Origin of the sequence: Alteromonas sp. IB21, from assembly GCF_016405965.1 — a bacterium.
In the GTDB taxonomy this organism is placed as follows: domain Bacteria; phylum Pseudomonadota; class Gammaproteobacteria; order Enterobacterales; family Alteromonadaceae; genus Alteromonas.
In genome coordinates this window covers 1-57,671 of sequence record NZ_JAEFCD010000030.1, presented here as the reverse complement: position 1 = coordinate 57,671, position 57,671 = coordinate 1, and the positions used below count along the sequence as shown (strand labels likewise).

The 57,671-nt window shown below is 42.1% G+C and carries 36 protein-coding genes and 1 pseudogene (1 of these 37 running past the window's edge); 6 read left to right on the top strand and 31 right to left on the bottom strand.

Annotated elements, in window-relative coordinates; genetic code table 11:
- A protein-coding gene (locus JC525_RS17085) for an ABC transporter transmembrane domain-containing protein (RefSeq protein WP_198816932.1) crosses the window boundary here: on the bottom strand, positions 1-22 show its beginning. It extends 1,706 nt beyond the left edge of the window; 22 of the gene's 1,728 nt are visible here — the first part of the coding sequence; the start codon lies at positions 20-22; its stop codon lies off the left edge, out of view.
- 214 nt (positions 23-236) lie between these two features.
- Between JC525_RS17085 and JC525_RS17080 the strand changes: the two genes are divergently transcribed.
- A complete protein-coding gene (locus JC525_RS17080) occupies positions 237-1,124 on the top strand; it encodes a LysR family transcriptional regulator (RefSeq protein ID WP_198816931.1) in 888 nt (295 codons plus the stop codon).
- An 8-nt stretch (positions 1,125-1,132) separates the two neighbouring features.
- On the opposite strand, the gene JC525_RS17075 is transcribed toward JC525_RS17080, so the two are convergent.
- The 18 genes from JC525_RS17075 to fcl form a co-directional block, all read right to left on the bottom strand.
- Positions 1,133-1,312 carry a hypothetical protein gene (locus JC525_RS17075; protein WP_198816930.1) on the bottom strand — a complete coding sequence of 60 codons (180 nt, stop codon included), beginning with the start codon at positions 1,310-1,312 and terminating at the stop codon, positions 1,133-1,135.
- A gap of 173 nt (positions 1,313-1,485) precedes the next feature.
- On the bottom strand, positions 1,486-2,160 hold the full coding sequence (locus JC525_RS17070; protein ID WP_198816929.1) for a YkgJ family cysteine cluster protein: 675 nt from the start codon (positions 2,158-2,160) through the stop codon (positions 1,486-1,488).
- Positions 2,161-2,472: 312 nt separating this feature from the next.
- Positions 2,473-3,648 carry a nucleotide sugar dehydrogenase gene (locus tag JC525_RS17065; RefSeq protein WP_198816928.1) on the bottom strand — a complete coding sequence of 392 codons (1,176 nt, stop codon included), beginning with the start codon at positions 3,646-3,648 and terminating at the stop codon, positions 2,473-2,475.
- 150 nt (positions 3,649-3,798) lie between these two features.
- On the bottom strand, positions 3,799-5,511 hold the full coding sequence (locus JC525_RS17060; RefSeq protein WP_198816923.1) for a glycosyltransferase family 2 protein: 1,713 nt from the start codon (positions 5,509-5,511) through the stop codon (positions 3,799-3,801).
- 85 nt (positions 5,512-5,596) lie between these two features.
- Entirely contained in the window at positions 5,597-6,679 is a 1,083-nt protein-coding gene (gene rfbB / locus JC525_RS17055) for a dTDP-glucose 4,6-dehydratase (protein WP_198816921.1), read from the bottom strand.
- The gene (rfbD, locus tag JC525_RS17050) at positions 6,672-7,544 is read right to left on the bottom strand and encodes a dTDP-4-dehydrorhamnose reductase (RefSeq protein ID WP_198816919.1); all 873 of its coding nucleotides are present in this window, start codon (positions 7,542-7,544) and stop codon (positions 6,672-6,674) included. The genes rfbB and rfbD overlap by 8 nt, the downstream gene beginning before the upstream one ends.
- A gap of 38 nt (positions 7,545-7,582) precedes the next feature.
- Positions 7,583-8,137 (bottom strand): dTDP-4-dehydrorhamnose 3,5-epimerase, encoded by a 555-nt coding sequence (gene rfbC / locus JC525_RS17045; protein ID WP_198816918.1) that lies wholly within the window; start codon positions 8,135-8,137, stop codon positions 7,583-7,585.
- A gap of 87 nt (positions 8,138-8,224) precedes the next feature.
- Complete coding sequence (gene rfbA, locus JC525_RS17040; protein WP_198816916.1) at positions 8,225-9,103, bottom strand: glucose-1-phosphate thymidylyltransferase RfbA; 879 nt, start codon at positions 9,101-9,103, stop codon at positions 8,225-8,227.
- A gap of 4 nt (positions 9,104-9,107) precedes the next feature.
- Complete coding sequence (locus JC525_RS17035; protein ID WP_198816914.1) at positions 9,108-9,503, bottom strand: DUF2304 domain-containing protein; 396 nt, start codon at positions 9,501-9,503, stop codon at positions 9,108-9,110.
- Positions 9,496-10,230 (bottom strand): glycosyltransferase family 2 protein, encoded by a 735-nt coding sequence (locus JC525_RS17030; protein WP_198816913.1) that lies wholly within the window; start codon positions 10,228-10,230, stop codon positions 9,496-9,498. Before JC525_RS17030 ends, JC525_RS17035 begins: the two co-directional genes overlap by 8 nt.
- Before the next feature lie 78 nt (positions 10,231-10,308).
- The gene (locus tag JC525_RS17025) at positions 10,309-11,430 is read right to left on the bottom strand and encodes a glycosyltransferase (protein WP_198816911.1); all 1,122 of its coding nucleotides are present in this window, start codon (positions 11,428-11,430) and stop codon (positions 10,309-10,311) included.
- Positions 11,431-11,610: 180 nt separating this feature from the next.
- The gene (locus tag JC525_RS17020; RefSeq protein ID WP_198816910.1) at positions 11,611-12,378 is read right to left on the bottom strand and encodes a glycosyltransferase family 2 protein; all 768 of its coding nucleotides are present in this window, start codon (positions 12,376-12,378) and stop codon (positions 11,611-11,613) included.
- Positions 12,375-13,262, bottom strand: coding sequence for a glycosyltransferase family 2 protein (locus tag JC525_RS17015; protein WP_198816909.1), 888 nt, complete (start codon positions 13,260-13,262; stop codon positions 12,375-12,377). The genes JC525_RS17020 and JC525_RS17015 overlap by 4 nt, the downstream gene beginning before the upstream one ends.
- A 23-nt stretch (positions 13,263-13,285) precedes the next feature.
- Positions 13,286-14,080, bottom strand: coding sequence for a sulfotransferase domain-containing protein (locus JC525_RS17010; RefSeq protein ID WP_198816908.1), 795 nt, complete (start codon positions 14,078-14,080; stop codon positions 13,286-13,288).
- 15 nt (positions 14,081-14,095) lie between these two features.
- Positions 14,096-16,240: a glycosyltransferase family protein gene (locus tag JC525_RS17005; protein WP_198816907.1), complete on the bottom strand. Its 2,145-nt coding sequence runs from the start codon at positions 16,238-16,240 to the stop codon at positions 14,096-14,098.
- A 6-nt stretch (positions 16,241-16,246) separates the two neighbouring features.
- On the bottom strand, positions 16,247-16,897 hold the full coding sequence (locus tag JC525_RS17000; RefSeq protein WP_198816906.1) for a hypothetical protein: 651 nt from the start codon (positions 16,895-16,897) through the stop codon (positions 16,247-16,249).
- A 108-nt stretch (positions 16,898-17,005) separates the two neighbouring features.
- A complete protein-coding gene (locus JC525_RS16995; protein ID WP_198816905.1) occupies positions 17,006-17,470 on the bottom strand; it encodes a GDP-mannose mannosyl hydrolase in 465 nt (154 codons plus the stop codon).
- A gap of 6 nt (positions 17,471-17,476) precedes the next feature.
- Positions 17,477-18,439: a GDP-L-fucose synthase gene (gene fcl, locus JC525_RS16990; RefSeq protein ID WP_198816903.1), complete on the bottom strand. Its 963-nt coding sequence runs from the start codon at positions 18,437-18,439 to the stop codon at positions 17,477-17,479.
- Between the two features lie 239 nt (positions 18,440-18,678).
- On the opposite strand from fcl, the gene JC525_RS16985 reads away from it, so the two are divergent.
- Positions 18,679-23,151 carry a reprolysin-like metallopeptidase gene (locus JC525_RS16985; RefSeq protein ID WP_198816902.1) on the top strand — a complete coding sequence of 1,491 codons (4,473 nt, stop codon included), beginning with the start codon at positions 18,679-18,681 and terminating at the stop codon, positions 23,149-23,151.
- 119 nt (positions 23,152-23,270) lie between these two features.
- On the opposite strand, the gene JC525_RS16980 is transcribed toward JC525_RS16985, so the two are convergent.
- From JC525_RS16980 to JC525_RS16950, 7 genes are all read right to left on the bottom strand, one after another.
- Positions 23,271-23,774: a hypothetical protein gene (locus tag JC525_RS16980; protein ID WP_198816901.1), complete on the bottom strand. Its 504-nt coding sequence runs from the start codon at positions 23,772-23,774 to the stop codon at positions 23,271-23,273.
- A 94-nt stretch (positions 23,775-23,868) separates the two neighbouring features.
- Complete coding sequence (locus tag JC525_RS16975) at positions 23,869-27,507, bottom strand: FG-GAP-like repeat-containing protein (RefSeq protein WP_198816900.1); 3,639 nt, start codon at positions 27,505-27,507, stop codon at positions 23,869-23,871.
- Positions 27,508-27,538: 31 nt separating this feature from the next.
- A complete protein-coding gene (locus JC525_RS16970) occupies positions 27,539-28,831 on the bottom strand; it encodes a cytochrome-c peroxidase (protein ID WP_198816899.1) in 1,293 nt (430 codons plus the stop codon).
- A gap of 236 nt (positions 28,832-29,067) precedes the next feature.
- Entirely contained in the window at positions 29,068-30,444 is a 1,377-nt protein-coding gene (locus JC525_RS16965; protein WP_198816897.1) for an SDR family NAD(P)-dependent oxidoreductase, read from the bottom strand.
- A 53-nt stretch (positions 30,445-30,497) separates the two neighbouring features.
- Positions 30,498-31,997, bottom strand: a complete 1,500-nt coding sequence (locus JC525_RS16960; RefSeq protein WP_198816891.1) for a tail fiber domain-containing protein — start codon at positions 31,995-31,997, stop codon at positions 30,498-30,500.
- Positions 31,997-32,584, bottom strand: a complete 588-nt coding sequence (locus tag JC525_RS16955) for a hypothetical protein (RefSeq protein WP_198816888.1) — start codon at positions 32,582-32,584, stop codon at positions 31,997-31,999. Before JC525_RS16955 ends, JC525_RS16960 begins: the two co-directional genes overlap by 1 nt.
- Positions 32,585-32,655: 71 nt before the next feature.
- A complete protein-coding gene (locus JC525_RS16950; RefSeq protein ID WP_198816886.1) occupies positions 32,656-44,604 on the bottom strand; it encodes an Ig-like domain-containing protein in 11,949 nt (3,982 codons plus the stop codon).
- A gap of 429 nt (positions 44,605-45,033) precedes the next feature.
- On the opposite strand from JC525_RS16950, the gene JC525_RS16945 reads away from it, so the two are divergent.
- On the top strand, positions 45,034-45,999 hold the full coding sequence (locus tag JC525_RS16945; RefSeq protein WP_198816883.1) for a hypothetical protein: 966 nt from the start codon (positions 45,034-45,036) through the stop codon (positions 45,997-45,999).
- Positions 46,000-46,069: 70 nt separating this feature from the next.
- On the opposite strand, the gene JC525_RS16940 is transcribed toward JC525_RS16945, so the two are convergent.
- From JC525_RS16940 to gmd, 4 genes are all read right to left on the bottom strand, one after another.
- Positions 46,070-47,104 carry a hypothetical protein gene (locus JC525_RS16940; protein ID WP_198816882.1) on the bottom strand — a complete coding sequence of 345 codons (1,035 nt, stop codon included), beginning with the start codon at positions 47,102-47,104 and terminating at the stop codon, positions 46,070-46,072.
- Between the two features lie 85 nt (positions 47,105-47,189).
- Complete coding sequence (locus tag JC525_RS16935; protein WP_198816881.1) at positions 47,190-47,957, bottom strand: capsular biosynthesis protein; 768 nt, start codon at positions 47,955-47,957, stop codon at positions 47,190-47,192.
- An 18-nt stretch (positions 47,958-47,975) separates the two neighbouring features.
- On the bottom strand, positions 47,976-49,574 hold the full coding sequence (locus JC525_RS16930) for a hypothetical protein (protein WP_198816880.1): 1,599 nt from the start codon (positions 49,572-49,574) through the stop codon (positions 47,976-47,978).
- Positions 49,575-49,738: 164 nt separating this feature from the next.
- Complete coding sequence (gene gmd, locus JC525_RS16925) at positions 49,739-50,854, bottom strand: GDP-mannose 4,6-dehydratase (protein ID WP_198816879.1); 1,116 nt, start codon at positions 50,852-50,854, stop codon at positions 49,739-49,741.
- 248 nt (positions 50,855-51,102) lie between these two features.
- Here gmd and JC525_RS16920 point away from each other — a divergent pair.
- The 3 genes and pseudogenes from JC525_RS16920 to JC525_RS16910 all read left to right on the top strand — a co-directional run bounded on the left by JC525_RS16920 (position 51,103) and on the right by JC525_RS16910 (position 55,768).
- Positions 51,103-52,210: pseudogene (locus JC525_RS16920) on the top strand (IS3 family transposase).
- A gap of 609 nt (positions 52,211-52,819) precedes the next feature.
- Positions 52,820-54,256, top strand: a complete 1,437-nt coding sequence (locus JC525_RS16915; protein WP_198816878.1) for an MBOAT family O-acyltransferase — start codon at positions 52,820-52,822, stop codon at positions 54,254-54,256.
- 6 nt (positions 54,257-54,262) lie between these two features.
- On the top strand, positions 54,263-55,768 hold the full coding sequence (locus JC525_RS16910; RefSeq protein WP_198816877.1) for an alginate O-acetyltransferase AlgX-related protein: 1,506 nt from the start codon (positions 54,263-54,265) through the stop codon (positions 55,766-55,768).
- A 294-nt stretch (positions 55,769-56,062) separates the two neighbouring features.
- Here JC525_RS16910 and tnpC read toward each other — a convergent pair whose 3' ends face one another.
- On the bottom strand, positions 56,063-57,571 hold the full coding sequence (tnpC, locus tag JC525_RS16905; protein ID WP_198816876.1) for an IS66 family transposase: 1,509 nt from the start codon (positions 57,569-57,571) through the stop codon (positions 56,063-56,065).
- Between the last annotated feature and the right edge of the window lie 100 nt (positions 57,572-57,671).

Genomic DNA, 57,671 nt, shown 5'->3' with positions numbered 1-57,671 from the left:
GTAAATCTATTGGTTTAGCCATAGTTATGTCTTCAAAATACCGCTAGCTTAAAAACTTGAGAAACGCGCTGCTTGTACAAATCAACAGCAACGATATGTAGTGTATTGCAATAGCAAGTTAGAATAAATCTGTTATATTCTTCATACTTCATCGAAAATAATTACGTTTAGAAATAATGGGGGCAAAGTACATTTCTGCTGTCTAATACTTCAATAATCGAGTACCTGATAAAAGTATGCATCATCTAAACTATCATCATCTTTATTATTTTTATCTTGTCGCCCGCGAAGGCAGTATCGCAAAAGCTGCAAAATTACTTCACGTTACTCCTCAAACAGTGAGTGGGCAACTGAGTACTTTTGAAAGTCAGCTAGGTTACTCCTTGTTCGATAGAATAAATAAGCGCCTATACCTAAACGCAAAAGGCAAAGTGACATACCAGTATGCCAGCGAAATATTTCATAAGGGTAATCAACTGGCTGAAATACTTAACAATAGCGATGAAGTGAATACGAAAGAATTTGTAATAGGTATTACAAATGGAATTCCTAAAGTGCTTTTTTACGATTTTGTGCACGATACCATGCGCAAATTTTCCGATGTAAGGTTTGTGATAAGAGAAGATAGCTTCGATGGACTATTAAAAGAACTGGCCATTAACGCAATCGATTTCATTGTGGCTGACAGAGGAATTGCGCCGGGCACGCAAGTAAACGCAAACAGCTACTTCCTTGGTGAAAGCTCGCTAAGCTTTTTTGCCAAGCAACCACTTGCCGCCAATCAGCGCTTTCCAGAATGCCTGAACCACATGCCACTTTTAATGCAGGGTAACACATCGGGTATAAGACACGCCCTATCGAGCTGGCTAGCAACGGAGCAACTGTACCCCAAAATTGTGGCAGAATTCGACGATAGTGCCTTATTAAAACTATTTGGTAGCGAAAACTTTGGTGTATTTTGCGCCCCTTCGGCGATAACCGAGCATGTAGAAAAACAATACAATGTACATTGTATTGGCAAAGCAGAGGCTTTAAGCGAGCGATACTACGCAATCACAGGCAAAAGTCGCGCAGAGTACACGCTGAGTGGACATATTATTAGCTCAGCAAAAGAGATCTTTTAGTAAATAGTTTAGCCTTTGCATTTTTCCACGCAAAGCTCTACTTGCGATTCGCCGAAGCGCTCATCCAGCAATTGATGCGCTTCCATCTTAACTTTCGACCAGTCGAAACGTCCGCGACCTATGTATGCATTTTCAGCGAGCGTCTCGACCATCTCGAAACACTCACGATCAACCACTTTTTTAACCATTTCGAAGACATCCTATTCCCGAATATTTTATGGATAATATGACATTCGCTGTTTATCTGCCTTAAAACTTGGGTATCTCTCTATCGCATTTTGTATCGTGAGGAATAACAGTGGGGTATAAAGAACACGCTTTGACAAGAAGGGCAGAGTAACCACTCTGCCTTTTCGGTTGATTAGGCTGCAACGCCATCATCAATATCTTGCGCATAGAAACTTAACGTAAGTATCTTTTCCAACATAAAGCGAAGCGCACCGTTTATAGGCATAAGTTTATCGCCTAGCTCATAGTCTATCTGTGCAATCCTTTGTCTGCCCTCTGCGATCATAGGCGGTTTTACTGCTGTAGATTGAATAGCGCTATTGGCAGCGATATCGTCTATTAACGGTTGTTCGATTACGTCTGAACGCTGTGGCTGTATGGCAATTAGCGCAGACGCATACTTATCAGGCACAGCTTGCTTAATGGTTTTGCAAACCGAAAGCGTGGCTTCTCCCGACTTTGTTTTGTAGCCCGCAGCGCCGAACATACGACAAATACCGGGGCGATACTCATAAATGCCGCAGTAACCTTCTGACCCATCTAAACTTAAGCGCTGATATTGCTTGCAAGCAAAGCCGCTGTAATTTTCAAGTTCGTCAAACACTTGCTCGGCTTGCCCAGTATCAAACAGATGCAGTGCATATGGCAGCATTTCTAAAGGCGACACTTCAATGTCGGGTTTATTGCAACATGCGCCGCATTTCTCAACACAGTTTAATGACTGACTTGATTGAAAAGCGCTGAATTCTTGAGAAAGAGATTGGTAAACATCCATCACTTGGCTGGAAAGCTCACGCAGCCTATTCATAATGACTCCGCTAATAAAAGCAAACTAAAACAAATACATGTTCATGCAGGTTTATATGGTAGGTAGCATGAACGCAATACTCTGTTTACTGGTTTTGGTAACCAATTACACAGATTGCATTGGAGCAAGAAATGTACTTTTACCCCAATATTTTAAAGCATGCTTCTTCCCCGCCGGGTATGAGTAAGCTTGAGGCTTAATGGCAGGAGTTGAATTGGCGTGGATTTTATTTCGATTATGGGGTTTTGGGAAGTTTTTTTGTGAGGTTGGATTGCGAAAAGACTGATGCTTTTCGCAATCTCAATTCTTAAGTTAGTCGGCGTTGAACAAGTCGCGGCTGTAAACTTTATCGAGTACGTCTTCGATATCACCGGTTACACGGTTGGCTACGATAACGTCAGAGATTTTCTTAAACTCTTCTAAGTTGTTTACAACACGAGAGCGGAAGAACTCTTCTTCTTTGAGTACTGGCTCGTATACCACAACCTCAATGCCTTTCGCCTTAATACGCTTCATGATGCCTTGAATCGCACTGGCGCGGAAATTGTCTGAACCGGTCTTCATGATGAGGCGGTATATACCAACAATCTTGGGGCCACGGCTCACAATTGAATCGGCGATAAAATCTTTGCGTGTACGGTTAGCATCTACAATGGCCTGAATCATGTTATTCGGCACTTCACTGTAGTTAGCCAGCAACTGCTTAGTATCTTTTGGTAAGCAGTAACCACCGTAGCCAAAGCTTGGATTGTTGTAGTGCTTACCGATGCGAGGGTCTAAACCTACACCTTCAATAATCTGTTTTGTATCTAAACCGTTTCGTTCTGCATAGCTATCGAGCTCGTTAAAGTAAGCCACACGCATAGCTAAGTATGTATTAGCAAAAAGCTTAATGGCCTCTGCTTCAGTACTGTCGGTAAACAACACATCAATATCTTCTTTTATAGCGCCTTGCTGAAGTAACTTAGCAAACACTTCTGCACGCTCACTACGCTCACCCACAATGATACGACTAGGGTGAAGGTTATCGTAAAGTGCTTTACCTTCACGTAAGAACTCTGGTGAAAAAATGAGATTTTCAGTACCAAAACGTGCTTTTGCGTCTTTAGTGAACCCTACTGGCACGGTCGATTTAACAATCATCACAGCATTAGGGTTAATTTCCATTATCGTTTTGATAACTGCTTCTACACTACCAGTGTTGAAGTAGTTAGTTTGTGGGTCATAATCCGTGGGAGTCGCGATAATTACATAATCAGCATTTTTGTAAGCTTCTTGAGCATCTAGCGTTGCTTCGAGATCAAGCTCTTTAGTTGTCAGATACTCAGATATCTCCTTGTCTTCAATTGGAGACTTTTTGTTGTTCAGCATCTCAACCTTTTCAGCTACCAAGTCGACTGCTTTCACTTCATTGTGTTGTGCTAGTAACACGGCGTTTGATAAACCTACGTAACCAGTTCCCGCTACTGCTATTTTATACTTTTTCATCACCTATTCCGTTTAGAAAAATTTCCCGAATCCCACAAAGACCATTACAAGGACCAATGAATAATATTTTTACTTATCCAAATTGTTGCTATCGTCGCCAACTTTAGGCCAAATTTTAAAATCTAATACACTACAAAAAAATTTAGTTGCTTAGAACTCCTCTTTCGTTTTTGTTGAGAAATTCTCACGTCGAAGCGTCAAATTAGGACTGTAAGCGGGATCATTCGATATGTACTTGCCCCACTTGCTTTGCAAATATGATAGCTCTTTTTTAAATCTCGCTGCTTTTTCTGGCGCATGATCTAATCCCCGGCTCACTGACTCGTGATGGTACAACTCAGCTTCCGCACAGTACACATTCCTAACGCCTAATTCCATCACACGTAAACAGAAGTCAACGTCATTGAAAGCAACAGCAAGATCTTTTTCATTAAGACCTCCGACTTCGCTGAAAAGAGATCTTTTTACCAAAAGGCAAGCAGCAGTTACCGCTGAAAAGTTCTGCGTAGCTATAAGACGATTCATATAGCCTGGGTGTAAGCGAGGAAAATGTTTATGCGCATGACCAGCACCGCCGCCGTAACCAAGGATAACTCCAGAATGTTGTATTCTTCCGTCGGAATAAAGCAACTTTGCACCAACGCACCCAACATCCTCGCGCAAAGCATGACTTACCATATTGGTTAGCCAATCTGGGCTAATAACCTCTATATCATTATTTATAAGCCCAATGATTGAGCAATTTTCACTGACGTGCTGTGCACCAAAGTTATTAATCGCTGAAAAATTAAACGCCCCAGGATAATACAAAACTCTAATTTTTGGATGGCAGTCTAGGTGTTTAAAATAATCTAAGCTATCTTCTTCGTCAGAACCATTATCTATGAGTAATATTTCAAAATTTTGATACGTTGTCTTGTTTAAAATCGATTCAATGCAAGCTTTGACAAGCGCCTTTCCATTTTTTGTGGGTACAATCAATGAAACTAATGGTTCAAAAGCAATAGGCCAATGAATATGATTTACACCTTGCCGTTCATCTAGTTCTGGAACAGCATCGCTGTAAGTTTTGAGTACTTTCCCTATGTCTTCTAGCCTTTTAAGGTCAACATTACTTTCTTTATGTCTGTGTATAAGCGTGCGAGGAATATGCGCTATTTTGACTTCTTTATTACTAAACCAAATTTCACAAACTAATGCAGATATAGTCGTTGAATGAGCGACGTACTGCTTTAAAGTAACGTTATCTATCATAACGCCTGTGGATATATAGGCACTAGTTAATTGTAAATCGGGATTCCATGCAGAGAGAAAGTGAGGAGATTTACGTTGTCCTTTCATTGCTTTGAAGTCAGTATCACAGTAAGTGATCCCTTTTTCTACCTTCATTGACATCAACAAGCCTAATGATTCAGGCAGGAGTGTATCTCCGCTATTTATAAAAAAAGCGTATCCGTCGTCAGACAAGTAATCAATCGCGTCTCTTATGCAAGAAACAGTTGTTATCTCTTCTTTTAGATAATTCGCACTAACCAATACAACTTTCGCGTTCTGTATATTCAAAGACGCTAAACTTTTTAATGTGCGCTCCGTTCCTTCATTTCCTAACACGATAATATAGAGAGGAGCACCTAGAGAGTCAGCTCCCTCCAATGCACTAAGCACTTTTTCCTGTATATTCAGATAGTTAGCATAGAGAACCTGTTGCCTTTTCTTCGATGGAACACCATAGAAAAGCCCTGAGCGTTGAAGTGAACGACTATAAAGCTCAGTGAGTTTATGGTTTTTCTTTAGCTTGTTTCTAACCACTTTAGGTACTAAAGCAATAGCCCCCTTGATGGTTAACATGGCTAACTTTTTCATATCTCTAATTAAATTCCCTAAGACAACAAAAAAGCCGCAGGTATACGCGGCTTCTTTAGGATATCACATTTTATCAATGTCAAGACTAGCTAGCAGTTCCTAAACGCTCTCCTTGATAGCTGCCATCTTGCACTGCTTTCCACCAGGTTTCGTTATTCAGATACCATTCAACCGTTTTGCGAATCCCACTTTCGAAAGTTTCTTGAGGTCTCCATCCTAGCTCACGCTCAATTTTGTTAGCATCAATAGCATAACGCATATCGTGACCAGGGCGGTCTTGAACATAAGTAATTTGCTCGGCGTATTTGCTTTCTTTTGGTTTCACTTCATCTAAAATAGAGCAGATAGTTTGCACCACTTCAATGTTCTGCTTTTCGTTGTGCCCACCAATGTTATAGGTTTCGCCAATTTCGCCTTCAAGCGCCACCAACACCAGTGCACGAGCGTGATCTTCAACATATAACCAATCGCGAATTTGATTTCCTTTTCCATAAACCGGTAACGGTTTACCTGCTAATGCGTTCAGTATTACTAAAGGGATTAGTTTCTCTGGGAAGTGAAAAGGCCCATAATTATTCGAACAGTTGGTAACAAGCGTAGGTAGCTTATAGGTACGCAGCCATGAACGTACCAGCTGGTCGGAACTGGCTTTGCTGGCTGAATAGGGAGAGCTAGGCGCATAAGGAGTGGTTTCTGTAAAAAGCGGTAACTCGGTACCCGGCGCTACCTCATCTGGGTGGGGTAAGTCGCCGTAAACTTCATCGGTAGAAATATGATGAAACTTGAACCCGTCTTTCTTTTCGCCCTCTAGTACCGACCAATATGCTCGCGCTTGCTCCAAAAGCGTGTAAGTGCCCACTACGTTTGTCTGTATGAACTCACCTGGACCGTCAATAGAGCGGTCAACATGGGACTCTGCAGCTAAGTGCATGATAATATCTGGTTGATGTAAGCTAAATACTCGCTTCACTTCTTCAGCATCGCAAATATCGACTTGCTCAAACCTATATCTCGCGTTGTCAGAGACGCTAGTTAGCGACTCCAAGTTACCCGCATAAGTCAGTTTATCTAAATTAACAACCGTGTGGTCTGTATCGTTTATTAGGTGACGTACTACCGCTGAGCCTATAAACCCTGCCCCACCAGTAACTAATATGGTTTTACTCATTTGTCTCTTTCTCTAATTCATCCATCATGGACGATAACTGCTTGCGCCAGTGTGTAGGACTACAAGATGAAAATGCTTCTCTGGCCGATGTTTTATCTAGCACGCTGTATTGAGGGCGTTTTGCTGGAGTTGGATATGCACTAGTAGGAATAGGCAATACAGGTATGATCTTATCTAGTAAACCTTTTTCTAATGCTAATTCCTGAATAGCAAGGGCAAAGTCGTACCAACTGGCTACGCCTTCATCTGTCCAGTGGTATACACCAGCTGTCTTATTTTTCGCAGCGCTTACGCATACCTCTGCCAAGCCCTTAGCCCAAGTAGGTGTACCAATCTGGTCGTCAATCACGGTAAGCTGTGGCTTTTCGGTCATCAAACGCAACATGGTTTTTACGAAGTTATTGCCGTGGGCAGAATAAACCCACGCTGTGCGAATTAAACAGCTGGCACCTGGCAATAATTGAAGCAGCGCTTTTTCACCGTCAGCTTTTGTTTTACCGTAGGCGCCCTGAGGCTCTATTGGGTCGCTGGGTAAGTAAGGTGAACCTTTGTGGCCGTTAAATACATAGTCAGTAGAAACATGCACTAAAAACGCATTGGCCTGTTTACAGTATTTCGCTAAATTTTCTACTGCTGTCGCATTAATGGCATGACATAGCGCTAAATCGGTTTCGGCTTTGTCTACCGCTGTGTAAGCAGCTGCGTTAATAATAACGTCGGGGGAAAGTTTAGCGAGGGTTTGTGACAGTACATCTTCTTTCGTAATGTCTGTATCTTCAGGGCCTAAGCATATAGTGTTTTCGCCCAAGATTCTCACCAGTTCATAAGACAGCTGCCCAGCATTACCGATCACAACAATTTTCATGGTTATCTCTATTCCTTAATCCTGTACTTTGCCGTGAGCTAAAGGTCGGTAAACGTAGGCGCGTCTACGAATGCAATTCCGTTTTCATCCTTCCCAGAAAGTGAAGGCTTTTCGCCATTAACCAGTGGCCAGGTTATACCCAAAGTAGGGTCGTCATATTTCACAGACACTTCAGATTTTGGATGATAGTAATCGGTACACTTATAAACAAACTCGGCAGATTCGCTGGTAACGTAAAAGCCGTGAGCAAACCCTGCTGGCACCCACAGCTGACGTTTATTTTCGGCCGATAAGGTAACGCCAACCCACTTTCCAAACGTAGGTGAGTTTTTTCGCATGTCTACAGCAACATCGTATACTTCACCACTCACTACTCGAACTAATTTTCCTTGAGTTTGTTCTAGCTGATAGTGCAGGCCTCGCAAAATACCCTGGCTTGATTTAGAGTGATTGTCTTGTACAAATTCAACATTTGCACATTCCTTGTTAAACCAATCAGTTCTGAAGGTTTCCAAAAAAAAGCCACGTTCGTCGCCGAAAACTTTTGGCTCGATGATTTTAACATCAGGAATGTCGGTACTAATAATTTGCATATCTGCTCTGTTTACTAATTATTTTGCTAATAGCGTCTTAATATACACTGTGAGTCGTTTCTACACAGCGGCCTTATAAAAGGCTGCTTACTTAACGCGATCCTTTATCACCTTCATTAAATAAGTACCGTAGCCGCTTTTTTTAAGTGGAGCGGCAAGTTCTTCAAGCTGCTCAGCGCCTATATAGCCCATTCTATAAGCGACCTCTTCAGGGCAACATACTTTTAACCCTTGGCGCTTTTCTATTGCTGCAACAAAATTTGCAGCGTCTAATAAAGAGTCTAGCGTACCGGTATCTAGCCACGCAGAGCCACGCCCCATCAACTCAACCTTTAAGCTACCGTCTTGCAGATAAAGGTTATTTAAATCGGTAATTTCTAGCTCGCCGCGGTGCGATGGTTTTACCTCTTTGGCAAAGTCAACCACGCGATTATCGTAATAATAAAGGCCGGTTACCGCATAATTGGATTTAGGCTCAGCTGGTTTTTCTTCTATAGAGAGGGCGTTCCAATCGCTATCGAAATCCACTACGCCATAACGTTCAGGGTCGTTAACATGGTAACCAAAAACGGTAGCTCCATGTTCTTGTTTGTAGGCACTTTGCAAGGACATTTTTAAGTCGTGGCCGTAATAGATATTATCGCCAAGAATAAGCGTACAGCTATCATTGCCAATAAACTCTTCACCAATAAGAAAAGCTTGGGCTAATCCATCAGGAGAGGGCTGAACCGCATACTCTACATTGATACCAAGCGTACTACCGTCGCCAATAAGCTCAATAAAACGCTGTTGCTCAGCAGGTGTAGTAATAATAAGAATATCGCGGATACCCGACATCATCAAAGTAGTTAGCGGGTAAAAAATCATAGGTTTGTCGTAAACCGGCATTAATTGCTTGCTTACCACTTTCGTTAGGGGATGAAGGCGAGTGCCAGAGCCTCCTGCTAATATTATCCCTTTTCTCATATCGTTACTTCACCTTTCTATCTGTATTTGAGCCCACGTTAGTGAACTTCGGCCTCACGATGTTATGTTCTTCAACTGACTGCTCGAGCATAGCCATTCGCTGCACTAAACGGTCTATCTTAGTATTTAACCTCTGGCGTTCTATATCCATCAGCAAAATTTTCACCATGGCAGCACCCAGCGCTAGTAACACTGGAATAATTGGCGGATAGCCGATACCAAAATACTCACCTACTACATCTACAATACCAGGAAAGAAGCCAACAAATAAAACCAGTAACGCGAGCGCAAACCAGCGGGCAGCGACCAAAGGAGATATATGATCTCTACGAGTTAAAAATACAATTGTTAAACTTAACGCCGCCCCGATAAAGGCAGCTATCATATGTGCACTACTCAAGTTCAGCTCCTGCTGTCAATTGCTTATGGTATTTTGCCACCTCATGTGGCCCTATTTTGGTTACACTTAATATGAGCGTGTACAAAAGATATTTAAAAACAGCAAACCAAGAATGAAATATTCTTGATATCCCATCCTCACGTTGCTTCATTTCTACTGTTACTTCACTGCATGCCATGTTTAACTTTTTCAGCATCAATAATACGCCCACATCTTGATACTCAAACATGGTTGCCTGTGTAGATGCAAGCACGCGCATAGCCGGACGAGAGTACAAACGAAGGCCTGAGGTTAAGTCGCTTACATGCAAACCAGATATACGTTTAAATATACGCCATGCGATGTGCCGCCCGGCGCTTCCTCTTGAGGTACAAGCGCCGATAGTACAGTCGTTATTTTCGGGAGCAGATTCTATTAGCGTTAATAAAGCTTCAACCGGATGCTGTCCATCTGCGTCACAGGTAATGACTCTTTCCATACCTTTCTTAAGCGCGTAGCGAATGCCAGTTTGAGTGGCTCGCCACGCCCCTAAATTTATGGTGTGCGGCAAAACCACGGCACCGTTGTGCTTTGCGATAATGGCCGTTGAGTCTGAACTGGCGTCGTCTACCACAATGAGCATGCAATCAAATTGTTTTTTAATGCTTTGCAATACGCCTGCTATCGAACCACTTTCATTCATAGCAGGAATGATTATCGCCAGCTTATTATCAGTTATAACTTTCATGTTATTATGTTACCCGTATGACAGGTAAAATACTATTGCAGATTTAGGTCAGAATTGACGTGTAAACAGCTAGGGTTTCTAAACGTTGTATATTTCCCATATTTGCCGTTCCACACTTTTAACTTGAAATTTCGACAAAAAACGCAGTCTGCCACTTTTTCCATAACGCTCACGAAGTGAGGGGTCAAATGCGAGTGTATCTATTGTACCAGCTATACTTTCAATGTTGGAATGACACGCTATAAGCCCCGTCCTCTTATGTTGTACAACATTACTCATTCCAGAGCCGCGCACATCAGTGCAAATACAAGCCTTACCCGCTCTCATTGCCTCTAAAAGCACTAAGCCAAATGCCTCTGTTCGCTCAATAGAAGAGAGTATCAAAAAGGAACAATTAGCAATTAAGGCATTTAAAGTTAAATCGTCTATTTGCCCTAAAAACCTCACTCTATTTTGTAAGCCTAATTCGCTAACTATTAGCTCGAGCCTTTTACGCTCCTCACCTTCACCTACAATAGTAAGGGGGATTTTTTCATGCTTAATCTCTGAAAAAGCGCGAATTAAAAACTCATGCCCTTTATAATAAGTTAGCCTACCAACACACAATGCCCCAACATCAAACCCAGCTGTCCTCTTAACGTCATCGTGACTGTCTTCTAACCCTAGTGGCACAACCTCACACTTATTTAGAAAAAGCTTGAGAGGCTTACTGCTTTGCAAATAGTTCTCTGAAGTTACGATAATTCTATTGGCTTTACGCAATAACGCTTTTTCAAAAACTCTATAGAAGGGGTATAACAATTTAATGCCCAGATTAGGCCGTTCGCCAATAACATCGCTATGCCAGTGTAATATCAATTTCGACTTCAAAGTGGTTGGCAGTAATAACAACCAGAAACAAGTCACATTTGGCAAGTGAGCATGAATAACATCAGGCTGGGTTTGCTTAAGTATTTTTTTTAAATGCCAAAAGGCAGACAGTGCCACAGGAACGAAAAGTAATTTTGCAACGATCGGCAACTTATAGATATTCGCTCCAAACTCCTTGGTTTCGCCATACGGCAAACCTTCTTTGTGGTGATGTACTAATACGGAAATATCTAGGCCGGCTTTTGTTTGCGCCTTGATCAAAGCCAGCATCATATTTTCGATGCCGCCTTTGAAAGGTGCGAAGTATTTGCCTATATGGAGGATTTTCATAGCCACTTTTTAGAAAATATAAACATATCTATTTTTTTAGTTTTATGGCGATAATTATTAACAACTAATTCGATGCTATATTGATGATGACAATTTTGAAAAATGATATTACACAACCAATTGTTACCAGATTGCGGATAGCTTGCAACTTCTACAATGTCCATTGTTCGATTTACCTTTTTACCTGTACCTAAGTGAAGCGAGCTTTCTTACTACACGCATAACAGGTAGTGCCACGGTCCATTTAATGGGAATATAACCAAAGGCTTGATTAACTGCATCCATCGACTCTTTATAATGCATTTCAACGCCATTATGTGTTTTAGTATCGCCATGTAGACGATTGGCCGCACAAAACGTTCGCACATACTTTAACCTTCCATAGTGCTTGTATAGCCTGAGCCAAAGGTCATAATCCATCGCGTAGTCAAACCTTTCGTTAAGACCACCTACTGCTTCCCAGCACTCTCTTCTGATTAATGTTGCTGGCTGCGCAATAAAACAATAATTCGCTAACAACACTTTGTTGAATTGAAACGACAAATACGGAGCAACCTTTTTATCTTGCTCATCAATATGCCAACATTTGCCGTAAACTGCAGGTGCATCAAAATCGCTGTTAAGCTCTGAAACAAGCCTCGCTAAACCATTTGGCATAAACATATCGTCAGAATTAAGCCAGCATACAAACGGAGCACTTCCATAAGCCATGCCTGTATTTATCGCGTTAGCCTGACCACCATCTTTTTTGCTTTGCCAATACGTTATATGTTGTTGGTATTGCTTTATAATACCGACCGATTCATCACTAGAGCCACCATCCATCACAATGATTTCTTTTGGGACGTCTTGCTGAATAACAGACTGTAAGGCACGTTCCAAAAACTTGCCTTGATTAAAAGACGGGACAACAACGGTTACTAACGGTGGTTTAGTGGACACTGTCACGCGGTAAGCTCACGCCAACGAGTAGTGAGCATGAACTTGAGTACTTCTCTGTGCATTTTTTGTTTGTTGTAATTTTCTAGTCCATCTTGCTTTGCACAACGTTCTCTAAGTAACTCCATTTCATTAAATCCAACGCTTCCAATAGCGCAAACAGTTTTTTGTTCAGGATGAAATCTGAAAGCCCCTTGAAATGCATCGAGCTTTTTGAAGTTTGCGTTAGCCGCTTTAAATCGAAGTAAAAGGTCCCAATCCATGGCGAATTGAAAGTTTTCATCCAGTGAAGCACCCACTTTGTCCCAAATCGACCTGCGCCAGAACAGCGTTTCCTGAGGGATAAAGTCGGCGAAAGCTAGAACAGAATCATGGGCGTGCCAAGTGCGCCATACTCCAATGTCCCAACTATCTTCATTGATAATTACCCTATCTCCATAAACAACGTCTGTTTGCTCATTTGCGGAGAGACTGGCTACCGCTCGCGCTATCGCCCCGGGCAAAAGTAAGTCATCGGAATTTAACCATGCGAGAACTTCACCCGAAGCACGGGCAAACCCCTTATTTATAGCATGGGTTTGACCATTATCTGGCTCACTCACCCAATATTTAAGCCGCGATCCGTAACACTCTAATATTTTTATAGAGCCATCTGTAGAGCCACCATCTATGACAATTACCTCTATATTTGGATATGATTGCGAGAAAATAGAATGCAAAGTGGCATCTAGATATCTAGCTTGATTAAATGAAGGGACAACAATACTAACCAAAGGCCCCCTGGTAGCCAACACACACGTTGCTTTCGCACGTTTTGATAATGCCTTTGGTACGTATTGCTGCTGTAAACGCATGCAGCTTGGATACACAAGCTGCTTTATTAATGCCTTCATTAGGACTCTGCTTTATTAAACAGTTATAGTGAATAATTATAGTGAGTGAGAAAATCTCTCGCCCTCTCGGTAAGTTTCTCTATCGCTGAGTCTGACAGTTTTTTCTTGTAATTGCCTGGATGAACTTGGCGCACATGTTGTGTTTCATTTTCGGTATCTGGAATCACATCAAATCGTTGAACTACGCTTTTCAAAAGTGCTGGTGACTTATCTATTTCTAGGTAATCTAATACGTCACCTAACCATGTAGTTTTGTCATAAATAACATCTTCGTAGCGATAAACTTTTACCTGTTTTCCTGCCAGCTTTTCTTTATACGTTTTGAATTGACCGACGTAACTGTGCATTTTATCTAATACAAATTCATCAATTTCCTTTTGAAGTGCTTCTTCTCTGTTTTTTCGAAGAGACTCATTACCTTCCGGAATAACATGGCTTTTCGCAACTGAATAGTACATCGATACCACCATATCTCTCGGATCTCTGACCAACAAAATACATTTGTTGTCTCCTACATCTAAGTCAAAGTTTGGAAAGTGTCTAAAACCAGAAAAAACGTACCCAGAATTTTTAAAGACATCAGAAGACTCAGAACGAACTTCTGCGGTGGTTAATCCCTGAGAAAAAGCCTGATCAAAAACCGAAACAACAGGCACGTTCATCTGAGGACAATAGGTAAAGAGTAAGTCGTTCAGTAAAGTACTACCAGACTTTGCAAAGGAAAATACGAACTTACTGGAAAAGTTTGGTTTGGAGGGCGGCAGCACTATGTTATACGGCTTGCCTGCTGATGTAGTTAACTCAAATTGTGTTGTCATAATACCGTTATATACTTAAATTTTTAAGGCTTTTGCCAACAGCCCGTGTAATTTAGAAATTACATTCAACGCTAATGGCCTATTTCGAAGAAGGTGTTTCAAATAAACAAATAATGAAAACTGACGACTAAAATCTCCAGAGTCAAATTTTTCAGTGAGCCCAGACACATCGCTACTAACCCCTCCTAAACTAGCCCTCATAGCATCAATTTCATATTCAGATGAAACATCATGCCTAGCTAATTGCTGCTGCTGTTGTAACTCCCAGGCAGCGGTACGTTCTGATACGAATGGATTAACTTCGCTATAAATTGCACTAAAAAAATTTCTGTCTCTATACAAATCAGATGGAACTTTAGCCGCACTGTATTGATTGAAAGTTAAATCTCCATACTCTTCTTTCGTGCACCATTTGCTTGATACAGCATGAGATAATTTGGGAAGTATTGAAGTTTTCCGCCAGTGTTCATATGCAATAATAAAAACAACACCTAAGCTGAAATACTGCATTATTTTCAAAAGTTCATCATTAGCTACTATGCATTGCGTCTTAATTAGAAAGTTCGCGTTGTTGAATGATGTAATACCAAATCTTTGAAGCACGTTTTCATCTATTCTACTCATTCCACCGTCTAAGCCTTTAATGCAAAACTCAGATGTTTCGTGAGCAGAAAGCAAACTCTCATACTCAACAAAGGTGGGGGCGTAAATAATTGGTGAATCTTGACTTGAGCACAACATTAAATTGTATATGTGATCTTTCGCCCATTTACTATTTACAACGTAAAACATTAGATGAGAGTGAAAAGTATCAAGATGTTCTTTGATAAAAGCCCCAAGTTTGCTGTCACTTACCATTAATCGAGTTTGCAACCCCTGCTTTTGCCTTGCTAACCATTGGCTAACGCTTTCTCTTTGTTTGATACCATAAATAAGCACAATCTCAGAAGGCCGAACACTTTGTCGAGCAAACTGCTCATAAGCAAAGCTCAGTTCATCCAAACTCATCTTTCTGGCATCAACAATTACAGAAACAGTCGTCGACGTTTCGAAATCAGCAATAAGGGATTGCTTTACGTCAAAATCGTTTAACGCTTGAGTACAAATTTCATTTATTTCTTTTTCTAACGCAAACTTTTGCAAAAAGCGCTGTTGGCATACCTTTGCATTAGCGATAGCTTGGTCCCAGTTACTTTTTACTTCGTTTACCACTGCTAGTATATTAGCAGCGGTATCTTGAGGCGTTGCGCCATATTCAAAAAAGTACACGCAATCGGAAAAATGTTTCTCTAAAAATGGATTTTTGTCGCTGATAATAACAGTACCAGCGGCACAAGCCTGGAAAACACGAGTTGAAACAAGGCCGCTTTCTCTGTGTTGCTCAGAAGAGAGTACCAAGGTTATTCCACACTGGCGCGATACGTCGACTATGCTTTTACCACCATCGAAAGGCAGCTCACCTTTGTAGTTTTTTATACCTTCCCATAACGAGATCCCATACTGCTCCCTAAGACCGTAAAAAACAAATTCGCCCGATGCATCAAGTGTTTCAAATAAGCCGTCGTGGCGCACCACTTTTTCTTTGCTCTGAGAAAGCTTTTCCCAATTCACGCCTATGTAAAACACTTTAGCTTTTTGATGGCTAACGTTAGTTATATCTACGTTTTCTGGTGTAGCAATCGTTGTGTGGAAAGATAATTTGGAAGCGGCGAGACCGTTTGGCTGCATTCCATTTCGAAGTGCATTTACGTAGTTATCAACAACGTCCGACCCCGCTGATAGGACTCTATCATGGCTTCGAAATGCGTCTGCTACAAAGTTAAATTGCTTTATTGGTAAAGGTTGCTTTGTTATCGGATTGTCAGTTATGTATGTCAGTGGGTTCCAGTTCACGGTATAAGACAAACCGCTTAGCAACTTTGGGTTGAGGTAATGTAAATTGAGTACCAAGTCAAAGCTATCGAACGCTTTCTCTGGCACTATTCGATCACCGTTGACATCGAGTTCTTGCCCCATAGGGTCGATAATTACACCCACGTGCCCCAAGTTCTGCAAAATTGGGATAATACGTAAAATAATATCTAACTCAGAATTACGCGCTCCAGGCCAGTTGTGCACCAAGCCTACGCGTAATCTGCGCTTTCCTTGCTTAGACTTCACTGAACACTACTTACCAAACTTGAAGCGTTTCTTAACCGCTTTTCCTACGGAAATACTTTGGATAGCGATGCCCATTTTGCGGGTGTCCGTGCTAGTACCAAGCTCTGCTGGACTGGCCGTATCAGGCAGTAAAACACTAAGCATTGTCGCTGTTTTTTTGCCAAGTTCAGCAGGAAGTGTCGCCACTAACTTTATAACACCCTCTTCATCTTTAGCGACGAACTTTAAAGGCATACCATCAGCAAATATTGACAGTTGCTGAATGTATTCAGACTTTACAACTGCCACTATTGAAATAGTTACACTCTTTTCGTCTTCTCGTGAGATAAGCAGAGGGAAGTCTATACGTGGGTTTTCGCCTGTCCAGTGAAAAGCCTTGCCATTGTGAAATTCTAAATCGAGTAAATTTTCGTTTGGAGCAAAATTTTCTGCGTCTAAGTGGAGTGTGGACGCTAAAAGCTGAATATCATCAGTAACTTTTATTTCTCTTTCTTCAAGCAAAAGTGCTTCGATAACACTAATCTTTGCGGCTAGCTCAGCCAAACAACGTGAATTCTCTTGTATACTATTGTTAGCTTCACTTAAGCGATTCGAATAATGTTGAGTGAATTGTTGCTCCAAAGCAGCTAAAAACTGCTTTTCCTGTTGTTTTGACATACTTCCTAACCCTATAGAGCGTAATAAGAACAAATAATTGCAGAGAATAACACGGTGCAGGTGTCGTGCACCATCAGCAAAAGCGCCTATTTAGAGGACGTTTAACTTTTACACCGCCGTGCGGTCTAAATACCACTTACTGTGACGGTGCACCGAATCTGAACTTAACAGTGATTCTTTTGTGAACCACTCGTAAGCATTATGCTGTTCTAGAGGAAGTTTAAGTTCAGTAGAGCGCACCGAAAGTCTATAACCCAATACGACGTAGTGTGTGGATATTTCTTCGCTAAACACGCTGTCATCGTAAAAATGCTCATAAGGCCCTAAAAACTGAGCGTCTTCAATTTGAAAACTTTTCCCAAGCTCATGAAGAGTAAGGCGCTGAAAAGCATTTGATAACTTTTCGTTTTTAAGAATACGACCGCCAGGTACGAACCAATAACCTTTCGCAGGCCTGTTAGTACGACGGCCTAAAAGTATCTCATCGTGTTCGTTTTCTACGACCAAATCTATAGATACAAGCGGCGTACTATCAATAACCGTAGTAAATACTTCCTTATCCAAAAACGCCATTATTCTCTACAGCCCTCGGAAATTGTCTTGGTTATCAAGAAACCACTTGTAGGCGTTAATCAAACCGCTTTCTAGATCATGAGTGTGCTTCCAGCCAAGAGCATGAAGCCTTGACACGTCCATTAACTTTCTCGGCGTACCGTCAGGTTTGGTTGTATCCCACACAATGTTGCCATTGAACCCGGTAACTTTCGCAACAGTTTCAACCAATTCGCGAATAGTGCAGTCTTCTCCAGTGCCTACATTAATATGACTAAGCATCGGTTGTGTATTGGCTTGATAAGTTTCGCAATCTAGCTCCATTACGTGAACACTAGCTGCAGCCATATCGTCAACATGCAAAAACTCTCGCATTGGCTTACCACTTCCCCAAGCCACTACTTCACTGTCACCACGCTGCGCTGCTTCATGGAAACGACGTAGCAATGCTGGAATAACGTGTGAGTTTTCTGGATGAAAATTATCATTAGGCCCATATAAATTGGTTGGCATTACAGAGCGATAGTCTCGACCATACTGGCGGTTATAGCTTTCACATAATTTAATGCCCGCTATTTTAGCAATAGCATAAGGTTCGTTAGTTTCCTCTAACACACCTGTAAGTAAGGCGGTTTCGGTCATCGGCTGTTCAGCAAATTTTGGGTAAATACAGCTCGAGCCCAAAAACAGAAGCTTTTGCACATTATTGAAGTGAGCAGCATTGATGATATTCGCTTCTATCATCAAGTTTTCATAAATAAACTCAGCAGGGTAAGTATTATTTGCATGTATTCCGCCCACTTTTGCGGCAGCTAAATACACCTCATCAATATCATTAGATGCAAAAAAATCAGCAACGGCTGACTGATTGGTTAAATCTAACTCTGCGCGAGTGCGCGTGATAAGATTTACATCATTTCGCGCCTCAAGTTGTTTTACTATAGCAGCGCCGACCATTCCACGGTGACCTGCAACAAAAACTGTTTTCATTGTATTCACTTGCCAATTCCCTAAAGTTACATCAATTATCAATAATTCAGTTTTATTAATCAAACACTGAATTACTTTAAACACTTTTTATGACAAGACTGAGGGATATTAAGTATCGCGATCTAAAAGATGTAGATGAAGACGTCGGGCCACTACTCGATTGCTGTCATTTTTTAAAACATCCATTATACTCAAACATCGAAAAGTATCAGACAGTTTCAGTATAAGGATGTACCACGATGAAAATGGCACTTGCCGCAGCCAGTTTATTTTTCGTTCATTGCTCAGCTTTTTCACAAGACGCACTATCGCTTTTTCAATTACCCATTGAGCCACCCTCGGTATTTAGCACATCTGCTCATACCGAACCGATGGCCGATACTGCCAAACATTCTATTAAAGGTAATCTATTATCAATAGACGCTTCTCAGCTTAGCAGCAGTGTTGAAGGCGATACTTTGCTTTTAAATCTGCCGAATTACTCGCAAAACGCAACCATCGAGAAGAAAGTAACTGGTCAATTCGGGTCAGAAACGCTGGTATTACGTAGCACTTGGAAAGGTGTTTCTCTTTTATCAACCATAACCATAACTGACAAAAGCGTGTTTATGACGCTGTCTCTACCAGGTGGCCAATACAGCGCATCCGGCAATTGGAATAGTGTTTCTTTAATAAAAAATGAACCTCTTGCGTTGGCTAACGCTAATAGTCCCATTGCGCTAACTACCGATGTGGTACAGAGAGACCCTACCCGAGAAGGTCTTTCTAAACATCATATTCTATCGCCTAGTTCGAACATACAAACACCTGCCAAGATTGCGCCAGAGGCGATTACTAACAACATTGAGTCAGACATACCCATTTTTGACCTTCTTATGCTTTACACCAGCAATTCACTTGAAGATATGAACAATGACCCCCAAGGGTTTATCGATCATCGCACCACCTACACCAACGAAGTATTCAACGCATCGGACATCAATGTAAGAGTCAACATACTTGCTACGATGGAAGTTGATGTAAGCTATGACAATATGAAAGTATTGATAGACGATCTAATTTATCAAGTACCGCCATTTACTAACATTGCACAAGAAAGAGACAAGTTAGGAGCTGATGCCGTTTCCGTTATTTTTGCACCGACTACCCCATTAACTTTCGCTAGCGGGGGAATATCCACTCTCTACCCACATTTTATCCCTTTTGACGTCAAGCGTGGACATTACAGCGTAACAGGCACACATTCTCCTGCTGACGTTTTCGCTCACGAAATTGGGCATAATTTAGGGCTCAGCCACTCAAGAGATGCAGGCGAGGTGGGAGCAGACTTCGACTTTGGCGTGGGTTATAGAGTACCGTTGCCTAGCAGTGACGGCTTCAACACAATAATGGCCTACGATACAAACGAAACAACCCTCATTCCTCTATTTTCTAGTCCCGACCTGCAATGCGGAGACATTCCTTGCGGGGTTGAGCATACTAAAGACAATTTTGGTAGTGATGCGGTGGAAGCCGTCAACCGTATTGCAGGCATAGCAACAAGCACAGGTAACACTAATAACCCACAGTTTAGCGCTAGTGAAGCGCTCGGTTTGATTGAAGACATAGCGCTAAAGCAATGTTTGCAGTCGAAAATTAATGCTTCAGCCAATCTTTTATATGCCTCAGAAATTAAAGAGCTAACCTGCCACATACCGAGCATCATTAGCTTAAACGGCTTAAGACACTTTAGTGGTTTAAGGGAGTTAACACTTCATCAAACAAATATTTCAGACTTAAGTGAACTCAGTAGCCTTGTTTCTTTATTAAAAGTAGACATAATTAATGACGCGAATAGCGAAATCTCACCTCTGAAAGGAATTACAGATTTAAAAAAGCTTAATGGATTGTCTGTACTCGGTTTACAAAACTTCAACTTAACTGATGAAGATGCGCAGAACATTGTTGATGCGTTACCTCAACTATACGCTTTAAGTCTATGGAACACTCATTTAACAAAAGCTCCTGTGTTTTCTAACCACCCAAGTTTGAAGAATTTAGCTTTAGGCGATAACGAAATAGAGGACATTAGCGGGATACTTAATTTATCTAGTTTACAAGAACTTATTTTAAGCGGGAATGCTCCTCTTAGACTGCCAAATGAGGAGCTAGATTTCCCCAACCTCTTAACCCTAAGATTAGATGAAACAAACATCACTTCTCTCGATGCTTTATCCAAGCTTACGTCATTGACTGAATTAAGAGCCTTCTTTAGCCAAATTTCTGACATGAGTGGTATTAGCGAATTGACTAGCCTGAGGAGAATCAAGCTATACGGAAGTAAACTATCTTCGCTAAATGTAGACAAATTAACTCAACTAGAGGTGCTGGATGTAGGTAGAAATGACCTTGCAAACCCCTCTATACCTCCTCTGCCAAATTTGCAACGATTAGATTTGACTGGTTCACAGCTCAACAGTTTAGAGTTTGTAAAGGGCTTACCTAATTTGATGACACTTCGCCTAGGCGATATTGGCTCATCGCCTTTAGGAGTATTAACTAGCTTACCATTACTGCACACCCTTGTTATTGAAAACAGCGAAAACGTAAGCTCTGAAAACTGGCCTTCCTTACCTACGCTTGAAGAATTGTGGCTAAATAATATTCAGCAAGACAATATCGACTTTGTTAAAACCATGCCACGGTTGACTACGTTATCCATAAGCACATCGCCAGAAATTAAAGACATATCCAGCTTATTTCGCCTACCATTTTTAAAAAATATTCATTTCTTTTACAGGTCTAGTTACTTCGATAATAAGCCGTATTGTTGGCAGATCGACTATTTAAAACATGACCCAAACCGCGCATGGAGAAATTTTTTTATCGATGATTATTTATGTAACGAAGAGACTGAAAATGAAGATTTTGACGGCGACAAAATCCCTAATAGAAAGGAAATAGAGGATGGTACAGACCCCACAGACAACGCAGGCTTAGCAGGGAACACAGTTGAACTAGTAGGAGAATTCGCCCCTGTCGTTGAAGGTGATACAGCCCAAATTGGCTTGGTACGCGAAGGGAGTATATCTGGCAGTTTAGACTTGCTCATACGTACAGAAGATGGCAGCGCGATTAGTTATACAGACTATATTCCTGTAGAAGAGACGGTAACCTTTCAACCTGGAGAGCGATTCAAAATTTTAGAAATTCCCACCTCCTTATTTGGAGCATATGAAAGTGAAGACAAAGACTTCAAAGTACGAATAGAGGGAAAGGGAGGGTTTGAGTATCATGCTACTGCCAACATAACAATTACGAAGATGTTACAAAGTAAAATCTTTATAATATATCAGGAATTACCCGTAATATTCTTTGACGAGGATTATCGCTACCTTGTTTCTGACGACAACTATATTGTGAAGCTTCATCGCGAGAATAACACCTATGAAGCCCTTACTGTAAAATTAGAGTGGGATGAACTTACACCCGGAGCGCTCCGTTACATTAATAATCCACCGGCATTCATTGAGTTCGAACCAGGCGAAACTGAAAAAGAATTTTATTTAAACGTTACTGGAATCGAAGGACGAGCCGAGCATCATAACTCACTTCAATACATAGCACTTCGAATAGTTGGTGCTGAAAATCAATACAGAGCTCATCCTGATTCCGCATCACTGACACTGGTACTGGGTTCGCAAAATAATATAACGCGCTCTTCTAATCATAACATCAGCGGTTTTAAAAATGCAGATTTGGTTTTTTACAGGCACGGCTCAACACGAAGCTTAGTGACATCGCCCATACTCGGCAACGGAATAGAGCGTCACCTTATTAATAGCACCGATAACAGCGTTGTGCCTTTTATGGCGTTTTTAGATGGCAATGATACCCCCGACATCTTACTTTATTCCCAAGAAAGCCATATTTGGACTCTGGCTACTTTGTCAGGAGTTATGAAAGAACAAACGTATTTCGGCAATCAAGATGGAGATATCCCCGTACCTGCAGATTACGACGGTGACGGGTTAACTGACATCGCGATTGCAAGGCCTAGCACTGGTCACTGGCTTATTAAGTTCACAGGAACTGGTGAGGTGCTGCGAAAGGCAACGCGATTTAGCAGCGGTTTTATTCCTACAGTAGCTGACTTTGACGGTGATGGTATTGATGATATTGGCTACCGAAATCCAGCCACAGGTGTATGGTATCTGTACAAATCTGACGGCTACTCACACGCTAGCGACAAAGGCGGCGATTACACCGAGATCTATTTTGGCTCAAAAGAAGAAGATATTCCGGTACATGGTGACTTTGATGGCGACGGTATAGACGACATCGCGGTCAGGCGTCCAAGTATAGGAAGCTTTTTTATAAAGCATTCATCAACCGGTAAAATTTATCGCACGTTTTTTGGTTCCCAACCAACAGATATACCTGTCGTTGAAGATTACGATGGTGACGGAATAACGGACATAGCAGTTAGACGAGATAGCGCTTCAGGGATTTATGTGCTTAGTACTAGATATAACCAGATATTACGAAAAGGCTTTGGCAGTTATGCAACAGACGTATTTACTGCGTCACCCATTATGTCGAAAATGGAAAAAGCCGCTATTATTCAACAGTACGGTACAGGAACAGAGCAACGTATTGACTCTTCCAGCACAGCCCTTCCTTTAGACATAGAGCACTTTGCAACCGAAGAAGTAGAGAACGGAAACTTTTAGTTTTGCTCGCGTTAGCCCGCTTTGAGGCATCAAAGTGGGCTAACACGGTTAGAGTGAGAGAACTTATGAAGTGATAGATAAAGGTTTTCACAACTTTACCTACACCAGCTTCCTTTAAGCTAGATAGATAGCGCCTCAACTTCTCTTGCACTTAAAACTCGCACATCTAGAGGTGTGCCCCGCTTTTGCATTACAGATGCATATTCGCAGTACATTTTGGCCCAGCACAAACTACCCGTGGTATATAAGCTTGGCAATCTACTTCTATTCAGTAGATTTTGAATAGCGTAGTTGAGAATTGCCACTAACAAGGGGTGGTTTGGCATAGCAAAGACAACTTTTGAGCCTATCCCCATATACCCCTTTCCTAGCACTAGAGAACTTGGGGGCTTGAGCATTATTTGAATAAGCGACTTAGTAATTTTGGTGTTGTTTGATAATACCGCTCCGCCAAACTTCACTAAGTAGCACAACTTAAACAACGCTTCCTTGTCAGCCTCACTTCTGCATAAACGCCATGCCTTGTAAACCCTATTAGTATAATGCTGAGCAACAAAGCTGGCAGCCGAGAGTGTATTGTAATGCTCTTTTACCAGCGAAGAACGATAACATATGCCATCCATAAATTCATATTCAACAATGCTCAAAGCGGAGAAGTGGTCAATAATGTGCTGTCTTCGACTCCTCTTCTTCTCTTAAACATTAACTTTTAAAATTTTACTGTGTAACCTTAAAAGAACCACATTGAACCGCAGTCTTTTTCGTTACTTCGCCATTTGGCCAAACAATCTTTACTGTAGCTTCGTCATTGCGCCCAAGACCAAATAACTGAGCAGTACTGTTTTGCGAGAAATATCCACTTCCCGCCTGTATCTCTCGTGCTGTTTTACTTTTGTTACCTCTAATTACTTCTACACGGGCACCAATGGCCAATGGATTAGGCTGTTTGCCGGTAAGTGCAAGCGTAATGGCGCAACTTTCGTTTGCCCCATTATTGTTAAATAAAAGCGGGCGTTCATCGTTTACACCAACGGCAATATCGACCCAACCGTCTTTGTCATAGTCGCTTACAGCCACACCACGTCCATCATAGGGTACAAACAATCCACTTTTGGTAGAGGGTATTTCATTAAACGTTCCGTCACCATTGCCTTCAAGCAGATAGCTTATACCACCAGCAAATTGCCTAAATTCATGATCATTGTGACTAAAATTACCCACAAGATATAAATCTTCATGGCCGTCGTTGTTAAAATCTGCAGAGGTTATCCCGTACCCAGGCATGGCTTGTATTAGGCCGGGTAATGCTTTCTTGTCAAAGCCGCCCTTACCGTTATTAATGAAAACAGCATGTTCTAGCGTATTGGCATAGAGTGTCATAACATCATTTTGCTCAAGACGTTCGTCGAATACGTCTATCAGCGACGCCTCTGCATAGGCTCGAAACGTATCAAACTTTTCGTATACAAACGGCATTTCAGCGCCAACCATGCCGCGCTCGCGCATTGGCCGCAATACACCATCAACGTATTCAGCTTCAATAATGTCTAAATCACCGTCGCCATCAATGTTGCCAGCATACAGCATAAGTGGATACTGTTCAGATGCGCTGTATCGAGTATTCAGCCCCCAGTTGGCTGCGGCAAAATCCATATAACCATCCTCATTGAAGTCGCCTGCAGTTATACCTGTCCAAAGGCCATACCATTTATCTAGGCCTGCCGTAGCAGTCCTTTCTTCAAACTTATTTTGATTGTTTACAAATAAGCGTACAGGGCCATACTCAGTAGCAATCAATAAATCGCTATCGCTATCATTATCTATATCTAACCACATAGCCCCGGTAGCAAGCCCCAGATGTAGAAGGCCCGGCGCAACGTCTGCTGTAACGTCTGTGTAGTTGTTGCCATCGTTGCGATATAAGCGGCTTGAAGCTGGCAGAGGCCACTGGTTTGGTAATGCTCGGCCACCGACGAAAAGATCAAGATCACCGTCCTCGTCTATATCGCTTAACGCCAGTGCGCCTCCAGATTCTTTACCGATGAGTTGTGTAGCTTGAGCACCACCTAATATGGCTGCGATAGGCGCATTGGGCGTTTCATACTTACTGAAACTAGAAATAAAAGAACCATTGGCTTGCCATACCGTTGCTATTTCTTCTAATTCTGAAGGTGTTAACCGATTTGAAATTGACTCAAACTTATCGCCATTATTTTGATAAACCATACCCGCCTGCTTATGTGCTCCGGCTATATACAGGTCATCATCGCCATCATCATCCATATCCGTCCATGCTACGCCCGGGCCGATTGCCGACAACCGCCTTGGTAACAATGGTTGCTCTTCGAAATCGTCGTAGCCTTTGTACTGTCTATTATCAAAGTTCGCTTCAATATGCGCTCGGTCGATGCCCAAAGTTAAACCGACTTCTGTAAATTGCGTGTTTGTGGCTACTAGCATTTGGGGTGGGGGAACGCTTGTTGCCTCATCAGGTTCAGCGATAGTAATTCTCTGGTTTACTAACAAAGGCTTGTTATCCACTGAACTGAATTTTTGATAGTGACCCGAGGGCCATTCCACTTCAATATGCTTTATTGTTCTGTGCTTATTTAAGCCGAAAACTAAAACAGGCTCATGGCTAGACAAGTAGCCACCAGAGGTGCTCATTTGCCGGGTTCGTGTTTTACCATCTGGTGTGGTCACCGTTACCCTTGCACCAATACCAAAGGAATTAGAGCGGTAACCAACTAGTTCAATTAACAACCTATTATTTTGCGCGTTGTTGCGATATATACCTACCTGCTCATTCATGAAACTATCGATTTTGTCTAGGTCGCCATCGTTATCAAAATCGGCAAACGTTGCGCCATGAGCAATACTTTCATGGTTAACGCCCCACTCTTTGGAGACGTCGCTAAAAGTAAGATTCCCATTATTACGAAACGCGACATTGGGCGTTGCTAACTTAGGATAGCCGTCGTAATAAGCTGGGGCATTTTTAAACTGGGGTAAGTTAATATTGGCCAGCACATCGCTGTCCATTAAATCACCTATCATGCCGTTATTTATCAGAAGATCTTCATAGCCGTCTAAGTCAGCGTCTATGAATTTGGTAGACCATGTCCAATCGCTCGACGCCACGCCAGCCATCCAAGAAATCTCACTGAATGAGCCATCCCCATTATTAAGAAACAACCCATTGTGCATAACCTGCGCGGCAGCCTCATCTGGCGGCAAAGTGGTATCCATTAAACCGTGCTGCGTAAGGCGTAATGTCGCATCTTTGCTTAACATATCGCCGACAAAAACCTCCATAAAGCCATCGTTATTAATGTCACCAAAGTCCATCCCCATGGCAAACATAGGGGTTTGCTGTAACTTGTTGGCCTCTATAAGTGAAAACGTACCGTTTCCATTATTGCGATAAAATGTGTCTGGAGACCAAAAATCGTTGGTCACGTACAAGTCGGGCCAGCCATCGTTATCGACATCACTGAACGAAGCTGATAATCCCCAATATCCCCCGGAAATGCCCGCTTCCTCAGCAACTTCAGTAAAAGTGCCATCGCCATTATTTCGATAAAGTAAATCGGGCTCACCTAATTGGCGAACGCTCAAGCCTTTTTGGGTTTCAAATAGCTCAATGGCGCTTTTAAGATTGTCTGGGACGACAATTTTACCGTCTTTCATTTCTAGCTTGGGGGTGCCAATTTCAGCAGCCAAGTCGGATGCGCGATAGGTAGCAACAAAAAAATCTAAATCGCCATCTCTATCGTAATCGGCAAAGGTAGCGGTCGTTGCGCCGCCGTTGTAACTTAGCCCTGCTTTTTGGGTTATATCCGTAAACGTACCATCACCATTATTTCGATAAAGTTGGTTAGACTTATTCCAGTTCGTAAGGAACAAGTCTAAATCACGGTCGTTATCAATATCCGCAAAGTATGCGCCAATCCCGAACCCATTTTCATCCTGGTTTAACCCCGCTTTCTCAGTTACATCTTCAAATATAAAACCACCAAGGTTTCGGTATAGCTTGCTTTGCCCTTCCTCTGTAACTAAATAAATGTCGACCACCCCATCACCATCAAAATCGCCGGACGCTAAACCTGCACCGTTAAACGTAAAGTTACGTTGATTTTTTAATGAGAGCTTATTCTTGAATTGAATTCCGGTCTCGATTTCTTCTAACCGAGTAAAAAGTTTTGCTGAGCTTTGCTGAGCAGTAATCAAAGGTTCCGCGTGGATTGTATTTGGCGCAGCAATGGAGGTTGCAGGGCTTGCTTTGCTATCAGTCACAATTAAAAGAAGAGGAAGAAAGATAACACTCAAGAGGAAAAATTTACGTTGTAAAAACATATAGAACATCCATTTCTCCAGAAATCAAAGGCTAACGGTCGACCGGTAAGCCACTTGGTACAGAATCGGGTACAAGATGAGACAAATTCTTTGTCGAAGGTGACGTTAAACTGTTTAAAAAAGCGATCAATTGCTCAATTTCGTGTTCAGTGAGGCTGGGGACCACATTCACTTCAGATGAAAATGTTTGAGACATTACTAATATTGTCGATGTATTCAACCGAAATGTTTTTTCTAGGCCATCATCAAGCTGTGATGCATCGTATTCTTGTAACATTTCAAGAGGGTTAATATGATGCTTAATTACGTCGTATAAAGAGGTATAGGCACCGTTGTGCATGTAAGGGCCGGTCTTAGCTACGTTACGTAATGGTGGAGTTCGAAACGCAAAAGCATCTTCTTTTTTGTCTGTTTCCCGAGCGCGGCCTATGTCAAAACCTGCACTATCTCGGTGACCCGGCCCAATCTGCGGAACAAGAATATTATAGTATTTTTGGTCTGTCATTAATGTTCCGCTATGACATGAAGCACAGCCTGCGCGACCATAAAAAAGAACGGCGCCTTCCTTTGCTTTTTCTGAAAGCGTATGGGTATTACCTTTTAAGAACTCGTCCCACGGGCTATCTTCAAAAGCAAACGAATGTATTTGGAAAGCTGCTAGAGCATTGGCAGCGTGCGCAAAGTGCAACTTTTCAACCGACACTTCAGGGTATGCTTGTTTAAACAGCTCTATATACTTTGGAATAGCCACAATTCGCGCCATTACGCGGGCCCACATTTCTTCAAAGTCGGTATCACCGATAGCGGCCAAGCTATTGGGCTTGCCTTCTATATCGACATCCCCCTTTCGGCCACGCATTTCCTGCCTAGAAGTAACTGGAAACATGGCTTGCACTGCCACCACATTTTCTAAAACATCTGTTGGTAATTTATCATCCGCGGGGGAAAGCATTTTGCCGTCTGGGGTAATTTCAACTCGACCATCCCAGAACATCGTTCGCCATCCCGTAGCGCCACGATTAAATATTTCTGGAGCATTCCTTGGAATTAGCCGGCGTGTTTCGCCAAGTTCTCTTGAATAACCGATGCCCTGCCCCCCAACGCCAATAGAGAGGCTAAGATCATCGCCCGAGTTTGTTGTGGGGTGGTGACAGGTGGCACATGAGATATCTTGGCTACCGCTAAGTATTTTGTCGAAAAAGAGTTTCTGACCTAGGTTTATCTTCGCAACAGCTTGTGCTTTATCAGTGTAGATTGTATTCACTTCGCTCTCGCGGATGACATGCTTCAGTTTCGTATCTAAGCCTCCATCTGAGTAGGGCATAGTATCCTTTGAAAGAATAACCTGAGCACCAGCTACTTTATGAAGACAACAAAAGAAAACGATACAGATGCAGCATATCCAAGCGTTCAAAGAGCTCTCTGACTTGTATAAACTGTAATCTTTTGTAGTAAATTTCAATACCGCAACCTTTTGAACTATCATCACATCGGCTTAACACAAGCGTGTAATGCCTACCTTTAAGTCAAAAATGAAGATATGTGCAATCATAATCAGCGTCAAAAAGGTGCTGATTTGAGAGACAAGCACTGGCCGTTAGCACCATATTTAAGATTCTGTTTTGCTAGGACTGTTGCAAGTTCAATAATTTCATCGGGTGATTTGTCACCGTTCGGATTCATATCTGTGCTCACAGAACCTGGAATCAACTCGTTAACATTAATAGATTTTGCCTTCAGCTCTTTTGACAAAGATAGTCTAAGCGCGCGAATAGCTCCTTTCGATACAGAATACGCAGAATTACAAGCCCCACCGGAATGCCCGATTGCTGATCCAATAAAAATTAAGTTCCCCCCCATCCTCATGTATTTAGCAGCCAAAGACGAGGTAATAAAGCTGGCAGATATATTATCAGAAACTTCATTCTGCCAACGTTCAATGTCTACCTCCAATATTCCTCCAGACACAGAATTCGTAGCTGCGTTAACAAAAACCACATCAATTCCGCCGAACTTATGCCGCACATCCCGAAAAAGAGTCTGCATCTCCTCCAAGTTTGAGGCATCTGCATTGACACCAATGATTTTAGAAGAAGTAGCAAATTGTTGAAGCTCTTCAACAGCGTTTTGCAACTTACTGCTATTCCTTCCAGTTATCACAACATGAGCACGTTCTTTCAACAACCCCTTTGCAATACTCTTCCCGATTCCACTTGAGCCACCTGTAACTAGTATCACTTTTCCTTGAAGTTGATCTGATAGATGAGAAGGGAATGGGTAAGGAAAAATATCGGTTGGCAAAGCCAAAGCAGGCGGAATGTTATTAAAGTTACGACACAGTCGCGCGGCGAGTGAATAGCGCCGATTATCACTTGTTGAGGCAAGGCTTCGATGAATAATTCCCGAGTGGAAGATAAGGAATTGCCCTTTTTTCATTGGTACTTGTATACGTCTAGCTAATAAATGCTCAGGTAACTCAATGAAATGTTCGTCAAGCGTTTTTGCATGAAAAGGTGCCAAGGAACGCTCAAAGCCGCTAACCGGTTTGTGAGACCCTAAAACAAACTCCATTAAACCACTGGTTTCGTCCATATCATTTAGCGCTATTAAAACAGAAAAATGATTTCTGATATTCGCGAAATCTAACATCTCATCGCCATCTTCGAAATGCCGATCATGATGCCATCCAATTTCTTTTGATCCTCTTTCTTTTTCGAAACAGTTCGTCCGCCATAAAACTAAATTACCAAAGATGTTCTGACTAATGCTCTCAGAAATCATCTTATCCGACACTAGGCGCAAGCAAAGCGGATTTGTAACATGAATATTCTTATAGTTTCCTGTCTGTTCTAAATCAGATAAAAAATATTCAATTAATTCCTTATTATCTAAGCTAAACGGCCCAATAAGCCCGTCTTTATCTAAATCAAACTGCAAAAAACACTCCGTTTACAAATTAATGATTGCAATATACCCAACAAGCGTACAACTCATTCGTTCTTAAGCGAATTAACCTGCTTCTCCAACTCTTTTATTCGAGCATATAAGGCTTGGATAGCAGCCAAAGAAACACCGTTCACATCTAAGCTACTGATATGCTCATCGTCACGTCCTAGCCCAAATAGTTCATAAAAATCTTGAGCCATAGGACCTATGTGTCTTGCTTCCTGATCTTTGCCAATATAATTCCAAGTATATACTGGCAATGACTGAACTGACTCAAGAATTTCATTAAAACTTACTTCTGAAATATTTTCTTTTAAATATTTACTTGAGTTGGCGTATAAAGTACCGGCCATTTTTACATCACCGTTATTATACAACTGTAACGGGACCGTTAAGCCCCCATTATCAAGTTCGGCAAAAGCAAAGTTTAAAGCTGACGGCGAGTTCGCGATAAACCATTGCTCATTTGATGTCGTATTCTCAAACCCAAGCCACGACGGCGCACTGTTCTTCAACTTTAAGAGCATACGACCACTTCCGCTATTGCTTATATCCTCTACGGTCATAAGAGGTGAAAATGCTCCGCAAGGTATGCTTCCTGCACAACTTACAGAATTGCTATCAACAAAAGCGCTTTTGAATTCGGATACACCATTGTTACTGATATTAAAGTAGCTACTGTTGGCATCAAGTGACATCACTTCAAACCTTCCAGTTGGAGAGCTTGTGCCAACACCAACACTTCCATCACTTTTCACAGCGAGGCCGCTTAGGCCATTAAATGTTTGTACATCGAACAAGGCTGAAGGCAAAAAACCATTTTCAACATTTATACCAAAGTTTCCGGTTGAACTTACCAACACGGCATGGTCGTTGACGTCAGCAGGATGAGCTATATCAAAAATACCATCAGGGGTAGACGTCTCAAAGCCTATGTCACCATCGTTAGCGACAAAGATACTATTAGAGGGTGCACCGGGCACTATTTTGAAAGGAATACGACTTGCATTGCTCACATCGCGAACGAAAAAGTTAGTCTCATTACCAGCAACATCCCAAGTTTGAGCCGAAAAGCCACTCGAGCCATCTTGCTCTAGCCGCAATGCTGGCGAGTTGCCACTTTTCAAGTGCAGGTTGACTGAAGGCGCTGACGTTCCCAATCCTACAAAGCTACTGTCTGCAATATATAACGCATTAGTTTTAGCACCACTTGCCACTTTGAAAGGGGTTTGGCTGGAATCTACGTTATCTATCGCAAAATAGTTTTGACCTCCGTTACCAGAATCGTTAGCCGTTAGCTGCCAGTCAACAGACGGAAAAGAAGAAGTACTGCTGGTATCTTGGAATTTAATTCGTAAATTGTTTTCTTTTAATCGAACTGTATCAAAATTAAAGTTTTCACCATTTACACAATCTACCCCTACACATAAGCTTGCAACGATGATTACTTCATCGTTAAACACCTGGTCTGCGGTTGATTGGCTTGCTAAAAATGAAAGCGTGGCGATTGTCGACACTGATAATATTTTATTTTTAACTTTCATTATTGCTTTCCTCCAAACAACGAAAAGGTATCGGCGGTCTTAGTATTTTTTTTCGGTAAAATTTCAGGCTGGGGTTCTTCAAGTGCTTTGGGTACCAACACCTCCCCATTAACGATTTCAAATTGCCCTGATATTTTGTGAGAAATCGCCATCGTTGTAGACGCGTTCTCGCCTCTACCGTTATTTATTACATCGGCTATTTCTTCATTTGTATATTTTATACCTAATACTTCGTAAGTGTACTTCCCATCATAGGGTAAATCTAAATCGTAGATATCGAGGCTGCCGTAGGTATTCTTAATCTGTTTAGTAAAACCTTGCTTACCAGTTACCGTGATAACAAATTCATCATAGTTTTCGAATGCTGCAATATCGATATGCTCGCGAGATGGCATCACTGAAAGCGTGCCCTGTAGACTATGTTCAAGCTCGGTCTTTCGCTTATGTTGTTCTAAACGCTGCTTTAGTTCATAAGGCTCTATTGCTTCTTCATCTTGATCGGCCGAGACATGCGTTGTACTCGTAAGTAGCACTAAAAGCACCACCGTAATAGGGTAGATCGATACTTCTTTAATTTTATAAAACATGGTTATTTCTCCCAGTGCAGTATTTGCACCGCCTACATTTTATTGTCAGTTCAATTAGCTTTGTGCTCACATTATTTTTTAACGTTCGACCACACCCTTTTACACCCTCGCCCGTCAAGCATTCGATACAACAAAAACATAAACAACATCAACATCAATCCTAGTGACATACTACCGCCGCTTGATTTGCTTACTGGTTTAATTACTCGCACAGTTAATACAGCGCTGGCCTCGTTAACACCGTCTGTAATGGTATAGTCAACAATAGCAGTACCAATGAAGCCAGTTGATGGTGTGAACACTAAATTGCTGCCCTGAATACTCACAGCTCCATCCGAGGCAGTGGCACTTACGATAGAGAGTTCGTCACCATCAGGGTCTGAATCGTTCGCCAACACATTCACAGAAACCGCTGTATTTTCATCTGTACTCGCGGAGTCGTTTTGAGCCTGTGGAGGCTCATTCGCTTTTGCCGAAACCGTAACCCGCACATTGGCTTCGTCCACACTTCCTTTTTCATCTTCTACGCGGTAAGTAATGGTTGCTAAACCGATGCTTTCGGGCTGAGGAGTAAACACTAGTTGATTATCTACTATATCTACCGTACCTGTATCCGTTTGTGCACTAGAAATAGTTAACATATCACCGTCGGCATCACTGTCATTGGCTAATACATCTATTGTAACCGCTGTTTCATTGTCTGTTTCGGCCAAATCGTTTTGCGCTTCGGGAACATTGTTTACATTAGCAAGTACATTAGCTAATGTGGAATCCACCCCACCCTTACCATCTGAAATTGAATACACAACAGTATCGCTACCAGAAAAGTTATCGGGGGATACATAAACAATAATATTGTTTTCTAGGCTTACTTCTCCCAGATAAGCATTCACCGAAACAATGGATAACACATCGCCATCTGCATCGGTATCATTTTCCAATACGTTCAAGACTCCGTTGTCACCTGTTCTAATTGAGAGCGTATCTTCATTTGCTATTGGTTTCGTGTTATCGCTTGTAACAATAGCAAGCCTTGATGGGTCTGCAATGCTTCCATTGGCTATGCCATCGTCATCATTCGGGCCGCCGTCGCTTATTGTTAAACGAACACACCAATCTCCCGCGTTTAAGCCTTCAGTCCAAGCTGCAGAAGAAGGGGCTGGGCAGACTCCTTGCTCGCCTTTAGCTGAATGAATTGTGTCGTTGTTACCATTAATTACAAACTCGTTCCAGCTCATCTGGGCAGCGTTATATTTGCGATAACGTGCATTACTGGGAATGACATTTTGCTGAGGTATAACCAAGCGGTAAGAAGCGCCTTTGTTTGGCAAACCGCTTATTACAAAGTCGATTGTATAGCCGATACTGGTAAACCCTTCATCAGACGGTACGCTACTCTCTTCTACAACAACACCATTCGCTCTGTTGCTAGCTGCGGTGTTGCCAATTCTTAGGCAGGCCCCTGCATCTCCTTCAATAAAGAAGTTAGGCGCGTTAGCCGTGCCGGTAGGTTGCACGTTACATGCCCCGACAGCATCTAAATAATTTGCAATACCGTCACCGTCATCATCGCCATATCCTTCTTGGCTATCAGGCACACCATCACCATCTGTATCCTCTTCAGATAACTGGGGCGGTGCGAGATCTAGCATCATAGCGATTTCTGCCACGCTGACTAAACCAGCTTTATCAGCAACTTCTGCTCTAACGTGGTACAGGCCAGCGTTTAGAGAGCTCGGTGAAAAACTAAACACAGTATCAGAGGTCGATACATCTAAGGCGGTTAATTCACTCGACGTTCCACTCCAGTCTATGTAATCGATATCATCAATTTCTTTGTTAGCAATTGAAAGTGTTACATCTACCGTGCCTAGTTGAGGGTAAATAGTGGTTACTTGCACATTACTTTGTACTGCTGACAACGCTAATTCTGGCTCTACACTTCCCTCTACAATGGTAAGTATGTGCTGTGCGTTCCCCACATTTAGCGATGGTTGAAGGGTAACGACTAACGTCTCTTCACCTTCGATAATAGCATCAGCTTTCGTATCTACCGTTAATGAAGCTGATGTACCACTCTCTATGACTAGTGTTCCGCTAGATAGGTTATGATCATTAATGTCGCTGGTTCCAGAAACCGTGTAAGGAATATTTATTGGGTACAACGGAGCCTCTCCATTTAAGAAGACATTAATTGTAGCCTGTCGGCCTTCTTCTGCACGCTGCGCAGCTTCAATGCTAACCATTGGATTGACAGTAACAAGTTGTGACTCTTGCTGTACCTCTTCACCTTTTTGCGCTTGCCACACCACGGTATGTTTGCCTGGGGTGAAGAAAGGCGGCGTTTGCAACGATACTGGAATAGTGTTGTTGAAGTTATCGGTTGCCGTTGCCTGCCCCAACGCAACGCGTGTTATCAATCCAGTCGCATTAACATTAATATCTTCTGGCACACTTAGTGTAATAGTAGAATTGCCGCCATTACTCGCTGTTACTGTAACAAGAACCTGTGCAGATGCAGTTAAACGCTCACTATCGGCAACGGTGTAATTAATAATTGCAACACCTGTAAAATTACTTGGCGCAAAATAGTTTAGCTCGTCATTGGAAACCTCAACCGTTCCTTGACTTACGGTTGCCTGCACAATGGTTATACTTTCATCTTCTACATCGCTATCGTTCTCAAGCGCTGAAATGATAACGGACTGTCCTTGCGCTACTGTCGCTTCATCATCTGTGGCTATTGGTGCATCGTTCACTGACTCTATGTTAATAGCGATAGTGGCTGGCGCAGACGTGTATTCACCATTACTTGCGGTAAATTCGAAGCTATCAGTTCCAAAATAATTTGCGTTAGGGGTATAGGTTACATTTGGCAAACTACCGGATAGTACTCCAGATTGCGGCTGCTGCACTATTTCATAAGCAAGCGGTAAATTGTTGGGGTCGGTGGCTTGTGCCGATATGGATACCGTCTCGTCCTCATTGGCTTGCACGTTTGCATTAAACGCCGTAGGTGTGAGCGATGCGGTACTAATTACTTCAATAGAGAACGGCGATAATCGAGCGCTTAATCCTTCTTCGTCACTGACTGTTATTAGTATATTTTCGTATAAACCCGCGTCAGTCTCTGCTGGCGTACCAGTTAACTCTCCCGTACTAGCATCAAACGCGCCCCATACCGGTTTATTTTCAATGCTAAACGTTAACACGCTGCTGTCTATATCAGATGCCGAAGGTTTAAATTGATAGATATTTCCTGAAATTATTGAGGTTCTTGGCGTACCAGCAATAGTAGGGGCATCGTTAACTGGAGCTACACTAACAGAAACTAAAGCTGCATTTGACGTATCGCCACTGGTATCTTTAACAGTATAAGTAAAGCTATCCTCTCCAAAAAAGTTTTCGTTAGGTGTATAGGTAATTAATCCATCAGCACCGGCTTGTGCCATACCGTTTGTGGCGGGCACCACAATATTTATGCTTGCTGGGTTTAATACTCGAGTAGGATCACCGTCGTTAGCTAAGACGTTTACGGCAACTGCATTGTCTTCTTGTGTTTCTGCATTGTCGTCGTTAGCAACCACGCCCGTAGACTGCAACTGTAACACTACCGACACTGTTGCAACGTTAGACAACGCGCCTTCGGTATCAGCCACTTGATAGGTAAATGTATCAGTTTCGTCTGAGGCAGTATCGAAAGGCGTATAAATCAATGAACCAGTTTGAGTATCTACCTCTATTTCGCCGTATTCGGCAGGTGAAAGTACAGTAACACTTTCAATGTCTATCTTGTTAGTTGGTTGTTCTGCACTATCAGGGTCGAGATCGTTATCAGTTACGTTCAGAATTGAGGGTGAGCGCACAGATAAAGTGAAGCTGTCATCAGCAGCCTGTGGCGCATCATTCACTGGCAGAATTTCAATGGTGACAGTAGCGAGGTTAGACATTAAACCCTCACTGTCTTTTACGCTGTAGCGCAACGTGTCAGTACCGAAACTATTTAAGTTTGGTGTATAGGTTATTTCACCCGTATTGCCATCTACCGTTGCATTACCTAGTTGCCCCTGCTGAGCAATGGTTACACTTTGGGTATCTATTTCTCCTTCGCCGTCAGTATCGTTCGCAGTAACCGCTATAACAACCAACTCATCTTCAATGGTTGTTGCGCTGTCGTCATTTGCAACCGGCGCATCGTTAACGCCTCCCACAGATACCGTTACCGTTGCGGTATTACTAACAGCACCCAAGGTATCTTTCACGGTATAGCTAAAGGTATCAGCTCCAAAGAAATTCACGTCGGGAATATAAATTACCTGCCCAACTTGTAACTCTGAATTTTCTTGGGCGGTAGCTTCATCAACGATAGTAACTACACCAGAACCAGGCTGAACTTCTATAACAATAGATGTGGGGTCGATGATGTTAGATTCTAAATTACTGCTTTCATCCACATCAGCATCGTTTTCTAAAATTGTGATAACGAGCTGTTGCTCTTCTTCTGTAGAAACACTATCACTTACCGCCTCGGGCGCATCGTTTACAGGGTTTACTGTAATAGCCACGGTTGTTGGAGCTGAAACACTACCCTGCGTATCAGCAACCGTATATGTAAAGCTATCAGAACCGTTAAAATTAGCCGTAGGAGCATAAGTAACAATGCCTGTTTGGGTGTTTACAATCGCAGTACCATTGAGAGGCGCTGTATCAATCGACAAACTTGCGACATCTAAATCGTCTTCCTCTTCGCGGTCATTAACAAGTACATCTATCGCTATTTCGCTATCTTCATCTATCGTAGCCTCATCGTTATTAGCGCTAGGAGGCTCGTTAGCAGTAATAAATATTAAGCTTTCACCTGACAGACCTTGCCAAGCATTGCCGGCAATATCAATAACGCTATCACTATCTACAATCAGACGATACTGCTGGTTTTCCTCTAAAAGGCTGGCAAAGTTAATAGTAATACTACTGGATACTTTCGTTACCGAATTACCCAATAGGGATAGTGTTTCAACAAGCTGGTCACTGCCTACATTAATTAATTGTATATTACCGCCAACTATGTCGACGGTCTCATCGAAGCGCAGCTCTACTGTTAACCGAGAGACGGCAACATTATTAGCGTTGTTCTGTGGCGTAGAGCTTATTAACGTAGGGGCCTTCGCATCATAATTTACGGTAAAGGTCGCTGCGGCGGAATTTCCATTGCCAGCGCTGTCTTCTGCAGCATCGGCCGCGACATTAATAGTAACTTCACCATCGTTCACCGGCGAAATAAGCGCAGTATATACAGACGCACTGACTACTCTAAATGCACTAACAGACGCATTAATTGCACTAATATCTGTTGGTTCAAAACCCGTCACATCCTCACTGAATGTGAATGTTGCTGTAAATTCACTATTGATAACTTCAGCGATAGTGTTGGCAGTAATGGTGACACTCGGTGTGCTGCCATCGTTTTCAATAGTAAATTGTTCGGCTGCAATATTATTATTTCCTGCGAGATCTTGAGCAACGTTAGCCGGTACATCAACCGTGACGATACCATCACTCGTTGGCGTGATGGTCGCGGTGTAAACCGATGCACTGCTAGCCGCAAAATTACTCACACCTGCATTGGTGGCTGCAATACTTGCTGCAGTAAAGCCCGTTACGTCCTCACTAAAGCTGAAAGTAGCGGTAAAGGCACCATTGGTAGTAGCACCTGATAAGTTTGATGTGATGGTGACTGATGGCGCTGTACCATCAAATGAGGCACTAAACTGCGTTGCCGCGGTACTGTTATTGCCCGCGGCATCCTGTGCCACGTTAGCGGGTACATTAACCGTAACTGTTCCATCACTACTTGGCGTAATAGTAGCGGTGTAAACCGATGCACTGCTAGCCGCAAAATTACTCACACCTGCATTGGTGGCTGCAATACTTGCTGCAGTAAAGCCCGTTACGTCCTCACTAAAGCTGAAAGTAGCGGTAAAGGCACCATTGGTAGTAGCACCTGATAAGTTTGATGTGATGGTGACTGATGGCGCTGTGCCATCAAATGAGGTGCTAAACTGCGTTGCCGCGGTACTGTTATTGCCCGCGGCATCCTGTGCCACGTTAGCGGGTACATTAACCGTAACTGTTCCATCACTACTTGGCGTAATAGTAGCGGTGTAAACCGATGCACTGCTAGCCGTAAAATTACTCACACCTGCATTGGTGGCTGCAATACTTGCTGCAGTAAAGCCCGTTACGTCCTCACTAAAGCTGAAAGTAGCGGTAAAGGCACCATTGGTAGTAGCACCTGATAAGTTTGATGTGATGGTGACTGATGGCGCTGTGCCATCAAATGAGGTGCTAAACTGCGTTGCGGCGGTGCTGTTATTACCTGCTGCATCTTGTGCTGCGTTAGCGGGTACATCAACCGTGACTGTACCATCACTCGTTGGCGTAATCGTTGCTGTGTAAACCGATGCGCTATTGGCTGAGAAGTTACTGACATTGGCGTTATTTGTTGCTACATCGGCAGCCGTAAAGCCGGTGACATCTTCACTAAACGTAAAGGTAGCCGTAAATGCACCATTGGTAGTGGCGCCTGATAAGTTAGATGTAATCGCCACCGACGGCGCTGTACTATCGAATGAGGCACTTAACTGCGCCGCCGCTGTGCTGTTATTACCTGCAGTATCTTGTGCTGCGTTAGCGGGCACATCAACCGTGACGGTACCATCACTACTTGGCGTAATAGTAGCGGTATAAACCGATGCACTAGTAGCTGAGAAGTTACTAACATTGGCATTGCTTACCGCAATATTGCCCGCCGTGAAACCTGATACATCCTCGCTAAACGTAAAGGTGGCCGTAAACGCTGCGTTCGTATTGGTACCGGTAAGGTTTGAGCTAATTACCACCGATGGCGCAGTACCATCGAATGTAGTAGTTAGCTGATTTGCCACGGCGCTGTTATTACCCGCTGCATCTTGTGCTGCATTGGCTGGCACATCAACCGTAACGGTGCCATCGCTCGTCGGCGTGATGGTAGCCGTATAAACCGAGGCACTATTGGCTGAGAAGTTATTAACACTCGCATTGCTTGTAGCAATATCACCCGCCGTGAAACCCGATACATCCTCACTAAACGTAAAGGTTGCTGTAAACGCTGCGTTCGTATTGGTACCGGTAAGGTTTGAGCTAATTACCACCGATGGCGCAGTGCCATCGAATGTAGTAGCTAGCTGATTTGCCACGGTGTTGTTGTTACCGGCTACATCTTGTGCTGCATTGGCTGGTACATCAACCGTGACGGTGCCATCGCTCGTTGGCGTAATAGTCGCTGTGTAAACTGCGGCACTGGTTGCATTGAAATTACTGACACTGGCATTGCTTGTAGCAATATCGCCCGCCGTGAAACCCGATACATCCTCACTAAAGGTAAAGGTAGCCGTAAACGCTGCGTTCGTATTGGTACCGGTAAGGTTTGACGTAATCGCCACCGATGGCGCAGTGCCATCGAAGTTCGTGGTAAATTGTAATGCAGCCGTATTGTTATTGGCCGCGGTATCTTGTGCTGCACTGGCTGGTACATCAACAGTGACGGTGCCATCGCTCGTTGGCGTGATAGTCGCTGTGTAAACTGCGGCACTGGTTGCATTGAAGTTACTGACATTCGCATTGCTTGTAGCAATATCACCCGCCGCAAAACCCGATACATCCTCGCTAAACGTGAAGGTGGCCGTAAATGCTGCGTTCGTATTAGCGCCAGTAAGGTTTGAGCTAATTACCACCGATGGCGCAGTGCCATCGAAGTTAGTGGTGAGTTGTAATGCAGCCGTGTTGTTGTTGGCCGCGGTATCTTGGGCTACGTTTGCTGGTACATCAACCGAGACGGTGCCATCGCTAGTCGGCGTGATAGTAGCCGTATAAACCGAGGCACTATTGGCTGAGAAGTTACTAACATTCGCATTGCTTGTAGCAATATCACCCGCCGTGAAACCTGACACATCCTCACTAAACGTGAAGGTAGCCGTAAACGCTGCGTTCGTATTGGTACCGGTAAGGTTTGAGCTAATTACCACCGATGGCGATGTGCTATCGAATGTAGTAGTTAGCTGATCTGCCGCGGTGCTGTTATTGCCCGCAGTATCTTGTGCTACGTTTGCTGCTACATCAACCGTGACGGTGCCATCGCTCGTTGGCGTGATAGTCGCTGTGTAAACTGCGGCACTGGTTGCATTGAAATTACTGACACTAGCATTGCTTGTAACAATATCGCCAACCGTGAAACCTGATACATCCTCGCTAAACGTAAAGGTGGCCGTAAATGCATTATTGGTGATGGCACCGGATAAGCTGGAGCTTATAACCACTGACGGCGAGCTTGTGTCAAACGTAGTAACAAATGGTGTTGCGGCTGTGTTGTTATTCCCTGCTGTATCTTGCGCCACACTGTTATTTATATTTATTGTTACCGCTCCATCAACACTCGGAGTAATCACAGCAGAGTACACAGAATTACTAACCGCATTGAAGCTGCTTACTGAGGCATTAGACGCACTAATATCAGATTCCACAAACCCTGCAACATCTTCACTAAACGTGAAAGTAGCAGTAAAAATATTGTTTGTTGCACTTCCCGAAATACTTGAGGAAATAGCAACCGTTGGGTTGGTAGCATCGTAAGTCGCTGCAAACTGCGCTGAGCCAATATTACCGTTATTTACGCTATCAACAGCAGCACCACCTGCTATGTCTATAGTTACGGCACCGTCGGTAACGGGTGTAATTGTAGCGGTGTACTCTGTAGTGTTAAGCGCATTAAAGTTACTAACGTTTGCGTTGCCCGCATCTATATCTTGTTCTGTAAAACCCGTTACATCTTCACTAAACGTGAACGTGGCGGTAAAACTACTGTCATTAAATACGCTACCTGTAAGCGACGAAGTAATAGCGACTGTGGGCTGTGTATTATCAACAGAGAACGTATTGGAAGGACCAACGCTACCAGCAAGCTTAGTAACGTTTCTTGCTGTATTTTCACCAATACTGATGCCTAATGTTCCATCACCCGTAATATTTGAGAGAGTAACAGTAGCAGCTGTGGTATCGCCATCGTCTACAGATATTGTGGCATCTGCAGTACCGGTTTTATTTAATGTAATGGCTGATGCCGTTAAATTAACCTGAGTTACATTGGAATAAGTTACCGTGTAGGTTACCGAGGCCGTTGCAGTTTCTGTTGCACTAGGGGATGAGATAACAATGCTAGGATCGGCTATTGTTGGCGTTGATTCATAAGTTAACGTTAGAGCGCTGGCCGCAGGGTTCTTAACGGTGCCATCTATAGCGTCGTCTACTGAATTAGCGGGCAAGTTAACAGTTACATCGCCATCTGCACTAGGTGTTATATCGACAGAATACGAACTACCGCTTCCTTGTAAGTTAGACGCACTGCCGTTAGAAATCACAAAATCTGACTCTTCTAAGCCAACCACATCCCGACTAAAGAAAACATCAACGGGGATGGGGTTTAATGAGGTAGGATTACTTGCGGTAGTGCTTAAATTTACCGTTAGCGTCTCAACAGTGAGCGTTGTACTCATATTGCCAGCAGTTGTATTTGCGGAATCGACGGTAGCACTAACATCGGAACTTACTGAGTTATAAGTGCCTACTGATGCGCCTGCGGGCACGGTTACTAGAATGTCAAAAGTACAAGATTCAGCCGGCTGTAACTCACCACCAGTAAATATTAAGAAACTGGTGCCTGAAATTGAAGAGCTTACACCACAAGGATTAACTGGTAAGGGGCCTGATGATTGAAGGCCTGAAATCACTGAGCTTAAATTGTCGGTAAACGAGATAGATGATGCAGCACCTGCACTCGCAGAATTCGACAGGGTGTATCGTAAAGTAGACGTACTTCCTGGTAACACAGGATCGGTTAAGAATATTTTTGTGGCTGTTAAACCAGAAATTAACAGGTCTTGGCTAACCGCTGCATTTACAACAGCGTTACTGCTTACAGTACCGCTAACACCGCTGGAAGTTAAAGTTACGGTTCCACTTGGGGCTGAACTCGGAACTTTCAGGGAAACTGAAAAACTGCATGAGTCGCCAGGTGCTAAGGTACCACCTGCAAACGTAACAGTAGAAGTACCAGATAGACTGGAGCCAGTACCACATATATCGTTTTGAGGTAGGCTTTCTGAAACCAGCCCAGCCAGAGCACCATTTAAATCTGCGGTAAAGCCAACGGCTGTAACATCAGCAGCAGCGTTGTTTCCATAATTTAGCGTAAAGGTAGCCGTCACATTATCATCGGGTAAAACAGAAGATGAGGACAATGCAATACTAAGAGCGGGGGCTGTATTAAGCGTAAGCGTATCTGAAGCTGAATTTCCAAATAGTTGCTGTCCATCCACTGTGCCGCTAACAGCGTTAGAAGTAAAAACATACTCTCCTGGTGCTCCACTTGATGGCAGGGTAAACACCACATCAAAAGTACAGCTGGCACCAGCGGCAAGCGACGCCCCACTCATAGCAAACGCGAACGCATCATTTACAAAAATTTGTGTAAATGTAGAGCCACTGCCACAAGAGTTAGCTGCAGGTAAGGTTTTAATAACCGTTCCTGAAACAAATGCACTATGTTCCAGTTGAAGACTTCCGGCACTCAAGTTATTTACCGTATCGGTATTTGTAACTGTAAAGCGCGTGGTTACGTCACTGCCCAAGGTTACTGTATCATCTAGAAACTCCATAGCGACCGTTGGGGCGTTATAAATATTCAGCGTACTTGTGACCGCAGGGCTGGTTGTCGGCGAGCCATCTAAGTTGTAAGAAATAACACTTGTAGTATTAGCATAAGAACCCGCAGCTGCATTTGCAGGAATTAATACCGACACTTCAAAAGTACAGCTTTCACCAGATGCCAAGCTAACGCCTGCAATAGAAAGTGTAGAAGAACCAGTAGCTGTAGAGCCTGCTCCACAAAAACCATCTCCGGGAAGTTGTGAGACAGCCAGTCCGCTCAAGGTAGCATTTAAATCACTGGTGAAATTGAGGTCTGTTATGGTTTGGTTTCTATTGCTATTTAGCAGTGTAAGTGTAAAGGCCACGGGAGTGCCAGGTAAAGCGGATGCAGGAAACGTCGCATTTAGAAAAGTAGGCTCAACAATTAGTGCTGCACTTCCAGCACTCGCTGTATTAGGAACAAAAGTTCCTTGCTTGTAGTACGTCAGGTCGCTGGGGCTTATGCTATAGGTCCCAACATTCTCTGATGTAATATCGACGGAGATAGTACAAGACGCACCAGCTACAACACTTATATTGGAAGCGTTTATCGTGCTTCCCGATACATCTAACACCCCTCCACAGTCTGAGGCTGAATTAGGCTGTGAAGATACAACAACCCCTGTTGGCAAGGTTGTTCTGAAAGTAGTAGCGAAGATATTTGATGCATTAGCGGTATTATCGATTTCAAAGCTAACTCGACTTAAGCCACGAGATAAAATTGAAGTAGGTGTTAAGCTTACAGAGAATGCAACTTCAGGGCTTTCTACCGTTAAATTACTGCTGGTTGAACCACTATTCCCGCCAGAGCTTGTTAAATCTCCCGTCGTATTGACATATGTTCCGGCGACTGTGCTGGTTACATCAACTGAAATTTCACAAACGGTGCCTATTCCCAAGCGGTCAAGCGTATAGCTTATGCTACTCCCTCCCCCCGCAGCAGTTAATACACCACCGCAGCTGTCTGACGCATTAACTACAGAGGCTAATATTACGTTTGCCGGCAAATTATTTGAAAAGTTTACACTGCTGACGGGTGTATCGTTCGAAGCGTTATCAATAATGTAAGTAAGCGTTGATGTAGCATTAGGCGCTATGGTTGATGGAGAAAAAGAAGAAGAAAACGTGGGTGTACCCGCGTAAACTTTCCCTCCACAGGCAAAGAATAAAGCCACTGTAAAAAAAGCACACAGGTAATGATTACCCAACCTAGAGAATCGGCGTGAAACAACCTGCATCATGTTGAATTCCATTTTTAAAAGTGGGCTATTAACGCACAGAATCAATATGTTTTAATTTTGTATACCTTGGTGAGCAAACTAGACCATGGACTTAGAGTCATAGTGTGATTAAGAACTAGCTGTTTTTCTGACCATTAGTAAGCTGTAGATATTGAACGACGCGTTAATTTATTTTCATTTTGATTTAGAGTAGTCTGCTTATTAACGACTTACAAGAACAACGCTCACTTATTAGTCAATTTAAAAAAGATTTAGACTAAATGATTAGAAGGCTATGCCATTTAGCATGTTACTAATAATTACAGCAATAGAGTCTAGGCCCCTTTAAGATTGAACAATGTTTTGCATTGCGCAAAAACTGCTGTGTTGTTAGATTCAATAGAACAACGATTCACTTCTTGCGGTGAGCATAAGCGGAAAGCGATATCCATGCAGTTAAAAAACCTTTTTTTTACAAGCCTTTTAGTGTGTTTAACTGCGTGTTCATCAACCCGCAATCTGGAAAGTAATGCTCCTCAAGTTGAAACTGACCAGCCTCAGCGCTTTATTTTAAATGATGGGCTGCAGGTAAGTTTAATTCCTCCTGCTGGGTTCACACTTACACCAGAGCATTACGGCTTTGCCCAGCCAGAAAGCTTTTCGAGAATTAAAGTGTATGAAGTTGAGGTGCCATACAAAACCTACACAACCCGAATAACAAAAGAGAACATGGCTGAAAACAAGCTTCAATGGGTAGAGCAAAAAGACGTTGAAGTGGCTAGCGCTGTGTGTAAATTAACAGTGTTAAAGCAAGCCATAGCAGGCACGATCTTTGACAAACAATTACTTGTTTGTGGTGATAATCTCTCGTCAGTAGTTGTGGAAGCAAGCTACCCTGAAAGTGCAAACAAAGTTCACCGCCAGGCTATTTTCGATTCAATGATAACCTTGAATGTAAACACCGATGAAAATTTGCGCATCTTTACGGGGCTTCCTTTCAAACTAAATGCCACACCTGGCTTTAAAATAACGAAACGATTTGCAAACTCCATTGTATTGCAGTCATTAGAAGATAACGCCGAAGAAAGTTCGTCAGATAAGGGCATTGTGGTAATTAGCCATGGTACAACAGATGCGACATCCATTGACGAGCTGGCAATAAACCTTATAACAAAGGGCCATCCACCAGAAAACATCGAAATACTTACCAATAGTGCGAGTAAATTAGACGGTATTCCCGCGCTTACAACCAGCGCCTATACAAAGAATAGAAAAGGCGAATCTGTCTGGATAAAACAAACATTAAGTTATCAGAACAAGCGTTTTTTACTTTTTCAAAGTAGAGTACTACAGCACAAACAATCAGTCTTTGAAGAGCAGGTAAAAGCTTTAATTGAGCAGTTTGAATTTAAGTGAATTTTAGCTAAAAACACAGATTGGTGGGGGCCATGTGCTTCAATGCAAGAAGGCAATTTATCCTCGAATTTTAATCTCTGAGCAAGTTCGTATGATAGCCCGCTGCATTCAATAATGGAATTAAATGAGGAAGCAGTGCCTCATAACTCTCCTTTTCAATGTATTTGCGATTCTTCAGTTTTATAATGAACGATTGTGGTATATCTAGTTTGTAGGGAGCTGACTGCTCAGATATCATCTTTGCCGCATTGGCAAAATTACCATTTTGAATTTCAAAACAAATTGAGTCTAGATTCTCATAAAGCCTAAATGGATCCAAAGGTATCCAAGGTTTTCGAAGGCTCTTAAACATTAGCCCTTTACTTAAAATAAAATGTAAGAAAGCTGACTCACATGGAAATTTTGTGTCTAATTCAACAAGTCGAAAAAACAGCGTATCTCGAGATTTATAATTTTCTATCTCGCCCCAACACTCCTTCAGCACATTTTCTAATTCTGCTCTATTAGCTGGATTTCCAACCAGCTCCTTGGGAAAAGGAGAACGCGCTAGCCCCGCTGCGCCGAGATCGCATTGACTAAGGTCAGGGCATTTAAAAGGCCAATATTGGTCAAGACGATCGAAGTAACATGGCAATATGTAAAGATAGAAGCTAGCCCATATTTCTGCTAACTTCCTTCCGCCGCCATAAAACATATCTGTCTGCATGTAAATGAATCGATCTTCCGTGTCAGACTGTTTGAATAAATCAATATCAAACCTGATATCAACATCCCAGTCAGACCTTATTTTGTAAACTGTTTTATATGGAACCCCTCTTTTCTCCTCAACTTCTTTTAATCTTAAATAGCCAATATACGCTTTATGCATTTGTAACGCGTGGGGTATGTTCAGTTCCTCAGCGTAAAATTTGTGGTGACTATCAAAATCGAAGAGGTCGTCTACATATATAACCTCTTTTGGAAAGCCAAGATAAGCAACGCTTGGAGAGAACTTTCTCTCAGTGACAACGAAAACATCATATTCCTCACAAATCATTTGCAGCGTAGATTGATTTTCTTTTGCTAACCGCAGTTCACCAACTAATAAAATTGCGTGCTTTTTCAAGGAAACCTCATTATTAATTAAATATTTATGATCGACTTAGCTAGACAAAAAAGGTGCTCAAATTGGCACTAAAATAGTATTTACGTTACCGTTCTTTCGACAAATTAGATTCGTATCTATAATCTTTCAATAGAAATTCATTATACTCATCTGGTACACCACAAAAAATTACTTGGCTAGTATCTATCACTGAAAACCTCACATTACCTCCGGCCTGAATAAGGTAATTGTACATTGGAGCAATATAGTGTTCCTTTCCATCAAGTTCGGATAATGGGGTATTTTTTAGTTTTTGATAAGCCTTAAAGTACAAATGACTATTTTTCCACATGTAAAGCCCCGTGCAACAAAACTTTGATAGTTCTTTTTTTTCAGCTGTCATTGCTACACGAAAGTTTTCGAGTGAAGAAGGAACAACATTGCTCCAATTTGAACCACTACCCAAAAACGTTTCTAGGTAACCATCTACTTTCTCAACGTCGAAATTTTTAGGCAGTTGAAAGCCTGGACGAAACGTATCTATATTAAAAATAAAAATCCTTTCGTTGTAATCCACTTCTGACTTTTTCAGTCCGAGAAATACAGTTTCCGCTTGCCCTGAGGTTGGCATCTCTAAACAGGCTATTTCGTAATCAGATATACCTAATAAATTTACTTTTTCGTGTATAAATTCTACTGTTTCATGAGTATTTAAGCAGATAAATAAAAACTTCTCAGACTTGAAGAAATGCTTAAAGCTCAAAACGGAATGCTCAAAAAGGGTCAGCCCATGCGCTTCCAGCATGTACTTTGGAAGTTTAAATCCGGCATTTGAAAAACGACTAGAAAGTCCAGCCATAGGAATTACAATCATTTCTAATTCAATTTTCCTTTATTTATCCGCGCACATTAATTTCTCATAAAATCGCGCTGCATTCGCTATCATTGCTTTTTGATGTGCAGGGCGATCGGAATGCAGGGGTAACATCGATAAGAAAAGATGTATATTAATAGCTATCATTTCTTTCTCTGAATAACCCGAACCTTTAAGAACAAACTCATTGAACAGTTTTTCAAGCTCAAAGTGACTTTCTGAGTTGTGCAGTTCAAGTTCAAAAAAACTCTTATCACTTGAATATTTAAGTTCAAAACGGTCTGCTATAATTAAATCATAGAATCCTACCGCTGAATGATAAAGCTTTGCAAAATCATATCGCCGATCGCCATAAATAGAGAGATTACCATCCCCATCAAAGCCACGCGGGTCGATCATTTTAATAGATTGAGAACGACTATCATATAATAGGTTACTAAAACAAAAATCACCGTGTATTAGCCCTATATCCCCTTGAGTTGGCTCATTGATATATGTATTGGCGTTTATCGCCATTTCAGTCAAAGAAACCATGGAACCGCCAGGGCAAAGATTCAAGGGCTCATGGATATTGAAACCAGTCTCCTCTGAAAATTCGGTCAAACGTTTCAATGTTTTTTCCAAATATAAACCGTTTAGCTTCTCAGGCGATACCGACTCTGGAGAAAACTTAGAGAATTTTTCTAAAATTTCAACCGCAGCTTTGAATATTTGTTTCCAAGCACCCAATCCAATTTTGCCAAAAACAAAAAGATCACTAAGAGGAAGTAAGTAGAGATATTCCAAGCTATACCTTGTTACTGAGTCTCCATCTCTAATTTTAGATATTAGCTTTGGAGTATTAACTGTTAATTCGGAAGGCAAGCTCTCGAACCAGTTTACTTCAGCAGTTATTTTAAAGGTGTTCCCGCTACTCTTGTGGACCAAACGTGGAGTAATTGTCATCTCGTTGAACGAGCGTTGCGTAGTCATTTCAGTTCTAGAGCGAAAGAAGCTATTCAAATGACCGAAATCGTACCAGCGACCTATGGTTAAAGGACTCAAACCTATTTTTTGACTGTAATGCTGCAACGCATTAAGGAAGCTCCCATTAAACTTATCAATTCCTTCCATCAATATCTGCGGTCTTTGGAAAGAAAAAAAGCCTGAGACGACTAAATCATCATCTGACGCCCAAACATCTTCAAAACCATCAGCAAACTTTTCATTTTCAACAACTTTAGCACGCTGATAGTAGCCACTGTTCCTATGCAGACTAATGTAGTTTGACGCTATATCTGGTATTTCAGAAAATAACGTGTCTCCGTGCAAAATCGTGAGACTATCATAAGCTTTACACGTTGCATTCCAACAATAAAGGATGGATTCGCCTAAAGAAATATCATCAGGCACTTTAATTAAGCGAGCGCCATTTGATTCGATTTTTAATAGATCTGCCGATTCTATTTTGTAGGAGGCTGGAACAGAGATGTAGATATCTGCTCCTAAGCTTGAGCAGAGCTTTATTTGATGTTCAAACAGACGTCGATTGGATAAAGGTAAAAAACTGGGCGGTAGAATACCGATTTCTGAAGAAAACTCCTGACTTATGTAAGCCCCAGATGTGATAAGTATCATTTTGCTTCACTATTTCTTATTTTTAAGCAACCACATTTTGCTTTCACGTTGGGGCTGTCTTGCGAGCTATATTAGTGCCGTTTATACAAATGTAGGCTTATTTGATAAATCTCTTTTCACTTAAACAAAACATTGGGAGGACATACCCCCCAAAAAATTAGGAATTACTCTTTCGCAACAGCCACAGAATAACCATGCTTTTTCAATAGCGCATGCTGCTTGGCTTTACCTAGGTCGTGTGCAACCATTTCTGCGCACATTTCTTCAACGGTAATTTCTGGTACCCAGCCGAGCTTTTCTTTGGCTTTTGTTGGGTCGCCGAGCAGCGTTTCTACTTCAGCAGGGCGGAAGTAACGAGGGTCAACTTCAACAATAATATCGCCTACTTTTACGCCAGGTGCAGTTTCGTTATCTACTGCTGTTACCGTTGCAACTTCTTTCACGCCTTCACCGGTAAACTCAACGGTAATACCAGCATTCTCTGCAGACATACGTACAAATTCACGCACTGAAATTTGCTTGCCTGTAGCAATAACAAAGTCTTCAGGTTTATCTTGCTGAAGCATCATCCACTGCATACGCACATAGTCTTTGGCATGGCCCCAGTCGCGAAGCGCATCCATGTTGCCCAAATAAAGCTTAGACTCTAAACCTTGCGCAATATTGGCAATACCACGTGTTATTTTGCGGGTAACAAAGGTTTCACCACGTCGCGGCGACTCATGGTTAAACAAAATCCCATTACACGCATAAATGCCGTAAGACTCGCGGTAGTTAACTGCGATCCAATAGGCATACATTTTTGCAACTGCATAAGGCGAACGCGGGTGAAACGGCGTGGTTTCCTTTTGTGGAATTTCTTGCACTTCACCGTAAAGCTCAGACGTAGAAGCCTGGTAAAACTTGGTTTTCTTTTCAAGCCCTAAAAAGCGAATAGCTTCTAACAAACGCAGCGTGCCCATAGCATCCACATCTGCAGTGTACTCAGGAGCCTCAAAAGATACCGCCACGTGCGACTGTGCGCCAAGGTTATACACTTCGTCTGGCTGCACTTCTTGCATAATGCGGATAAGGTTTGAAGAATCCGTCAAATCACCATAGTGCAAAATGAAGTTGGCGTTTTCTACATGTGGATCTTCATAAATATGGTCAACACGTTCTGTGTTAAATAAAGAAGCACGACGCTTGATACCGTGAACTTCATATCCTTTTTCTAATAAAAACTCGGCTAAATAAGAGCCGTCCTGGCCGGTTACACCGGTAATAAGTGCCTTTTTCATAAAGTTTTTCCAATAATATTTATATACTACTCCCATAAGTTTATAGTAACAGTTAGTAATATTGAATGCTTCTGATTTAGTTCCACGCGAATTCGGGCATAGCTACTGTTTAAAATAATGCTCGACTGCATTGCTTATCAAGTTAAATTATACCTGATTAATAAGTAATTAAATGGTTTTGTCCACTTCCTTTAAACTGAGACAGATTTAATTGGAGTTTTCTGCAATCATTAATGCAGGAAACGACTATGAAAAAATCATGCTACACAGAATCCCAGATCATCGGGGTGTTAAAAGAAGTTGATGCAGGTATGAAGGTTGAGGAAGTCTGCCGTCAGCACAGTATCAGCAGCGCAACCTATTACAATTGGAAGTCTAAGTACGGTGGCATGGAAGCGTCTGACATCAAACGATTGAAAGAGCTTGAAGAGGAAAATGCCAAGCTTAAAAAGATGTTTGCAGATGTCAGCTTAGAAAATAATGCCATTAAGGAGCTTGTCGCAAAAAAGGATTGGTGACAGCAAAGAAACGAGAGTGCGTTAGCATCCTAGTTGATGCGGGGTTAAGTATCGTAAAGGCCTGTTTGTTTGTTGGTATTGGACGTGCGACCTTTTATCGTCCCGAGAGAAACTGGCGCAAAGCGGATGCTGCTGTCATTGATGCCATCAATGCGGTTTTGGAAAAGTCGCCACGAGCAGGCTTCTGGAAGTGTTTTGGCCGAATGCGGTTCAAAGGCTTCCCTTCAACCACAAGCGCGTCTATCGCGTTTACTGCCAGATGGGATTGAATCTGAGCCGCAGAACTAAACGGGTACTGCCCAAACGAATAACCCAGCCATTAGAAGTGCTGGAACAGGCAAACCATCAATGGACGTTGGACTTTATGCATGACACGTTATATTGCGGGAAACGATTCAAAACACTGAATGTGGTGGATGAAGGCACGCGGGAGTGCCTTGCTATTGAAGTCGATACGTCTTTGCCTGCTGGCCATGTAGTTCGCGTGTTAGAACAACTTAAGACTGAGCGTGGATTACCAACTCAGCTGCGTATGGATAATGGCCCAGAGCTAATTTCGGCGACGCTGACAGATTGGTGTGAAACCAATGGTATTGAACTGGTATATATCCAGCCAGGTAAGCCACAGCAAAATGGCTTTGTTGAACGTTTTAATGGTTCATTCCGCAGAGAGTTTCTAGACGCTTACTTGTTTGAAAATCTCAATCAGGTGAGAGGCATGGCTTGGTTCTGGCGTCTGGATTATAACGAAGAAAGCACACATGAAAGTCTGGGTAACCTGCCTCCGGCAGCTTACCGAGCAAAGTTAGAAAGCTCTAATTTAACACTGTCTCATTAATGGGGAAGTGGACATAACGACCTCGATGTGTTCGAGTCATGTGATGACTAGTCTTGATGAACTCAGCAAGCCAGAGCCGAACATCAAGCAAAATACCATTAAAGTTTACTAAGAGCTTGGTCGGATTATTGGACGCTTAGGTTACAATCGTAAATTTGTTTTATACCATTTTTCGTATTAGAATCTGTTTGCATTTTTTAGCAGGCTTTGAGTCGTGATGAAAGTTTTTGCTACTCCATCACCAAACGGTGTAGCTGTAAATTCACAATGCAAGCTGACAAGCTTGGTATGAGAACAACGTGACCAAAGTTAATTCAATATCATTGGAAGGTAATGAAGTTGTGGTTTTAAATTCGATAGCATAGCGTTTAATTTGCACAGGTCAAATACACCGCAAATGACTCGTATAAATGAAACGGTGGTTGCGGTTCTTTACTTTGCCAACAAATGGCCCGTATTTTAAAGAGTAATCAATATAAGGTCAGTCTCGTCATTAAAAACAAGAACGCGAGATACCCAGGTTACTTTTCATAACATTAACACTCATCAATTGATTGAAACAATTAATAGGAAAAACAGTGGAAGTACGTTGTAGTAAGGTGGTAACTAATGCTATTTAGCTCAACCGACTTCATATTTGTTTTTTTCCCCCTAGCTGTTTTATCTTATTACGTTGTAGGCGCTTACAAGTCTAAATATCGAAATTACAGTTTGGTGTTTTTTTCTCTATTTTTCTATGCTTATTGGAAAGTTGAGTATCTTCCTATTTTAATTGTTACGATTCTCGTCAATTTTGCCTTTGGCAGACTAATATCTATTGACGAGGAGAAAAAGAACTCAAAAATATTCCTTTTTATCGGTATTTCCCTCAATGCTTTTCTACTTGGAACTTTCAAATATTTTGATTTTTTTACAGAAAACTTCGGTTACGTCAGTGGAGTGGAATTTGAACCAGTAGACCTGATATTGCCTCTGGCAATAAGTTTCTTTACCTTTCAGCAAATAGCATTTCTTGTTGATTGTTACAAAGGCGAAGCCGAAAATTATACTTTGACTGAATACTTCCTTTTTGTGAGCTTTTTTCCTCAACTTATCGCAGGACCAATTGTACATCACAAGCAGATGATGCCACAGTTTTCTGATCCAGCCAGCTCAAGCATCAATTTTGATAATATAACTAGGGGGCTTATCATATTCTCAATAGGCCTTTTTAAAAAGATTGTAATAGCTGACCATTTTGGAGCCTATGTTGACGCAGGTTACTCTGAAATAAATGCCCTCAACAGTATTGGTGCATGGTCTGTTTCTTTGTCTTACACTGTACAGTTGTATTACGATTTTTCAGGTTATTGCGATATGGCGATTGGGACTGCATTGTTTTTTAACATTAAACTCCCTATAAACTTCAATAGCCCTTACAAGGCCCTAAATATCCAAGATTTTTGGCGTCGATGGCATATTACATTATCTAACTGGCTACGAGATTACATCTATATTCCACTTGGCGGTAGCCGAAATGGCTCTTTAAGTACATATCGAAATCTCTTTCTAACGTTTTTATTTGGTGGGTTTTGGCACGGGGCTGGTTGGGGCTTCATTTTTTGGGGTATGGCACATGGCACGGGATTAATCATCCACAGACTGTGGTCGAAGTTTGGATTTGTTCTCCCCAAATTTGTCGCTTGGTTTATAACAATTTTGTATATTCATTTGGCTTGGGTCTTGTTCCGTGCCGAAACACTGCATGACGCCGGTCAAATATATCGCAAAATGTTTGATATTGATTTTAATTTTCAATCAATCAAAAGCTTTTTCGACGGCTATTACTCGCATAGGATGATTGATGAAATTAATTCTCTTTTTGTTTTAATTAGCGCACTTATTCTAATATTTATGTCTGCACTGCTAAGAAATTCAAACGATATATCTGCCAGTTATCGCGGAGCAAGTTACCTACTTGCTATGACGTCTGCAATCGCATTTTCTTTGGGAATTTTTGTGCTTGCTGGCCAATCAAGTCAAGTGTTTTTATACTTTAACTTTTAGATTCCTATGCGCTTTTTAATTTTTTTTGCTATTGTTATTTTCGGATTCTTTGCAATATGGATATCACCCAATCTGTATAGAGAAGATGACTCGGATCTATTTTTTTCTGATCACATGATTGGGTTGAAGAACTATGCCATTTATGAATTGGGAGTGTCTGGCGACCCCAAGAACGTTATAATCGGGCAAGATAATTTCATGTTTCTCGGTGAGAGACATATGAATGCTTATAGTCGATATGCAAACAAAAAAGATGAAACCGCGCTCTTAGACAAATTTTTTACGGCGGCAAATTCACTTCATCGTATATCTCAATCGCATAACCTCCCAATTTTGGTCAATATAGTCCCGTCGAAGGGATCAATTTATTCTGAAAAACTTCCTTCCTTTTTGCGAAACGAAGAAGTTCCCTATTATTACGTAATTGATGCGCTTTCAAAACTTCAAAACCCTAGATTCTTCACCAATAGAAATGCCCTTATCGAACAGAAAGAAGATGGTCACGTATACCATGCTTGGGATTCACATTGGAATGCGAAAGGTGCTTATGTAGGTTATGAAAACCTCATGACAGAGATTAATAGCCATACTTCTCTAGAAATCACATCCACTACGATAGGCACTTTTGAGTATGAAGTACTTCCATACAGTGGGGATTTAAGTCGTATGTTGAAATTAAATCACCTACCCAAAATCATTCAAAATCATTTGCTTCCTTACGGCCCTACAATCAAAAATACTTATATAAAAAAAGACCTAGATGTTTTTCAAAGTATTATCGACAATAATAGCTTTAAAATAGAAAGGGACTCGATTGTCGGTAAAAAAATGCATCGATTGGGAACTAATCACCAGTCAATTCTTACACATACTCCATCAGCATTGAATAAAGTAAATCTTCTATGGTTCACTGATTCTTTCGGGACAAATATGTCACCATTCATGCATGAGACCTTTGTGAACGTGGCTCAAATTCACCCTCGATACCTAACAAACTTATCGCAAATGAAGGCAATAACTGAAGAATTTAGGCCTGAATTAATAGTCATAACTCTAGCAGAGAGGCACTCTTTAGAAATAGTTTCACGAATCGCAGAAATAATTGAGCAAGGCATTGAACAGACTTCTTCTTCTTGCCGGTATAATGAAATGAATATGCACACAGCTACGTTTTCAAATTTAGCCACCAGTGATTATTCCGTGTTCGATGCATTAAACAACGATCCTCATATATTGTTAAACATTAACGTTGATTGTTTGACACCTGCGGTAAGAGTACATATTCAGTCTGAGAAGAGCGATATAATTAAACTTTACCATGCAAAAGCGGGTGAGAAGTTTTTGGAGGATAGAGCGAGAAACATTCCTCTCAAAAAAGGCTGGAATGATGTCTATATAGAGTTTCCAACAGACGTGACACAATTACGAATTGATCCGGTCATGACAAAGGGTTCATTTAGAATATCCACAATATCTTTGATTGGCGCCGATGCGGTTACCGCTGAATACTAATGCTATTTTGTAACAATGTCTCGACATAAATGTTCTGAAGCAAAAAAGCCTGCTACGACTGAATCAACCAGACTTCTCTAGACACTTAATTGCTTTATAATTATGTGTACTAAGGAGAAAAGATGTCTCAGCGTGTACTAGCTCAGACTTGATCTGACAGTTACCCGTTTTTTCAGGTGTCGCTGTCAGTTTAGATTTGAGCTAGATTCTTCTCAGCCCAAGCCTGTTTCCCATCGATTAATGTTTCCAGTGGCGTTCTGCCACTGCACATTTGTGAACGTCCGGTAATCCCACCTAGCGCTTAGCAAACTGCCATGGTAACAGTTGCTCGGTATCGACGTCGGGCTTGCTAAGTTCATCAAGGCAAGTCATCACATACTCGAACACATTAAGGTCGTTGGCTTTAGTGGTTTCGATGATGCTGTAGAGCACGGCGCTGGCGTTTGCGCCCGTGGCGGTTTGACTAAATAGCCAGTTTTTTCTGCCTATGACGAACGGTTTAATCGCGCGCTCAGCGCGATTATTATCGATATTCAGGAATCCATCGAGTGTGTAGCGTGCAAGCTTTTCCCATTGGTTCAAGCAGTATTGTATCGCTTCACCTAATTTGGTTTTCGGTAACACCTGCTGCACTGATTTCATTAGCCATGCGTGAAGCTTATTGAGTAGCGGCAGGCTTTTCTCTTGTCTGGTGAGGTAGCGCACTTCCACTGTTTTATCTTTTAACTGTGTTTCGATGCGGTAGAGTTTTTGGATATGGTTGAGTGCCCAATCCGCTTTGCCACTGCCTTTCTTACCCGCACCTTTCTTCGCTTCCATGAATTTACGACGTGCGTGTGCCCAACAGCTAATGAGTGTGGCTTGCGTTTGCTCGTAGCCTTGATAGCCGTCTACTTGTAGGTAGCCGTTATAGCCTTCAAGGAAGTCTACTGCGCATTGCCCTGCGCGACTATTCTGATAGTCGTACAGCACGATATTAGGTATTTCTGTATCAGGTATATTTCCAGCAGGCGAATCAGCGCCGCTGGCGTACAGCCACATATAGCTATTCGCTTTTTCAGACTCAATAACCTTTAGCGTGGTTTCATCCGCCGCGATAACAGGCTGCTTCAACAGGTGTTGATGAAGCCGCTCGTAAAGCGGTTTAAACAACTCAGCACAGCGGATTATCCAATCCGCCATCGTCTTACGACTTAGTTCAATTCCATGTTGCTTAAACATCGCTTCTTGACGATACAGCGGTAGCCCATACTGATATTTGCTGGTAATGATTTGGCTTAACAAGCTCGGAGTGGAATAACCTTTTGGGATAACACTATGAGGTACGGGCGCTTGTTTAATCGTGTTGCTGATACCGTCTTTCTCACAAGTACGACATGCATACTTGGGGCGAACATGCTCAATCACTCTTACTTGAGCTGGGATAAACTGAAGCTTCTCCGACGTATCTTCACCAATGCGATGTAATTCGCCCGAACAACAGCCACAGATTTTTTCTTCGTCACTAATATCGTGAACAATAACTTCGCGAGGCAGGTCTTTCGGTAGCGGTTTACGTACAGGCTTTTTACGAGTGTAGCTAATCGCTTCTTCAGCTGTTTCAGTTTCAGCCTCAACAACCAATTCTTCCGCTTCATTGAACAACTCACCTTGCCCTGGGTGGCCTTCGGTGCTTTTACCGAACTGCTTGTGCTGGGCAATACGAAACTGCTCTTCAAGGTATTGATAGCGCGACAGCACCTGCGACAACATTTTTTTCAATGTCGCAGGGTCGTCAGGTAAGTTTTCGATATCAATATTCATGACGTTATTATCATGCAATAAATCACTGATTACCCGACATTATTTAGACTATTTCGTGATCGTTAATCGCTACTTATGATCACAGGTTATAAGCCGGATG

Coding starts and splice junctions, on each gene's coding strand:
- JC525_RS17080 (WP_198816931.1), top strand. CDS start 237: ATGCATCATCTAAACTATCATCATCTTTATTATTTTTATCTTGTCGCC.
- JC525_RS17075 (WP_198816930.1), bottom strand. CDS start 1,312: ATGGTTAAAAAAGTGGTTGATCGTGAGTGTTTCGAGATGGTCGAGACG.
- JC525_RS17070 (WP_198816929.1), bottom strand. CDS start 2,160: ATGAATAGGCTGCGTGAGCTTTCCAGCCAAGTGATGGATGTTTACCAA.
- JC525_RS17065 (WP_198816928.1), bottom strand. CDS start 3,648: ATGAAAAAGTATAAAATAGCAGTAGCGGGAACTGGTTACGTAGGTTTA.
- JC525_RS17060 (WP_198816923.1), bottom strand. CDS start 5,511: ATGAAAAAGTTAGCCATGTTAACCATCAAGGGGGCTATTGCTTTAGTA.
- rfbB (WP_198816921.1), bottom strand. CDS start 6,679: ATGAGTAAAACCATATTAGTTACTGGTGGGGCAGGGTTTATAGGCTCA.
- rfbD (WP_198816919.1), bottom strand. CDS start 7,544: ATGAAAATTGTTGTGATCGGTAATGCTGGGCAGCTGTCTTATGAACTG.
- rfbC (WP_198816918.1), bottom strand. CDS start 8,137: ATGCAAATTATTAGTACCGACATTCCTGATGTTAAAATCATCGAGCCA.
- rfbA (WP_198816916.1), bottom strand. CDS start 9,103: ATGAGAAAAGGGATAATATTAGCAGGAGGCTCTGGCACTCGCCTTCAT.
- JC525_RS17030 (WP_198816913.1), bottom strand. CDS start 10,230: ATGAAAGTTATAACTGATAATAAGCTGGCGATAATCATTCCTGCTATG.
- JC525_RS17025 (WP_198816911.1), bottom strand. CDS start 11,430: ATGAAAATCCTCCATATAGGCAAATACTTCGCACCTTTCAAAGGCGGC.
- JC525_RS17015 (WP_198816909.1), bottom strand. CDS start 13,262: ATGAAGGCATTAATAAAGCAGCTTGTGTATCCAAGCTGCATGCGTTTA.
- JC525_RS17010 (WP_198816908.1), bottom strand. CDS start 14,080: ATGACAACACAATTTGAGTTAACTACATCAGCAGGCAAGCCGTATAAC.
- JC525_RS17000 (WP_198816906.1), bottom strand. CDS start 16,897: ATGTCAAAACAACAGGAAAAGCAGTTTTTAGCTGCTTTGGAGCAACAA.
- JC525_RS16995 (WP_198816905.1), bottom strand. CDS start 17,470: ATGGCGTTTTTGGATAAGGAAGTATTTACTACGGTTATTGATAGTACG.
- fcl (WP_198816903.1), bottom strand. CDS start 18,439: ATGAAAACAGTTTTTGTTGCAGGTCACCGTGGAATGGTCGGCGCTGCT.
- JC525_RS16985 (WP_198816902.1), top strand. CDS start 18,679: ATGAAAATGGCACTTGCCGCAGCCAGTTTATTTTTCGTTCATTGCTCA.
- JC525_RS16980 (WP_198816901.1), bottom strand. CDS start 23,774: ATGGATGGCATATGTTATCGTTCTTCGCTGGTAAAAGAGCATTACAAT.
- JC525_RS16975 (WP_198816900.1), bottom strand. CDS start 27,507: ATGTTTTTACAACGTAAATTTTTCCTCTTGAGTGTTATCTTTCTTCCT.
- JC525_RS16970 (WP_198816899.1), bottom strand. CDS start 28,831: ATGCCCTACTCAGATGGAGGCTTAGATACGAAACTGAAGCATGTCATC.
- JC525_RS16960 (WP_198816891.1), bottom strand. CDS start 31,997: ATGAAAGTTAAAAATAAAATATTATCAGTGTCGACAATCGCCACGCTT.
- JC525_RS16955 (WP_198816888.1), bottom strand. CDS start 32,584: ATGTTTTATAAAATTAAAGAAGTATCGATCTACCCTATTACGGTGGTG.
- JC525_RS16950 (WP_198816886.1), bottom strand. CDS start 44,604: ATGATGCAGGTTGTTTCACGCCGATTCTCTAGGTTGGGTAATCATTAC.
- JC525_RS16945 (WP_198816883.1), top strand. CDS start 45,034: ATGCAGTTAAAAAACCTTTTTTTTACAAGCCTTTTAGTGTGTTTAACT.
- JC525_RS16935 (WP_198816881.1), bottom strand. CDS start 47,957: ATGATTGTAATTCCTATGGCTGGACTTTCTAGTCGTTTTTCAAATGCC.
- JC525_RS16930 (WP_198816880.1), bottom strand. CDS start 49,574: ATGATACTTATCACATCTGGGGCTTACATAAGTCAGGAGTTTTCTTCA.
- gmd (WP_198816879.1), bottom strand. CDS start 50,854: ATGAAAAAGGCACTTATTACCGGTGTAACCGGCCAGGACGGCTCTTAT.
- JC525_RS16915 (WP_198816878.1), top strand. CDS start 52,820: ATGCTATTTAGCTCAACCGACTTCATATTTGTTTTTTTCCCCCTAGCT.
- JC525_RS16910 (WP_198816877.1), top strand. CDS start 54,263: ATGCGCTTTTTAATTTTTTTTGCTATTGTTATTTTCGGATTCTTTGCA.
- tnpC (WP_198816876.1), bottom strand. CDS start 57,571: ATGAATATTGATATCGAAAACTTACCTGACGACCCTGCGACATTGAAA.